The following is a 41,535-nucleotide window of genomic DNA, read 5'->3' on the forward strand; positions in this document are numbered from 1 at the left end:
CCCGCCACGCCGGCACGCCGGTCGATCATAAGTTATTGCCCGCTCGCTCGGCGTGTCGTGGCAATAACTTCATGATCAACGAGGGTGAGTTAGGGGAGGACTACGGGGGGTTCGGCTAGGTGGGGGGTCAGGGGCGTCTTGGGGGTCAGCCAGCTTGCGGTGGGGGACTGGTCGGGGTTGATCTGCCAGTCTCGGGAGACTCGGTCCACCGCGATCGGGTAGATGGTCAGCGTCCCGTCCGGGTCGATGCGCAGCCGCAGGAACGCCTTGGAGTCCTCAATGCCCTGACCAGCGAAGAGTTCGTTGACGTTCACCCCGAACGAGCCCGCCACCAGCAGGTATGCCGCCACCAACAGGCTGGCGGCCAGCCCGATCACCGGGCCGTAGAGCACCGCCGCGGCGACCGCCGGCAGCGGCCACGGCCAGTCGTAGAACGGCAGCGCCAACCAGACCCAGGTGCCGCCGGCAGCCAACGCCACATGTGCCACGCCGTGACCGACGCCGAGTATCCAGTGCCGCGCGTGCCGCTTCCCGCTCGCGCTGGGCGGCTTGGCGAACAGGGCCGCCGCCAGCACCGTCACGAGCACCATCAGCACCAGCGGAACGGTGAACAGCCGCTGGTCGGTGCTGTCGGCCCAGTTCGCGGTCGCGCCCGCCATGGCCAGCATCAGCAGGGTGTGCAGGGTGCCGAGCAGTGTGGCGAAGCCGGGGTTGCGGTACGGCAGTCGGCCGAAGATGCCCCAGCCGTAGCGGCGGGAACGTGCCGCGTCCGGGTAGCGGGCCGCCAGGTCGTATCGCTGGGTGCGGCTGGCCCGCCGGGTCGGGGTGTCCTGTGGCGGCACCTCGATGCGCTCGGGCAGCTTGTGCGTGGGGTAGAGGTAGGCCCCGCCGCCGCCACAGGTGATCAACTGCCGGTCCGCACCGGCGTAGCGGGCATAGTGGTGCAGGTCGCCCGAGAGCAGCAGCCGGACCTGCGCGCCCGTCGGGTCGATGATCGTCCGAATGAAGTAGTCGATCGAGTCGTACGCCGTCGGGCTGTCCGCCGCCTTCACCCAGGTCGCGCCGGCGCCGCGATGATCACCTTTGACTCGGGGCCGAGCCGGCGGGCCACCTCGTCGAAGTAGACCAGCTGCGGGTCGTCCAGGTACGAGCCGGACTGGTCGTCCACGCCGAGCAGCCACCAGCCGGCCGGCAGTTCCACCGCGAAGTAGGACCGTGACTGCCCGGTGCCCCAGCCGGCGAAGTTGCGGTCCCGGGAGCGGACGAACAGCCGCAGGAACGCCGTCAGACCGTCGTACCAGTCGTGGTTGCCGGGCACCGCGAACAGGGTCGGCCGCGCGGGTGGCGTCACCGGAAGCGCCGCCTGGTAGGGGCCCTTGCACCGGTTCTCGTATTCCTCGTAGGCCGCCGACGGGTACACCTGGTCGCCGCCCATCACCAGGGTCTGCGCCCGGGGCAGCGGGTGCCCGTCCACGGTCAACTCCGGCTGTGCCAGCAGGTACGCCACCGAGTAGGTGGCGTTGAAGCCGTCGCCCAAGTCGGCCACGTAGTCGAGCCACAGCCCGCCGTCCGGCCCGACCTGGCGGAAGATGCCGTCGCCGAACGCGTTCTGCAACTCCCGCTTGTCCAGGTACGCACCGAAGAGCACTGCCAACAGCGTCCGGATGCCGGTGCTGATCAACAGGAACGGCGCCAGCCACGGCACCGGCTTGCGCGGCGTGAAGCCCAACTCCAGCGGATCGGTGCTGCGTGGCCGTCGGGCGGCCCGCTCACTGTCCGGCGCACCGTCGGGACGGTCCTGGCGCTCGGGGTGGTCGCGTTCGTCGCTCACCCGCCGCAGCGTAGTACCGAGCCCGATCATCCGCTGTCCAGTAAGCGGCCAGATGGCGGCCGATGTCCGGTTGGTCGTGCCGGCCGGGGAGGGGTATCCCGTTCGGTCGGCAGGTGGGTGGTGCCGTACACTTACTGATCGTTGCCGCCTTAGCTCAGTCGGCTAGAGCGACGCACTCGTAATGCGTAGGTCGACGGTTCGATTCCGTCAGGCGGCTCGGCACGGAAGCCCAGGTCATTGGCCTGGGCTTCGCCGTTTCCCGAGGTCGATCGCACCGCCCGTCGGTGGTGCCGGTCCGCAGATGGTCCGCACTGCGCGCCGCGGACGCTTTGTCCAACGTCAGATGAGCTATGCCACGAAGCGGGAACGGCGTCGGCGTCCGATCAGGTAGCCCGCGCCGCCGAGGAGCAGAAGCGCACCGCCGATGCCGGCCACGGTCGCGGTGTCGGCACCGGTCACGGCCAGCCCACCGCCGTCGCCGCCGGGAGCGCCCAGGCTGGCGGAGGTAGTAGGGGCCGGTGCAGCGGTCGCCGTGGCGCTGGGCGTGGCAGTGGGCTGAGTCGTCGGTGTCGCTGTGGGCTGAGACGCGCAATCGAGCGCACGTGCGGCGTACAGGCCGTTGTTCAGGTAAGCCAGGTAGGCATCGACGGCCCCCTCGTCGAGCACCTTTTGCGCGGCCGCCTTCACATTGGCGCCAGCGCCCGTCAACGTCCGGACCACGTTGATCCGCAGATCCGTCGACCAGGCGTTCTGCAGGTCCGTCTTGAGGAATGCCCTCGTTCAGCCCGGGCGATTCAACGTGAGCCACCGCCGGTGCCGCCGGAATCAAAAAGGCCAGCGCCATTAGGGCGCCGGCCGGGACTTTCCAGCGCATGTGGTCTTCCTCCCCGTTGCAGGCCAAAGCGTGGAGATATCACCGTCAGCGGACGGAAAAGCAAGAAGGGTCGAACGTCCTGAGCTGCGCAATGAGCAAGACCGCGGAATTCGTCGCGCACGTCGCCTGCGGCGTCGTCGGAGAACAGGCCGGGCCGCCAGGCGCACGGCACTGGCGACGAAAGGCATGAGGCACTTCTTTTATCGATCCTGGTCCCGGCCGGTGGCCGGGCAGCCTAGGAGTGGCTGGTCGTCGAGAGTGCCGCCGCCACGCGTGACGCCTCGCGTCGACCCTGGTCTCGGGCGGCGGCCACGAGCGCGGGCACGACGGAGCTGTCCATCACGTTCGTTCCCTGCGCGCGCTTGGAGGCTGCGTCCCGCAGGAGGACCTCGACCCGGCGATCCCGGCCCAGTGCGACCCGTTGCTTCGCGATGCGCGCCCAGGGTCCGATGGCGGCGGTGCTGGGGGCGAGGGCGACCACCGGACCGGTGCCGGGCGCGAGATCGAGGTTGAGGGTCGATCGCATACCCCCGTCCATGTACGAGCGACCGTCGAAGGTCACCGGGGCGGTGGAGAGCGGCATGGCGCAGCTCGCGGCGACCGCGTCCACGAGGGAGACACCGTCGTGGCGTGTGATGACACGGCTGCTGCCCGACTCCGCGTCGACCACGACGATGCGCAGGTCGGCGTCCTTCCACGTGTGGTCCGGCAGGCGGGCTTCCGCTGTCCGGCGCTGCCGCGACGGGTCGGGGGTACGCGTGGCCAGTGCGAGGCGGCCGAGGCGGCGAGCGGCCTGCTCGGGGCTCCGGGCGAACAGTTGCGCTCGCGCGAGGCGCAGGAGGTCGAGGAAGCCCAGTGCCGCAGCGGTTTCGTGAGCCACGCCTCCGCGCTGCCGTTCGTAGAGCTGTTTAAGCGGGGTTCCGCTGGCGATCTGGGCACCCACGACGGCGCCGGAACTTGTGCCGATGATGACCGCCTCCGCGGTAACGGTCACCCCCTCGTCCGCGAGTCCGGCGAGGACGCCCACCTCCCAGGCGATGCCCGTCACTCCGCCGCCACCGAGCACCCAGACAGGCCGTGCGTCGTCCGTCATTGGTCCCTCACTCGCGTCGAGTTACTGCTAACAGCGTTCGCAGTTTCAGGTTAACAGGGGTCATGAAGGGTTGACAACGGGTGATCAGGGCTCGCGTCGTCCGAAGATGATGGCGCCGAGCCTGCTCTCGGGCGAGGTGAGAGTCGTTTCCGACTCGACCCTGAATCCGCTATCACGCAGCCAGGCCGCCATCCGGGCCGGCTGGCGGCGATGAACGTGCACCTTCATCGGGTGGCCGCCGTAGCCGTCCGTCTTGAGTGTCGTCTCGTCGCCCACGTGGAAGCCGAGCAGCAGGGGTCCACCGGGACGTATCACCCGCCGGAAGTGCGCGAGGACCGCGCCGAGTTGGTCGTCGGGGATGTGGATGAGGGAGTACCAGGCGATGAGGCCGGCGACCGAGCCGTCGGCCAGGTCGAGATCGGTCATGGAGCCCACCTCGAACCTCAGGCCAGGGTGATCGCGGCGGGCCACGGCGATCATCCCGGGCGAGAGGTCGATTCCGAAGGCGTCGACGCCGAGCGTGTGCAGGTGGGCGGTGATGCGCCCCGTCCCGCATCCCACGTCCGCGACCGGTCCGCCACCGGTGGCGTTCACGAGTTCGGCGAACAACGCCAGCGCCGCCCGTTCGTACGGTGCCGCCGCCAGGAGGTCGCGTACCAGATGCGCGTAACTGACAGCGACCGTGTCGTAGGAGGTGCGGGTGTCTGCCAGCCAGCCGTCAACGTCCACGTCGGCAACGCTAGAGCACGGCGGGATCAACCGAAGGCTGGCAGCGTCGCCGTTGGACGCCGTACCGGAACGGGAAATTCACGACGCCTGAGCTTCGCCATCCGGCCGTCGGGACGATCCTGACGACACCCCTCCCAGCCGGGTGACTTCAGGTGCGCTGTGGTCGGTCCGCGCCGCCTTCGCACAGCATGGATGAGCGGTGGTACCGGCTGCCACGCCTTATCGTGACTCCGCGAGGGCCGCCCGGAGAGAGGGAGTCGCTGTGTCGTACTGGTACGGATCGATGAGGACGACGCCATGACGTTCGCGCCGGTGATTGTCAGCCTGCCCATCGCCGACCGTTTGACCTCGTACCGCTTCTACCGTGACGGTCTCGGCCTGGACGCCGTGGGGGATCTGGCCGACGACGGCCTCCCGGAGCCGCTGCAGTTCGTGGTCAACGACGGGCTGCGACTGATGCTGATCCCGACCGGGGGCTTCGGTTGGGTGATCGGCCGGCACGAGGTCGCCGCGCGTGGGCAGAGCGAGTGCGTGCTCAGCCTCGGCGTCGCCTCACCCGCGGAGGCGGACGCGGTCATCGGCCGGGCGCGCGCCGCCGGTGCCGAGGTGGTCACCGAGCCGACGGCACAACCCTGGGGGTACGCGGGCGTCTTCGCCGACCCGGACGGTCACCTGTGGATGGTGTCGGTCGTACCGGAGTGAGAGCGTCCCGGTGACGTGGAACCGGCGGGCTGGTCGGCCTGACCGGACACACGGTCAGACGTAGATGCTCTTCGCGTACTCCGGGCCGTAGTGCCGTTCGAGGTCTTCGAGGCTCTCCGCCGCCGCCTCGACCTCCTTGACCAGTCGGGCCCGGGTCGCAGCACGTCCGGCTGCCAGGTCTCCGGCTGCCACAACGCGGAGCGCAGAAACGCCTTCGCACAGTGGTAGAAGATCTGCTCGATCTCCACCACCACGGCGAGCACCGGCCGGTGTCCCTTGACCACCATGTCGTCGAACCAGGGCGCGTCCCGGACGAGCCGGGCTCGCCCGTTGATCCGCAGCGTGTCGGTCCGGCCCGGGATCAGGAAGAGCAGCCCGACGTGCGGGTTGTCGAGGATGTTCCGGTAGCCGTCGGCCCGCCTGTTGCCGGGACGTTCCGGCAACGCGATGGTCGTGTCGTCCAGCACCAGCGCGAACCCGGCCGGGTCGCCCTTGGGTGAGACGTCGCAGCTACCGTCCGCGCCGGCGGTCGCCACCAGGCAGAACGGCGCAGCGGCGAGCCAGTCGCGGTCCCGCTCGTGCAGGCGGCGGCGTTCCTTGTTGGCGGCCCGGGCGTTCGGCACCCCGAGCAACTCGCGTAGCTCCTCATGCGAGGTGATCTCCACCGTCACGTTGATCCTCCCCCAGCCGTTGAGCCGGTGGCGGGCACCACCATTCGTCAGCCTAGTCCGCCGTGACCAGCGCGAGGTTTGTGCTCGGTTGCCGGGGGTACGGCCTCACCCGACGCGCCCGCCGCACGAACCGTCCGCAAGGAAGCCGACCAGTGGAGGCCGGGAAGTGGAGAGCCGACTCAAGGTGCTGGGTCACCCAGTCCATCCGATGCTGGTCATGTTTCCGGTCGCGCTGCTGGTCACCGCGGTGTTGTTCGACGTGGTGGACACGGTCGGCGGTCCCGACTTCCTCGGCGAGGTCGCGTACTGGAACATCACGGTCGGTCTGGTCGGCGGTCTGCTCGCCGCGGCGGCCGGCTCCTTCGACCTGCTGGCGATCCCGACCGGCACCCGCGCCAAACGGGTGGGCCTGCTGCACGCGGGAGCCAACGTCGCGGTGATCCTGCTCTTCGCGGCCGTCTGGGCGGTCCGGCTCAATGCGGACTCCCGCGCGCCGGCGGCTCGCTGATCGCGATCGAGGTCGTCGCGGTGGCGATCCTCGGCATCAGCGCCTGGCTCGGCGGCGAGCTCGTCGACCGGCTCGGTGTGGGCGTCGACCGGGATGCCGGTCTGGACGCGCCCAGTTCACTGCGGCCGACCACGGCCCCAAGTCGGATCGGAGAGGTGTGATGAGTGAGCAGCAGAGCGGCGGTTTCGGCCGGGGGTGGCGAGGCCGCCAGCAGGGCTGGGACCCGATGGGTGAGCTGCAGTCGTTGCGCGCCGAGTTGAGTCGCCTGGTCGGTGGCCGGGCCGCGTCGTCCGACGTCGAGTTGACCGAGACCTCCGACGGCTGGGAGGTCATCGTCCGGTTGCCCGGGGTGGCGCCGGAGGAGGTGGCGGTCGAGCTGGACGACCGGGAGCTGTGCGTGCGGGCCCGCTCCGAAGCGGAGGTCAACGCCGACCAGGGCATCCCGGGTGGCTTCGAGACCCGCGGCTTCGAGTACCGGATCGACCTGCCGTCCCGCGTCGACCCCGAGGGCATCGACGCGGTGATGGACCACGGCCTGCTCCGCGTCCGGGTGCCTCGCGCGACGCGGCCCGCGCCGCGCACCATCACCGTCGGCCGCACCGGGCCGCGCTCCGGCAACCTCTCCGGGGGTACGCCGATGCCGGCCGATCCCGCCGCGGACCGGGAGCTGCACCGCCCGGACACCGCCGACGAGATCGACCGGCCGTAGCGGCTGCGTGGCCACGCCGTCCCTGCTCGGCCCGACGGCCGAGCGCGTCCCCGACGTGCAGCGGATCGCCGTGCTGCGCGCGAACGCGCTCGGTGACTTCGTGTTCGCGTTGCCGGCGCTCGACGCGCTGCGTGCCGCGTACCCCTCGGCGGAGCTCGTGTTGCTCGGTGCGCCGTGGCACGCGAAGCTCTGGCGCGACCGGCCCGGCCCGGTGGACCGGGTGCTGGTGGTGCCGCCCGCGCCCGGCATCCGTACACCCGAGCCGGGCGAGCCCGAGTCGTCGATGGACGATTTCCTGGCCGCCGCCGTCGGCGAGGGCTTCGACGTGGCGGTGCAGATCCACGGTGGCGGCGCCAACTCGAATCCGCTGGTCAGTCGACTCGGCGCCCGGGTGACCGTCGGCCTGCGCGCCGACGACGCACCGCCGTTGGACCGGTGTCTCCGCTACGTCTACTACCAGCACGAGGTGATCCGCTACCTGGAGGTGGTGGGGCTGGTGGGCGCACCGGCGACCACCATCGTGCCGACGCTGGCCGTCACCGACGCCGACCGGGCCGAGGCGGCCCGGGTGCTCGGGCCGGCCGACCGACCCCGGGTGGCGCTGCATCCTGGTGCCACCGACACCCGCCGCCGCTGGCCGGCCGACCGGTTCGCCGAGGTGGCCCGTGCGCTGCACGGCGACGGGTACGAGGTGCTGGTGACCGGTACGCCCTCCGAGCAGGAGGTGGTGGACCGGGTCGTCGCGGCGGCGGGGGTGCCGGTCCGGCCGCAGGTGGGCACACTCAGCCTCGGCGGACTGGTCGGTTGCTACGCCGACTGCGCACTTGTCGTCTCCAACGACACCGGCCCGGTGCACCTGGCCGCCGCGGTGGGTACGCCCACGGTAGGCATCTTCTGGGTCGGCAACCTGATCACCACGGCGAGTCCGCTGCGCGGCCGACACCGGCCGATCAGCTCCTGGATGGTGCACTGCCCGGTCTGCGGGGTGGACTGCACCCCGGGCATCTACCCGCACCGGCCCGGCGACGGCGAGTGCCCGCACCGCGACTCGTTCGTCACCGACGTACCGGTGGTCGAGGTGTTGGAAGCCGCCCGGGAGGTGCTGGCCACGCGGTGACGCGCTCAGGCCGGCTGCGGGGTGTCCTCGTCGGCGAGGACGACCTCCCACGCCTCCACGTTCCGCTCGGTGACCGTGGTGGGGGACTCCAGGTGGTAGGCGCCGCTGGGCAGGATGCCCGCCCCGCCGTGCCGTTCCAGCACGGCGAGCTGGGCGGCGACGTCCTCGCCCTGATGGTTCTCCTGCACACGACGCCAGAAGTCGAAACCGCCGGAGTCGACGAGTTTGGCCCGGTCGTAGAGCACGCACCCGCCGATCCAGGAGACCTTGTACGCCCGCCACGCGCCGGGCGGCAGCGCCACCTGCGCGGTGACGTGCAGCAGGTTGGCCGCCGAGTGGATTCGGGCCCGGTCCCACTCCGGGGTTCCCGGCCGGATCCGCTCCGGGGTGGGCGGACCGGTCCACTCCTCGTAGTGCCCGTGCGTCTCCGGTCGTACGTCGTCGACGTACGAGAGGCCGTGCACCCCGTTGCCGACGAACCCGCAGCCCAGCTCCTCGATCGCGGTGACCAGCCGGTGCAGCGCCCCCGGTTCCAGCCAGATGTCGTCGTCGAGGCTGAGGACGTACCGGGCGGCCGATGCGGCCAGCAGGTACGCCCGATGTTCGGCCAGTCCGCGCCGGGGCAGCCGTCGGGTCAACAGCACCGGGTGACCCCGGTGGCGCAACGCCCGAGCCATGGTGGCCGCGGCGGGGTGCGCGTACGCCGGCTCCCCGTCGGACTGGTCGCTGACCACCACCCCGAAGCCGGGCACCCCTTCCTGGGCGGCGAGCCCGGCGAGGGTGACCGCCAGTTCGGCAGGCCGGTTGCGGGTCGGGATCAGCACGTCGACCAGCCGCTCGGTCCGGAAGCCCTCCGGCGTGTCGAGGTCGAGCGGGCGGTTCACGACGCCCGGGTGCGAGTGTTCAGCGACGGGTCGGGTTCCCGGGCCGGCTCGGGTTCCCGGTCCTGGCTGTGCGACCGGATCCGGTCGATGATGGCGGACGTGGACCGGTCCGGCACGTACCCCAGGGTGCGCACCTGACCGCCCAGCCGGCGCACCAGCGGCGCCTCCGGCACCAGCTCCGGCGGGTAGTCGCCGCCCTTGACGTACACGTCGGGGCGGACGGCCTCGATGAGCGCGGCCGGTGAGTCCTCCTCGAAGACCACCACGTGGTCCACGCAGGACAGCGCGGCGAGCAGGGCACCGCGGTCCTCGACCGGGTTGACCGGCCGGTCCGGGCCCTTGAGGCGACGTACGCTGCCGTCCGAGTTGACCGCGACGATGAGCAGGTCGCCCAGGGCACGGGCCTGTTCCAGGTAGCGGACGTGTCCCCGGTGCAGCACGTCGAAGCAGCCGTTGGTGAACACCATTGACCGTCCCGCCTCGCGGTGCTCGGTGACGATCGCCTCCAACTCGTCGGCGTCGACCAGCGACGGGTGCCCGGTGGTCTGCGGGGGCAGGTCGAGCGCGGTCAGCAGATCCTCGCGCCGGCACACGCAGGTGCCCGTGTCGGACACCGTGATGGTGGCCGCCAACTGGGCGAGCTGGGCGGCGGTGGGCAGCGGGGCGTCGGCGGCCAGGGCCAACGTCATCGCCGCCAGGTACGCGTCTCCGGCGCCCACGGCGTGGCTGGCCGGGACGGGTGTGCTGTGGCTGCGCCGCGGCTCGCCGTCGGCGCCGCCGACCACCGCGCCCTCGGTGTCCAGGGTCACCGCGACCACGTCGGCCCCGGTGTGCGCGCGCAGTTCGGCCAGGCGTGACTCGGCCAGTACGGCCCGGTCGACGCCCGCTCCGGCCTCGGTGTTCACGGTGACGCCGGTGCCGGTGACGCTGAGCCCGTCACCGGTCAGGGCCACCCGGCCCTCGCCGGGTGTGGGCTCACCGACCGGACCGGGGCGGTCGCCGCTGCTCGCGGTGACGTCGTCGGCGCGGGCCCCGCCCGGGGCGGCGCCGACGCTCAACTCGGACGGGCCGTCGGCCGGGTCACGGTCGGGGTGTTCCAGGTGCAGCGCCGCGCCGGCCGTCGGCCGGGTCGCACCGCTGGCGCGGGCCAGCAGCCGGGTCGCCTCGGCGAAGCTGGGGGTGACGACGGTCGGCGCGAGACCCCGCCAGTCGGCCAGGTCGTGGGCGTCCAGCGCGATCGTGGCGTACCGCTCCCGCTGCTCGACCAGCCAGGCGCGCACCGGCGCGGGCAGAGCGCCGAGGCCGTAGTCGCAGACCACCAGGGTCGGCGCCTCCCCACCGGCGGCGGCGCGCAGCTCCTCGGTGGCGCAGTCCAGGGCGGTGAGCAGTCGGGTCACGCCGTCCGGGTCGAGCGCGTCGTCCGGATCGCCGGAGTCTTCGCGGAGCAGGATCTGGTTGCCGGCCAGCATCCGCCGCTTCACCGGGGTGGGGCGGCCCGGCTGGTTGACCGTACGGTCCCAGACGCCGGCGCGGTCCAGACAGTCGTGCAGTTCGTCCCCGGCGACGTCGGCGCCGACCGGTGCGACCAGCACCGCCCGACCGCCCAGGGTGGCGACGTTGACCGCGGTGTTCGCGGCCCCGCCGGCGGCGGAGATCCGCCGACGCAGGGTGAGAACCGGGGCGGGCGCCTCCCGGCACAGTCGGTCGGACTCGGCGAACCGCCATTCGTCCAACATGGCGTCGCCGACGACGAGGACCGGGCGTCCGAGCCAGCTCTCCACGACGGTGGCGAGCCGACGCTGTTCCGCTGCTGCTCCTGCCATGCCTCCCCGGGTCCCCAGCGGCCTGGCGGACAAACCTGCGCGGCGAGGGGGTGCGCCGCTGGTCGTGCGGCCTTCGGTGGTTCCGCACCGACCGGGCCTGTTTCGGGCCTTCACGGCCGGGAAGGGAACTGTGGTACCCCCTGGAAAGGAGATGTACCGAGATGGCAGCGACACTGCAGGGCAAGCGGATCGCCTTCCTGGCCGCCGACGGCGTCGAGGAGGTCGAGTACGTCCAGCCGCGCGAGGCGGTCGAGAACGCCGGCGCGACGGTCGAGCTGGTCTCGCTCAAGCCCGGTTCCATCCAGTCCTTCAACCACCTGGACAAGTCCAGGACGTACGACGTGGACGTGACCGCGGACAAGGCGGACGCGGGCGGCTACGACGCGCTGGTGCTGCCCGGCGGGGTGGCGAACCCGGACTTCCTCCGTGGTGACCCGGACGCGGTGCGGTTCGTGAAGGCGTTCTTCGACGCGGGTAAGCCGGTCGGGGTGATCTGCCACGGCCCGTGGACCCTGATCGAGGCAGACGTGGTGCGTGGTCGCCGGATCGCCTCCTGGCCCAGCCTGCGTACCGACCTGACCAACGCCGGCGCCACCTGGGTCGACGAGGAGTGCGTGACGGACGGCAACCTGATCAGCAGCCGCAATCCCGACGACCTCCCCGCCTTCTGCGCCCAGATCACGAAATCCTTCGCCACCCCCTGACCCCGCCCGGTTGATCATGAAGTTGTTGCCATCCGACACGGCGTGTCGTGGCAATAACTTCATGATCAGCGGCTGTGGGGAGTGAGCGAGGGCGGGTGGGTTTTTTTCCGGTTCCGCGCATGTTTTGGGGCTCGCCGGATAGAAGGGCACATGACCACCGAAGCCTCCGCCGCGCCGGTGCTGAATCGCCAGCAGATCCGGCTGCTCATGCTCGGCCTGATGACCGGCATGCTGTTGGCCGCGCTCGATCAGACCATCGTCGGTACGGCCCTGCCAACCATCGTCGGTGAGCTGGGTGGGATCAACCACTACTCGTGGGTGGTCACCGCGTACCTGCTCGCCTCGACCGCGTCCACGCCCCTGTACGGCAAGATGGCCGACCTGTACGGGCGCCGTCCGGTGTTCCTGTTCTCGATCGGCACGTTCCTGGTCGGGTCGCTGCTGGCGGGACTGTCGCAGAACATGACCCAGCTGATCGTCACCCGGGGCATCCAGGGCCTGGGTGCCGGTGGTCTGTTGACGTTGGCGTTCACCATCATCTCGGACGTCGTCTCACCCCGTGAGCGGGGCCGCTACCAGGGGTTGTTCGGTGCCGTCTTCGGGATCTCGTCGGTGGCCGGTCCGCTGGTCGGTGGTTACTTCGCGGAGACCGACTGGCGGTGGATCTTCTACATCAACGTGCCGTTGGCGATCCTGGCCATCGTGGTCTGTTACCACGTGATGCGGCTGATCCCGTTCGAGCGCCGCAACCACGCGATCGACTGGCTCGGCGCGGGCCTGCTGGTCGCCGGGGTGAGCTGTCTGCTGCTGGCGTTGAGCTGGGGCGGCAACGAGTACCCGTGGAGCTCCGGGTTGATCATCGGCCTCTTCGTCGCGGGTGCCGTGCTCGCCGTGTTGTTCGTGCTCCAGGAGGCCCGGGTCGCCGAACCCATCCTGCCGTTGCGGCTGTTCCGCAGCGCCACGTTCGCGCTCGCCAACTCGGCCGGCTTCGTGCTCGGTCTGGTGATGTTCGGGTCGATCATCTTCATCCCGCTGTACCTCCAGATCGTCAAGGGCGCCTCGCCGACCCGCAGCGGTCTGCTGATGCTGCCGATGATGGCCGGCATCATCGTCACCTCGATCCTCACCGGGCGGGCGATGAGCCGGATCGGCCGGTACAAGTGGTTCCCGGTGGTCGGGTCGGCGACGCTGGTGCTGGGCATGCTGCTGTTCACCCGGCTGCACGTGGACACCTCGCTCTGGGTGGCGTTCCTCTTCATGGTGGTGATCGGCGTCGGCCTGGGCCTGTGCATGCAGTCGCTGATCCTCGCCGTGCAGAACGCGGTCACCGTGCGGGACCTGGGCGCCGGTACGTCCTCGGCGACGTTCTTCCGGTCGCTGGGTGGCTCGTTCGGTGTGGCGATCCTGGGCACGGTGCTCTCGTCGCGGCTCAACTCGGAGTTGGCCGACCGGCTGCCCGGCGCGATCGCCCAGCTGCCGCCGGAGCAGCGGGCGGCGGTAGCGGCCAGCGGCGGCACGAACATCTCGATCAACGATCCGGCGACCATCATGGCGCTGCCCGGCGCGGTCCGGGCCGCCATCCAGGGGTCGTTCGTGGAGTCGCTGCACCTGGTCTTCCTGACCGCCGGCGTGGTCGCGATCGTGGCGGTGCTGGTCACCCTGGCGTTGCCCAACAACACGCTGCGGGGCGCGGGGCCGGAGGGTGCCACCGGCGGTGCCGATCCACTCGGCGGCAAGGCCGCGGCGGCGGGTGGCAAGCCGCTGACCCGCGAGTCCAAGGACGAGGCCGCGGCGGACATGGAGTCCAAGTCCCAGACGATGATCTGACCGTCAGGCGGGGCGGCGGTAGGCGCCGTACCACCAGGTGGCAGCCAATTCCCGGGCGGCTGCCGCATCGGTGGCGGGGTCGGCCGACGTCGCGCTGGCGTGGTCGGCGAGGAATCGGTCACCGCCGTACACGATGAGCCGGCTCGCGGTCTCCGCGTCGAGGCTCGCGGGGGTGCGCCCGGCCTGCTGCTCGACGCGAAGCGCCTCGACGGTACGCGTCACGAACTGCTCGAACCCGGCCGCCCAGTACTCCCGGACCACCTCGTCGTACGCCGCGACCTCGCTGATCGCCGCCAGCACCGGGGCGTACGTCCGGTAGATGCGGATCACGTCGGCGAAGACCTCGGTGAGCACCGCGAACTGGTCACCCGGCCCGCCCGGGTCCCACTCGCGGATCCGGTCGAAGGACGTCTCCCGCATGGTGCCGGCGAGGCGCATGAGCAGCTCGCTCTTGTCCCGGAAGTGGGTGTAGAAGGTCGACCGCGCCACTCCGGCCTCGGCGGCGATCCGCTGGACGCCGAGGTCGGTGAAGCGGACCCCCTGCTGGAGCAGCCGCTCGGTGGCTGCCAGCACCCGCGCTTCGACGGCGGCTCGCCCATCGGGATTGCGGGGGCGGCGGCGGGTGATCGAGGGCATACCCGAAATCCTAGGTGGCCGGGGGTCGGGTCGGCGACGTACGCTCGCTGCCGGACACAGTGTCCGACATAGTGACCACGGAGTGCCTGATCGCGGCCTCCGACCCACCACGAGGAGCGACACACGTGAAGTACCGACTGCTGGGCACCACCGGGGTGTATGTCTCGGAGATCTCGCTCGGCACGATGACCTTCGGAGGCAGCGGGCAGCCGGTCTGGGGCAGCCTCGGCGCGTTGCCGCTGTCCGACGCGCAGCGGCTGGTGGACACGGCGCTGGACGCCGGTGTCAACTTCGTCGACACCGCCGACACCTACAGCGAGGGTGAGAGCGAGGAGTTGCTCGGCCAGGCGCTCGGCAAGCGTCGACGTGACGTGGTACTCGCGACCAAGGTGCACGCCCGGACGGGTCCCGGCCCGAACGACGTCGGCACCTCGCGGCTGCACATCATGCAGGCGTTGGAGGACAGCCTGCGGCGGCTGCGCACCGACTACATCGACCTGTACCAGATCCACAACTTCGACCAGGTCACGCCGATGGAGGAGACGCTGCGGGCGCTGGACGACGCCGTGCGGCAGGGCAAGATCCGCTACGTCGGTTGCGCGAACTTCGCCGCCTGGCAGATCTCCAAGGCGCTCGGCATCTCCGCCCGGGAGAAGCTCGCCAGGTTCGTCTCGGTGCAGTCGTACTACTCGCTGGTGGGCCGCGACGTCGAGCGTGAGCTGGTGCCGATGGCACTCGACGAGGGCATCGGCATGACCGTGTGGAGCCCGCTCGCTGGCGGCTTCCTCTCCGGCAAGATCACCCGCGACAACGGGGTCGCGGACAGCGGCTCGCGCAGCGCGCAGCCCGGCTACACCAACTTCCCGCCACTGGACCGGGAGCGCGGCTTCGACGTGGTGGATGTCCTCAAGGGCGTCGCCGAGCGGCACGGGGTCAGCCCGGCCCGGGTGGCGGTCGCCTGGCTGCTGACCCGGCCCGCCGTGACCAGCGTGATCGTCGGTGCCCGCAAGCACGAGCAGCTGGTGGACAACATCGCCGCCTCGGATCTCACGCTGACCGCGCAGGATCTCACCGAGTTGGACGAGATCACCAAGCTGCCCGCCGCCTACCCGAACTGGATCCAGGAGGCGTTCGCCGGGGTCCGCTACCCGCGGTGAGCCGGTCGCCCGGTCCGGTGCTCGCCCGCCGGGCCGGGCGCGGCCCTACTTGAGGATCAGCCGGTTGGTCTGTTCGAACACGTCCAGGTCGGCCAGGGTCTCGGCGACCGAGGCGGAGAGCGGGCTGGGGAACCGGTCGCGGGGGAAGAAGCCCGCGTCGGTGGTCTCGTCGGTGGTCCGGGTCAGCTGCCCGTCCCACTCCTCCACCTTGAACGCCGTGGTGAAGACCTGGTACGTGTGCCCGTACATGTTGGTGCTGGTCCGGTCCGGGCCGGTGTAGAGCGCGAACGCGCAGACCCGCAGCGCCCGCAGTCCGGTCTCCTCGCGGACCTCCCGGACCGCGCAGTCGGCGATCGACTCGCCCAGCTCCATCGCCCCGGCGGGCATGGCCCACTGACCGTTGTCGGAGCGTTGGATCAGCAGGATTCGTCCGGCATTGTCGCTGACCACGGCGCGGGCGCCGACGAACATCAGCGTCCGGTCCCCGGCGAGCGCGCGTAACTGCCCCACGTACGAGTCGGCCCAGGAGATGCTCACCTGCGCCAATTTACGGGGGTTCCCAACGTGTGACCGGCGACACTAGCTTGTTACCCATGCGTAGCACGATGATGGACGCCCCCCTGCAGGTCTCCCGGATCCTCGACCATGGCGCCACCGTGCACGGCACGGCCGAGGTGGTCACCTGGACCGGCGCCGAACCCCGCCGGATGACGTACGCCGAGGTGGGTCGGGCCGCCGCCCGGCTGGCACACGCACTGCGTGCCGAGTGCGGCGTGACCGGCGACGAACGCGTCGCCACCTTCATGTGGAACAACAACGAGCACCTGGTCGCCTACTTCGCGGTGCCGAGCATGGGCGCGGTGCTGCACACCCTCAACATCCGGCTCTTCCCCGACCAGGTCGTCTACATCGCCAACCACGCCGAGGACCGGGTGGTGCTGGTCGACAGCACCCTCATCCCGCTGCTGGCCCGCGTGATCGGCGAGCTGACCACGGTGCGGCACGTGGTGGTGGTCGGCGGTGGCGATCCGGCGCCACTGGTGGCGGCGGCCGGCGACCGGATCACCGTGCACCATTGGGACGCGCTGCTCGCCGACCGTCCCGACACGTACGACTGGCCCGAGGTGGACGAGCGCGACGCGGCGGCGCTCTGCTACACCTCCGGCACCACCGGCAACCCGAAGGGCGTGGCGTACTCGCACCGGTCGATCTACCTGCACTCGTTGCAGGTCTGCATGCCGGAGGGCTTCGGCCTCGGGCCGACCCACCGGGAGTTGGCCATCGTGCCGATGTTCCACGCCATGTCGTGGGGTCTGCCGTACGCGGCGTTCCTCTCCGGCGCATCGATGATCATGCCGGACCGCTTCCTCCAGGCCGCGCCGATCGCCGAGATGATCGCCACCGAGCGGCCCACCCTGGCCGGCGCGGTGCCAACGATCTGGACCGACCTGCTGGCCTACCTCGACGGCCACGACGTGGACACCTCCTCGCTGACCGAGGTGATCGTGGGCGGGTCGGCCTGCCCGCCGGCGTTGATGCACGCGTTCGACGAGCGGCACGGGATCGACGTCATCCACGCCTGGGGGATGACCGAGATGTCCCCGCTGGGGTCGGTCTCCCGTCCGCCGGCCGGCGTGAGCGGCGAGCAGGCGTGGCGTTACCGCTACACGCAGGGGCGGGTGCCGGCGGGGGTGCAGGCGCGGATCGTCGGCCCGGTGGGCGAGCCGTTGTCCGCCGACGGCACGGCCGTGGGGGAGCTGGAGGTCCGTGGGCCGTGGGTGACCGCGCGGTACGTCGGTGACGACGTCCCGGACGAGGAGAAGTTCCGCGACGGTTGGCTGCGTACGGGCGACGTGGGCACCCTGTCGCCGGACGGGTACATCACGCTGACCGACCGCGCCAAGGACGTGATCAAGTCCGGCGGTGAGTGGATCTCGTCGGTGGAGCTGGAGAACGCGCTGATGGCCCACCCGGCGGTGCTGGAGGCGTGTGTGGTGGGCGTGCCGGACGAGCGGTGGGACGAGCGGCCTCTCGCCACCGTGGTGGTCCGGGAGGGTGCCTCGGTGACCGCCGAGGAGCTGCGCGACTTCCTGGCCGGTTCGGTGGCCCGCTGGCAGTTGCCCGAGCGGTGGGCGTTCATCGACGCGGTGCCGAAGACCAGCGTCGGCAAGTTCGACAAGAAGGTCGTCCGTTCGCAGTACGCCGGGGGCGAGCTGACTGTCCGGGAGCTGACAGCCCAGTAACGTTTTTCCGGGCACTGTCGCCTGCTGGGTGAGGGGTTTCTCCTGACATTCCTCCCTCCCCAGGGGGCGGCCCCGGCGTTCGCACCGCGCCGGGCGCCCGCTCCACGCGGGGCGACCCGCACTGTCATTGTTGCGAAACTTGTTCGTCTCTGTCCTGATGACGGCGAAATCGGGTGGTGAGCGACCCGATCAGGCGTCGCTGGTGCTGATCAGCACCTTGCCGACCGTTGCGTCCTCCACCGCCTGATGCGCGGCGGCCGTCTCGGCCAGCGCGTAGCGGTGCAGCGGCAGGCCGGCGTCCGCGCCGACCCGGATGCCGCCCTGGTTGGCCGCCGCCGCCACGTCCCGCACGCCCGCCGCCTTGGCCGCCTTCGGCTCCGTGTAGACCAGCACGAACTGCCAGCGCGCGTTCGGCGCCATCATCGGCCGGATCGGGATGGACACCTCGCCCCCGCCGTCGTCGGCGTACATGCAGACCGCGCCGCCGTGCCGCAGCACCTGTACGTCGATCGTGGCGTTGCGGGCCGGGGAGACCTCCACGATCGTGTGCACCCCGTCGGGGGCGATCTTGTGGACCTCCTCGACCACGTCCTGCTCCCGATAATTGATCACGTAGGAGGCGCCGGCCGCCGCCGCGAGCTGCGCCTTCTCGGCGCTGCTCACCGTGGCGATCACCGTGGCGTCGGCCCAGCGGGCGAGCTGGATCGCCGCGTTGCCGACCGCGCCCGCCCCGCCCTGCACCAGCACGGTGTGATCGGCCAGCGCACCGGCGCGCAGCGCGTCCGGCATGAACTCGCCAGCGGTCAGGCAGCGGTGCGCGGTGAGGAACGGGATGCCCAGGCTGGCTCCCATCTCGAACGAGGCGTCGCCCAGGCGCACCGCCTGCCGGACCGGCACCAGGGTGTACTCCGCGCTGGTGCCCCACGGCCGCTGCCAGGCCGCCTCCCAGATCCAGACCCGCTCACCGATCCGGTCAGGGTCGACCCCCTCGCCGACCGCCTCCACCACGCCCGCGCCGTCCTGCCCGGGGATCTGCCACCCGTTCGGCGCGAAGGAACGGCGCGACTTCCAGTCCGTCGGATTCACCCCCGAGACCGCCATGCGGACCAGAACCTCGCCCGCTCCCGGCTCCGGCACCGGCCGGTCGACCAGCTCCAGCACCGAAGGATCGCCGGTGCGCTCGTACACGATGGCTTTCATCCGTGGTCTCTCTCCTCACCATGCAGGGCATCCGCGCCGAGCACCGCGGCTGCGGTACCCCGCTCAGCCTCGATCAACCCAGGTCGTCCACCAGCTGCGGGGTCAGCTCGCCGATCGCGGCCAGCGACACCACGGCCAGCCCGGCGGCATCCGGGTCGAGGGGGTACGACCCGTGCGGCACCGCCACCACCCGCATTCCCGCCGCGGCGGCCGACCGGACCCCGTTGGACGAGTCCTCCACGGCCACACAGCGGGCCGGGTCGACGCCGAGGCGCCGCGCCACGGCCAGATACACGTCCGGCGCCGGCTTGCCGCGTTCGGTCTCCTCGGTGGACAGGGTCGCCACGAACGCGTCCGTCAGGCCGGTGGCGGCCAGCGCCGCCCCGATCAGCCGGGTCGGCGACGAACTGGCCAGACCCAGCGGCCACCGCGCGGCCAGCCGGCGCACCACGTCGTCGGCACCGTCGATCAGGGGTACGTGGTCCCGGTAGCGCCGGGTCATCTCCTCTACCACCTCGTCGGCGACCTGCCCGGCGGTGCGGTCCACCCCCAGCTCGCCGCTGAGGTAGTGGGCCCACTCGCCGGTGCTCATGCCCATCAACCGGCGCTGCGTGTCGGGCTGCCAGGTGCCGCCGTGCGCCGCCACGTACGCCCGCCGGACCTCCTCCCACACCGGCTCGGAATCCACGATCACGCCGTCCAGGTCGAAGACCACCGCATCCGCCACGGGCCCATCCTGCCCGACCCGGAGGCGTCCGGTCAGCCGGGCAGCGCGGGCAGCCCGATCGGGCTGCCCGCCGGGATCAGCGTGTGGCAGGACCGGGCGATCGGCTCCAGCAGCTCCCGAAGACGGTCCGTGCCGTCCGCGCCGAGGGCCTGCCACGGGTGGGCGGCAGCGCGGTCGGTGGCGTCCTCGACCGCCTGGAACGCGGCCCGGCTCTGCTCGGTGGCGGTGCCGTCCGGCGTCAACCAGCCCCGCTGCACCAGCCGCTCGCGGGCTGCGTGCCACTGCTCCTCGGACCAGCCCCGGCCCAGCAGGTTCTGCGGCGACATGCCCACGGCGACCTTCCAGGCCAGCGTCTCCACCGGGTCCAGACCGGCGGCCACCAGCGCCGCCACATGCCCGTCGCCCCGGTGCTCGCGCAGCGTGGTGGCGGCCTGCCACATCCGCGCCAGCGGATACTCGCCGATCGGCAACGCCGCGTTGACCGCGCCGAGCACCCGGCCGGCGGTCTGCGCCGCCCCGGCGGCGTCCTCCAGCAGGTCGGCGGCCTCCACCAGATGCGTCTCCGGCAGCTCGTAGGTCAGCTCGGCGAGGGCCTGCACCGCGCCGGTCAGCCGGGCACGCAGCGCCTCCTGCGGGGTGGCCAACCGCCACACCGCCGGCAGCGCCCGGGTCACCATCGGTGGCGCGAAGGTGAAGAAGGTGGCGATCACCGGGGCCGCCTCGGTGGCGCCCAGCGGAGCGGACCGACCGGCGAAGTAACCCCGCCAGTAGCCGCGCAGCCCGACCGCCTCGTACGCGGCCCGCGCCCGGGGATGGAAGTAGGTGACAGCGTGCACCGGTTCGAAGTGCGTCCACATCAACCGGGCGGTCCGCCCGGGCTCGTCCAGCGCCGTCACGTGCACCTCCGCGTCCCGACCCCCATGGTCACCCCGGACGGGGGCCGCCCGGGGTGACGCCGAACCTACTGCCGGAGGGTGACGGGCCGGAAGCCCCATGTGAACAACACCATCGCGTCCCGGCGACAACTGGGATGATCCGGGCAGGTCACTGGGCGGCGAGCACGTCCACCACGAAGCGCAGCGGACCGGTCGGACGCCCACCGGCGGCGGCCTCGTCGTTGCCGTACGCCAGCTCGCCCGGGATGTCGAGCTGCACCCGGCTGCCCACGGTCACGCCGACCAGGCCCTGGTCCCAGCCGGGGATGACCTGACCGACGCCGATCGGGAAGGTGGCCGGCTGCCCGGCGTTCCACGAGGAGTCGAACTCCTTGCCGTCCTTGTAGAACACGCCCACGTAGTTGGTCGTGATGTTCTGGCCCTTCTTCACCGCCGGGCCTTTCCCCTTGATCACCGGGGTGACCGTGAGCTTCTTCAGCTCGCCCGTGCCGGCCTTCACCGTCGGCTTGCTGCCCAGCGCCGGGTCGGCGCCCTCGGGCAGCTGCGGTGCCGGCGGCGCGCCGGTCGCGTCCGGGGCCGGGGCGGAGGCGGACGGGGTCGCACCGGCCTGGTTGGTGGGCTTGTCGTCGTTCCGGTTCCGATCGACCCACACGAAGACGGTGATCAGCAGTGCCATCACGGCGATGCCGGCGAGGCCGCCCGCCCACGCGTTGCGGCGTCGCTTCGCCTCGGCGGCCTTCTGCTCCGCCAGCTGGGCGGCCAGCCGCCGCCCCGCCTTGGTCGCCGGGCTCTGGCCCTCCGACCGGTTCTGCTGCGTCCGCTCGCTCACGTCGTCGACTCCCTGCTGCGAAGGTGTGGCCGGCACCCGGTGCCGGGGGGAAAGCCGACGCACACGGTACCCGCCCGGCGGCCTGCCGTGCCCGCCCCGGACGTCTCGGATCGCCCAGAGAGACACTCCGGGGACGGTTATTCCGGGACCACCATGAAGTCGGTCACGAAGGAGGTCACCCGACCGTCGGCGGTCCGCCCGATCCAGGTGCCGTAGCAGCCGTCGCCCCAGCCGGTGGCGACGGTGACGACATTCGCGCCGGTGGCCTCGTCCAACACCGCCGTGATCAGCCCCGGGACGGGCGACGAGGGCAGCTCCGCCGGGATGAAGACGGCCTCGATCTGGTCCTCGTCCCAGGCTTCCAGGGCGGTGAGCGCCGTCGGGTCGGCCAGGGTGCCGGCGCTGGCGTCCACCCCGTACCCGAAGTAGTCGTCGGCGCCGAGGGCGGCGACGTCCTGGTCGCCGACGACGGCCGGCTCCCACCGGACCGTCGGTTCGTCGGAGACCACCAGCTCCAGCGCGGCGACCCGCCGGTCCACCTCCGCGTCCTCCCGCAGCACCGCGGCCACCCAGGCCCGGGCGGGATGCCGCCCCGGGGGCACCGTGACCGTGAACGGCTCGGCTTCCGGGCGGACCAGCGGGTCACACCCGACCACCTGACCGGTCGGCAGCACGATGTCGCCCACCGGGTGGACCTCGATCAGGTACGCGCCGTGCTGGTCCGTGAAGCGGGCACCGGGCGTCAACAACCGACCCAGATCAGGGGTGTACGGCATGGGGGCTCCTCCGGTGGCCACTGGCCGGCGGAGCGTACCCGGTCCAGCGGACACCGTCGGTGCCGCGTACGTCAGGCGCTCTTGCGGGGTGCGGTCTTGCGGGCGGCCGTCTTCTTCGCCGGCTCCGCCTTCTTCGCGGGGGTCTTCTTCGCGGCGGTCTTCTTCGCCGGCTCGGCCGTCTTCTTCTCGGCCGTCTTCTTCGCGGTGGCCTTCTTCGCGGGCGCCTTGGCCGCCTTCTTCTCGGCCGCTTTCTGCGCCGAGCGGGCCGCTGAGATGGGCGTCGGCTCGCCGCCCCCGCCACCACGGGCGGGCTGCTCACCACGGGCCGCCCGGGCCCGGTCCACCGATGCCTTCAGCGCGGCCATCAGGTCCACCGCCGCGGCCGGGGCCTCCTCGACCTCCTCCGGCTGGACGACCTCCCGACCCTCCACCTTCGCGTCGATGACCTCCTGCAACGCGGCCCGGTAGTCGTCGGTGAAGACGTCCGGCTCGAACTCGCCGGTCATCGAGTCGATCAGGGAGCTGGCCATGGCCAGCTCGGGTGGGCGCACCTTGAGGTCCTCGTCGAGGAACCCGAAACCCGGGTTACGGATCTCGTCCGGCCAGAGCATCGTGTTGAGCAGCAGCACGCCCTCGCGGACCCGCAGCGTGGCGAGCTGCTCCCGCTGGCGCAGCGCCACCTTGACGATGGCCACCCGCTCCGAGTCGATCAACGCGTCGCGCAGCAGCACGTACGGCTTGGTCGCCGTGCCCTCGGGCTCCAGGAAGTACGCCTTGTTGTAGAGGATCGGGTCGACCTGCTCGGCGGGGACGAACTCCAGCACGTCGATCGCGCGGGAGCTGGTCAGCGGCAGATCGGCGAAGTCCTCGTCGGTGAGGATCACCATTTCGCCGCCGCCGATGTCGTAGCCCTTGGCGATGTCGTCGTAGGTGACCTCCTCGCCGCAGACCGAGCAGGTGCGCTTGTAGCGGATCCGGCCACCGTCCTCGCGGTGCACCTGGTGGAACCGGATGTCCTTCTCCTCGGTCGCGGAGTACAGCTTCACCCCGATCGAGACGAGCCCGAACGACACGGCTCCCTTCCAGATGGCACGCATCCTGCGCTCCCTTCCCCGGTATCGACCATGCTCGCATCCGAAAGAACCGGACGCGAGCTGTTCCGGCTGCTACTACAGTCGGGTCGTGCCCGGCGCGCCGCTCAAGCCGATGCTCGCGATGACCGGGCCGCTCCCGGCGGGTGACGGCTGGGCGTACGAGTTCAAGTGGGACGGGGTCCGCGCGCTGGCCGACATCTCCGGCGGCGGCCAGCACCTGTACGCCCGCTCCGGCGTGGAGATCACCGCCGCGTACCCCGAACTGGCCACGCTGAACGAGCAGGTCGACGACGCGCTGCTCGACGGCGAGGTGGTGCTGCTCGGCGAGGGCGGACAGCCGTCGTTCACGGCCCTCGCGGAGCGGATGCACGTCCGGGACCGCAACAGGGCGGCCCGGCTGGCGGCGGTCATGCCGGTGACGTACATGATCTTCGACCTGCTCCGGTTGAACGGCGACGACCTGACCGGCTGGCCGTACGAGCGCCGCCGTGAGGCCCTGGACGCGCTCGCCCTCGGCGGTGCCCGGTGGGCGGTGCCGCCGGTCTTCTCCGACGGCCCGGCCACCTACGAGGCGGCCGGCGAACACGGCCTGGAGGGGGTCATGGCCAAGCGGGTCGCTGCCGTCTACCGCCCCGGGGTGCGCTCGCCGGACTGGGTGAAGGTCAAGTTGGAGGTGACCGGTGACTTCGTCATCGGCGGCTGGCGGCCCGGCGCGCGGCGGATCGGTGGGCTGCTGGTCGGGGTGCCCGGCCCGGACGGCCGGTTGATCTACCGGGGGCGGGTCGGCGGCGGGATCGGCGCGGCGATCGAACGCCAACTCCTCGCCGAGCTGGAGCCGCTGCGCTCCGGCGGGTCACCGTTCGCGCCGGGTGTGCCGCGCGAGGATGCCCGGGGCGCCATCTGGGTAGAACCCCGGGTGGTGGTGGAGGTGAAGTACGGCCAGCGCACCCCGGACGGCCGGCTGCGCTTCCCCCGGGTGCTGCGGTTGCGCCCGGACAAGCCGCCGGAGGAGGTCGACGATGCCGGGTGAGCGGCTGCGGGTGGACGTCGAGGGCCGCCCCCTCGAGCTTTCCAACCTGGACAAGGTGCTCTATCCGGCGGCCGGCTTCACCAAGGGGGAGGTGATCGACTACTACACGCGGATCTCGCCGGTGCTGCTGCCGCACCTCCGGGACCGGCCGGTGACCCGGATCCGCTTCCCCAACGGGGTGGACGACAAGTCGTTCTTCGAGAAGAACACGCCGGCCGCGACGCCGGACTGGGTGCGCGTGGAGAATCTGCCCGCGCCCGGCTCGACGAAGGGCCGGGAGACGATCGACTACGTGGTCGCCGACGACCTGCCCACCCTGGTCTGGCTGGCCAACCTGGCGGCGTTGGAGCTGCACACGCCGCAGTGGAAGGTGGGCGAGCACCCGGACATGATGGTCGTCGACCTGGACCCGGGACCCCCGGCCGGGCTCGCCGAGTGCTGCCCGGTGGCGGTGCTGATGCGCGACCGGCTCGCCGACGACGGAATCGACTCGTACCCGAAGACCTCCGGCAAGAAGGGCATGCAGCTCTGCTGCCCGATCGCCGGCACCCAGTCCTCCGATCTCGTCTCCGACTACGCCAAACGCATCGCGCAGGAGTTGGAGAAGGCGCACCCGAAGCTGATCGTGTCGAAGATGGCGAAGAACCTGCGCCCCGGCAAGGTCTTCATCGACTGGAGTCAGAACAACGCGGCGAAGACCACCGTGGCGCCGTACTCGCTGCGGGCCCAGTCGGTGCCGTCGGTGTCCACGCCGCTGACCTGGGACGAGGTCGAGGCCGGCGCCCGCGGCCGCAGGCCGGTCGTCCGCCAGTTCACCGCCGCCGAGGTCCTGGACCGGGTCGAGGAGTACGGCGATCTGCTCGCCCCGCTGCTCGACGGCGGCCCGGAACTGCCCACGCGCTGACCGTCGCCGACAACTTTCGGCACCCGCTGGCAGTCCACGGCCAAGGGGCCGACTGGACCAGGGGACGGGCACCTCGACGCTCGAGCTGTTCGACTACGGCGTGCCGGTGAAGGTCGAACGCCCGACCGACGTCGTCATGATCGAGAAGTAGGACCGCGCCGCCCGGCGCTTACCCGCGAGTGGGCGCCGGGCGGTTGGCGGTCGGGGTCATCGTGCCGCCTCCGCCAGGTCGGCTGGTACGAGCGACTGGGCCAGCCTGGCGTAGCTGTCGCCCCCGTGGCCCGCCGCAACGGCCCGTTCGATGATCGATTGCACGGCCTGTAGCGGCGCGGGGTCGACACCGCGCGCGGCTGCGGCGTCGCGGACGTGGGCGACCGCTGAGCCTGCCGACGCGATGGTGGATACGTCGGCGGCGAAGGTCCCGGACGTGAGTTGGTCGGCGAACCGGTCGGCCATGTCGGGCAACAGGCCACCGATTCCTCTGGCGAAGCGGGCGAACGCGGTCGGGGGAATGCCTTCGGTGATGGCCAGGGCGAAGGCGTGCGCGAGTCCGCCGACGGACATGGTGAACAGGTCGAGCAACGCCATCTCGTACGCTGCTGCCGTGCCGGCATCCGCGCCGAGGTGGACGCTGGAGCCACCGAAGCTCTCCAGCCAGGGAAGGCTGTCGTCGAAGAGGGCCCGCGGACCGCTGTAGAGGATCGTCGCGGCCGGTGTCCCGATGGTCGGCGCGGGCGTCAGGATGGCACCGTCGAGGTAGTTGACGCCCCGCTGCGCTGCCCAGGCCGCCATGTCCCGTGCCTCGGCGGCGTGCCCGCTGCTGAGGTTGACGAATGTTCCTCTCGGCGAACGTTCGAGCCCGGACATGACGGCGCGGACCGCCCGGTAGTTGATGACGCAGGCGATGACGACCGATGCCCGGCGTGCCGCATCGGCCACCGTCGGAGCGAGCACCGCCCCTTGGGCCACCAGTGCGGTCGCCTTGCCGGGTGAGCGGTTCCAGAGCAGGGTGGGGTGGCCGGCGGCGAGCGACGCGGCGGCCAGCGCCCGGCCCATCGGGCCGAGCCCCAGGACGGCGACGGCGGCGGATTGATTGTCCAGGTTGCGGTGAGTCACAGCGACGACGCTAAACCTTTACGTTGACGTGAAGGTCAAGCCCTGATCTGCTGTCGGGGTGCGGATCAGCGAACTGGCGCGGGAGGCGGGCACCACCCCGCGCGCCCTGCGCTACTACGAGGAGCAGGGCCTGTTGCGACCTGCCCGTCTCGCCAGCGGCTACCGTCACTACGACCCGCAGGCGGTGGGCACGGTGCGGCACATCCAACTGTTGTTGTCCGCCGGCTTGAACACTTCGGCGATCGCCGAGATCCTTCCCTGCATCCCCGACGGCGTAACCGTGCTGGCCCCCACCTGCCCGGAGCTCCTCGACGCTCTGGCAGTGGAGCGCGCCCGAATCACGACGTCCATCGATCGGCTCGCTGCCGCCCGCGATGTCCTGGATCGGCTCATTCAGGCCGGCCCTGCTGCGGGCGACCAGTCCTGAGCGCGGCGCGGCGCAGACGCCACCAGGCGCCAACGACCAGGGCGAGGGTGACGACGGTGACCGCGACGTCGCCCGCCAGGGCCGCCGCCGGGCTCGCCGGGGAGTACGGCGGCACCAGGTACGCGAACGCGGCGGCGCTGACCACGTTCGCCGAACCGGCGGCTAGCACGTGACGCTGCCCCCAGCGCACGCCCGCCGACAGGTACGCGACGACGGCCCCGACGGCGGCGGCGAGCGCCAGCGCGATGCCCACCCCCGCCCAGCCGGGCGTCAGGTCGGTGCCGAGGTGGACGAGGACGATCAGCAGACCCACCCAGAGCGGGTGCGGTACCCGGCGGACGCGGCGCGGGCTGGGGTGACGCCAGCGGGGCAGCAGGGCCACCGTGACGAGGGCGAGGACGACCACCGTGGCGAAGGTCAGTTGCAGCGGGCTGGCCAGGAAGTTCTTGCGCCCCTCGGGGGAGGTGAAGACCAGCAGGCTGCCGAGCAGGTAGACCACACCGACCACCGCCAGCCCGGGTCGTCCGAGCCACGGCAGAAGCCGCCGCTTCGCACCGAGGAACGACTCGACGAACACGATCGGCGCGCAGATGGTCAGCAGGATGTGGTTGCCCACGTAGTCGAACGCCTGCCGCAGGCTGAACCCGAGCCCCGGCACCAGCGACGCCTCGGCGGCGGCCCGGGTGTCGGCGTACTGCGTGTCATTCAGGTAGCCGGGGTTGAACAGGGACTGATCCACCAGGCCGGCCTGGAGCACACCGAAGGCGGCGGCGAGCAGCACGATCGTCGGCCATCCCGCGCCGAGGCGTCGGGCGGTCTCCCGGATCAGGATCGCGGCCCCGCCGTACATCGGGCCCAGGCCGATCACCACCGGGAGGAAGTCGTCGATCGCGAAGCCGCCCCACGAGCACTCGGCCGCCCAGGGCGCGAGCAGCAGCAACGCCACCACCGGTACGAGCCGGCGGCGCAGCGGCGGACGGCCGGGATGGTCGGCCGGATTCGGGGCGGTGGGTGACGCGGCGGGACGGACGGCGGGGTCGGGATCGGTCGGCACAGGCGCTCCTCGGCGGCTCGGCGGGTCATCCGTACCGTGCGCGGGCCATCCGGCCAGGCGCTACGGCCATCGGCCGACGACGACGGCGACCAAGGTCGTTGCGTAGGGTGGTGCGGACGTCGTCACCCGGGGGAGCACGCCGATGCAGCCACACGCCACGGCCGAGGAGTCGGTCCCGCCCACCGCCACCGAGAGCCCGCTGCTCAGCTACCGCGACGAGGTCACCGGTGAACGCGTGGATCTCACGACACAGCAGGTCGGCGCCTGGTCCGCGCGCAGCGCGAGCCTGCTGCGGGACGGCTGCGGTCTCGGCCCCGGCAGCCGCGTAGCGGTGCTGCTGCCGCCGCACTGGCGTACCGCCGCGGTGTTGCTGGGCGCGTGGGCGTCGGGCCTGGCGGTGTCGTTCCGGCCGCGCGCCACCGCGGGCCTGCCGGTGCTGGAGCCCGGCTGCGACCGGCCGTTCGACGCGGTCCTCGTGACCCCCGAACGGCAGGACGACTGGCTGGAGGACGTGCCGGACGCGCCGCACCGCTACCTCGTCGGCACCGGCCCGGGGCAACTGGCCGACGTGCCGTTGGGCTGGCTGGACTGGTCCGCCGAGGTGCTTCGCCACGGCGAGGTTACGCCCGACCACACCGCCATCCACCCGTCGGACCCGGCCACCGCGGACGGCACCACCTACGGTCAGTGGGGTGCGCTCGCCCAGGAGTTCGCCGCGATGCTGGACCTGCGCGCCGGCGACCGACTGCTGGTCGACGCCGCCGAGCACGAGCAGCCGCTGAAGTGGTTGCTCGCGCCGTTGTCGGTGGGCGCGTCCGTGGTCATCAGCGCCAACCTCGACCCGGCGCGCCGGGACGCGGTCGTCGCCGCCGAGCGGGTGACCCGGGTCCTCTGATCCGCTCGGAACGGTCAAACAGCGCCCCGCGATCCTGTTCTGTTACATCGGTATCTGCCCTGCTCAGAGGGTCTTTTGTCGATGCCGTCGGCATGTTTTCATACCCGGAAGACGACGTCATCGACCGCGCACCGCTCCCTCACTGAAAGGTGCACCGATGCACAGGAGATCGACCTTCCGACTGGCGGTCCTCACCGCCACCGCCGCCACGTTCCTGGCGTCCGGCGGCGCCTCCGGGGCGCTCGCCACGGCTGCCCCCGCGACCGCCTCCCCGGGCGTCGCGGCCTGTGAGCCGGCCGCCGATCCGCACGGCGTGGCCCGGGTCGCCCAGGGCGCCACCGCGCAGGAGCCGGAGCTGTACTCCAAGAACGAAGCCAACGCCTACGGCGTGATCAGAGACGCCCCGCGCCTGCCCAACGGCAGCGTCACCGTGCCGACGGTCTTCCACATGGTCTCCGACCACCCCCTCACCGCGGCCGAGACGGCCAGGTGGAACACCCTGATCGCGGCGCAGATGGCCGTGCTCAACGACTCGTACGCGGGTCGTACGGCGGCGAACGCCTCCGACACACCGTTCCGGTTCTCGCTCGTCGACACCACGTGGACGGTGAACAGCGCCTGGTACACGGTCGAGCCGGGCAAGAACGAGCGCGACATGAAGAAGGCGCTCTACACCGGTGACTCCCGCACCCTGAACGTGTACGCGGCCAACATCGGCGGCGGGCTGCTCGGCTGGGCGTACTTCCCGAAGGGCTACAACAACGGCCGCGACTACATCGACGGCGTGGTGATGCTCGACGAGTCGATGCCGGGCGGGACGGCCGGCAAGTACTCCCTGGGCGACACGCTGACGCACGAGGTCGGACACTGGCTGATGCTGGAGCACACCTTCGCGCACGGCTGCTCGGCGTCCGGGGACTTCGTCGAGGACACGCCCCGGGAGGCCGGGCCGCAGTTCGACTGCCCGGTGGGCGCGGACACCTGCGCCGCACCCGGCCTGGACCCGATCCACAACTTCATGGACTACACGCAGGACTCCTGCATGGACATGTTCACGGCCGGCCAGGCCGACCGGATGAGCGACGCCTGGGTGGCGTTCCGCGCCGGAGGCGCCGGCTGACGCAGGCGTTGTCGGGGGCTGGTGGGCTGAGCCCGCCAGCCCCTTTCCCTTCCTCCTCACCGTTGGTAAAGCCAGGGCGTGCGTCGCGAGCAGGGCGCGGTGTGGTCGGCGGGCAGGGCACACCGCCCGCCGCCGGGCAGTCGCCGGTCGCAGAAGACCCAGTGGCGTACGCCCTGCTGGTCCTCGGCCGACACGGTCACCCCACCTGGCTCGACGCGGGCGCTGAGCCGGGCCAGCACCCGGGCGGCGGTCCGGGCGAGGATCCGGGCCCGGAGCAGGTCGGGTGCGGTGACCGGCAGGTGGATCACCCAACGGTCGGTCATCGGTGACGGTGGTTCGCCGACTGGGTTCTTTGGGACTTGCTCTGGCTTGCTGCTGCCATCGGTGGTCGATCCTCGCGTCGGCTCACCAGCCGGCGGATCAGGTCGCGCACGGGGGACCGCCCTTCATCGGGTCGCGTCGAAGTGGAGGGGCGGCCTCCGCCGGTTGCGGGCGGCGGAGACCGCCCCACCCTGCGACCGCAGCCTCGATCGGCGGTACGGCAGCAGGGCCGCGCCGGGGGAGCGCGGAGGGTGGGGTCTCGGCGGCGATGCGAGACCGGTACGAGAGGCGCCAACCGACCGCAGCAGCACCGCATCACCGAGAGCGACGCTATTGCCACCGAGTCACCTATGTCAAGCATGTCGCCGAGTCAGCTACCCACTTATGTCATCGGTGCTACGTGTGTTGCCTGTGTCGAAACGGGTGATCAATACTGGGTGGGCCAACCGACTGCAAGGGGCCCCACGTGCCTATCCCGCCCACGATGGACGAACTGCTCGACGCTCTCATGGGAAAGATCAAGGACGGGACGTACCCGCCTGGGTCGCAACTTCCTTCTGGGCGGGCGCTGGCGGATGTCTACGACGTCTCGCAGTCGACGATCAGCCGGGCGGTGGCGAGGCTGCGGAAGCAGGGTGTGCTGGTCGGCCGCCCGGGACGCGGCGTCTTCGTCGCGGAGTCCAATCGGAACTGATCCCGCGGCGCTGACCATCAACTGGTCCAGCTCGGGTGGCTCGAAGAGTTCGATCCCGGGTCTACAAGATCGACGGTTGAGTCGTCCACGGCATTGAACCAGGAGGCAGGCTACGGGGACTCAGGCCATGTTCCGATGGCGCATCAGCAGGCAAGCCGACGGCGGGCCTCGCGCTTGTTGCGTCCGTCACCTCGGTGCTGTCGGCGCTTGCGATTCCCGTATGCGTCACCATCACGTCCACCGGCCCGTACGGCGTCCAACTCGTGCAGCACTATCGAGAGCCTGCACCGCGAGCTCGCCATCCACGCCGCCGAGGACGGCATGAGCCTCAACCAGTACTCCTACGGAAGCTCAGCGCCGCCTGAGCGGTCGGGCAGCCCGTGACGCGCTGGGAAGCGCATTTGATCAACTAACTGTTCATCCCCGCTGCGCCTGTTTCTCATCAAGCTCGCCGGGCGAGTTCGCCAACGGCCGGCAGGGTCACGGAACGGCCGCGCCCACCGGCGTGCCACAGCACCTGTAGACCGGAGCGCTGGCATGCCCTCAACCGCACGGTGGCCCCGCCGCGTCGTGGCGAGCCTCCTGACGCCGGTGGCGATCACCCTGACCCTGGCCACGGCCGTCCCCGTCGAAGCCCACCCGTACGGCTACCCGCAGACCGTGACCATCGCGGCGGACGCGGACCGCCACGAGGTGGTGCGCCTGACGTGGAAGGTGGGCGGCGTCGACGAGTTGACCCTGCTCGGCGTCAAGCTCGGCCTGTTGCCGCAGGAGCGCGTCATGCTCGACGGCGCGATCTCCGTCCAGGCTTCGGACCCGACCGTCCTCGGGCCGTCCGAGCAGTTCGCGAGCTACCTGCTCAAGCAGATGACCGTCAGCAGCGGCGGACACGCGTGCGCCGGCGCCGTCGAACCGCCGAGCGATCTCGTCGGATCCGGTGTGGACGTCGACTACCGCTGCCCGGGGTCGGTCGGCGCGGCCCGCATCGAAATCCGGATGTTGAGCGATCTCGACCCCGCGTACCAGACGGTGGCGACCGGCCCGCAGGGCCAGCGCCAGGTGTACGGCCCCGGCCGGTACGCCCACGACTGGGCGCTCGGCGACGCGCCCGTGGCGGGCGACCCGGGCCACGACCGCAGCATCGCTCCGCGGATCGCCACGGCCGTCGTCGGCGTGCTGCTCGTCGTGGCCGCCGTGCTGCTGCTGCGGCGCCGGGCACGTCGCCGGCGGGTCGTACCCACCCGAACGTCGTCCTGAGACCGGCCCCCCGGGCGGCCCCCCTGCCCGCCGCAGTCGACATCACGGTGTTCGACGTCGGCGGTTCTTTCCCCCAACCAAGGAGAAAATTCGCCATGACGCACGATCCACGTGCGCGTAGGAAGCGAACACGCGGACTCCTGTCCGCGGTGGCGCTCATCCTCATCGCCGGACCGGCGACGACCCTCAGCCCCACCCTCGCCGGAGCGCAGGCGGTCCCGAGCAGCGGTAACACACCGCTGATCAACCTGAGCAGCGGGCAGAACGTCGAGGGCACCGTCCCGGTCACCGTCGAACCGGTCACCGAGAACGACTCGGTCACCACGCTCGCGGTCGACGGCGACAGGATCGACGCCGACCGGACCGCCGGCACCGCCCACTTCGCCTTCGAGATGGGTGGCAACGGCACCGAGGCCCGCTACCGCAACTACGTCACCGTCAACGGCCACACGGCCGAGGCGGACCGGGTCTACCTCCCGGACATACCCGGCGGGCAGGTCGGCACCCTCGACTTCCCCGGTGACTGGCTGCGTCCCGGGGCCAACACGGTCACCGTCCAGGCCGGAGCGAACTGGGTCGACTCGACCACCAAGACCGCCGTCGGCTACGAGGAGTTGCCGAACGGTGAGGGCGGCCGCTGCCCCAACTACGACGACTACGCGTTGAGCAGCATCAGCCTCAGCCTGCTCGGTGTGGTCGCCGACGGCGAGCAGAACCTGTTCAGCTACAGCTTCGGGGACGGCACCTGCGGCAGTTCGACGAAGCTGCTGAAGCAGGACCTGACCTTCGTCATCTCCGGCGAGCCGGGCAGCACGTCCGGCCTGCGCACCGACCTCGACACCACCAGGCTCGCCAACGGCACGCACACGGTCAGCGCGACGACCCAGTCGGGCGCGAAGACCTCCGTGACGGTCGACGTCAACAACGCCCCGGCCGGCGCGGCGGTGGTCACCCCCGGCGACGGTGCCCGGGTACGCGGAACCCGGCCGGTCATCGCCGCGCTGCCCAGCGGTGCCAAGGACCGCGTCGGGTCGTTGGCCATCGACGACAAACCCGCCGAGAACGCGGAGACACTGGCCGCCGGCACCGCCACGCTCGGCCTCATGGTCGAGGCCGGCAACTCGGTCGAGGCGCGCTACCGCAACTACGCGCTGGTCAACGGCCACCGCGTCGACCTCGGCGGTGACTACGGCGCCGCCGGCGCGGAGGCCGTCACGCTTCCGTTCCCGACCCGGTTCCTGCGCCTCGGTGACAACGTCGTCGAGGTCCGGGCCGGCGACTACAACGGGACTCTCAACGGCGCCACCTGCGCCAACCACGACGACTTCACGCTCACCCGGGCGGCGACGAGCCTCACGCTGAGCACGGCGGGCACGGTGACAGCCGGTGCCACGTACATCGTCACCACCAGCGGCACGACGGTGACGAAGGCGGAGACGACCGCCGCCTCGCTGGCGCTGGGCGACGGGACCTGTGCGGCCAACAAGGACGCGGAGTTCCACTTCACCGTCGGCGGCGCCCCGACGACGCGGACCGTCGACACCCTCGGCAGCGGGGGCGACGCGCACCTGAAGGTGTTCGTCGGCGGCAACGGCAGCGACAACGGCTACGACAACAAGGTGCTGATCAACGGCATCCCGCTGGAGATCGGCATGTGGGAGAAGGAGGTCGCCGACCTCGCCTTCCCGAACGAGTGGCTGGTGCCGGGCGTCAACGCGGTGGAGTTCGTCGCGGGCAACGACCACGGCAGCGCCAAGTCGGGCGGCTGCGACAACTACGACGACTTCACGTTGCGGGACTTCCAACTGCTGTCGACCGGCGCGAAGGCGACCCAGCTGACCCGGTCGATCGCGCAGACGACGGTCACCATCGGCTCGGCGAGCTACCCGCCGGGCTCCCAGGTGGCCACGTACATCGGAGACGGCACCTGCGGCAGCAGTTTCAACGCGGTGCTGGACACGATGGTCCTGTTCGACGTCACCGCGGCCGACGGCTCGGCGCTGCCGGCGCTGGGAAAGCGCGCGGACGTGGACACGACGTCGATCGCGGACGGCGCCCACACCATCAAGGCGGTCGTCGGGGACAAGACCTCGACACGGCGCTTCACCACGGACAACACCGCCCCGGAGATCGACAGCAGCGTCCCGGCGGCCGGGCAGCGGCTGACGTCGACCGTCGCGCTCAACGTCAAGATCAAGGACGCATCCGGGGTGGTCGGTACGCCGGCCATCACGCTGGACGGCGCGGCCGTCAAGCAGGGTGACCAGATCGGTCACGGCCTGCCGGCCGGCGAGCACACCATCGCGGTGACGGCGACCGACGCGCTCGGCAACACCGCCACCCGCGAGGTCCGTTTCAGCAGCGCGAGCATCCCGGACGTCCCGACCGAGCTGAACTCGACCGTCAAGAACACCGACCCGCTCTCGGCCGAGCTGTCCGCCCGGATCCCCGGTGCCGAGGGTATCGGGCTGACCGCCACCTTCACCAAGGCGGACGTGGTCCTGCCGACCAACGGCTACCAGGGCGAGGCGGCCGACGTGCCGGCGACGCTCGACGTCCAGCACGACAGGAGCGTGGACGTCACCTCGCTGCGTCCACTGGACGGCGCGACGATCGACACCCCGTCCAACCGTGGGGTGGTCTTCCAGCGGTACGACCTGCCGCTGGGCACGAGCAAGCAGGAGCCGACGGTGCGCTGGTCGGGCACCATCGACCCGGCGCGGATCGTGGCGCTGCGGGCGTGGAACCCGGCCACCGACAGATGGGTCGTGCTGACCAGCTCCCGCGGGCAGGCGGGGCAGGACACGGTCCTGACCGCGCCGGTCGAGGCCGGCTACCGCGACGGCGGCGTCGTCCACGTGCTGGTCACCGGCGAGGACCCGTTCGCCGACGACCTGTCCCCGCACGACTCGACGGCGCAGAACGACAAGGATCGCTTCGAGGATCCGGGTTCGTACGACTTCTCGTTGGCGCACTTCACCGACACCCAGTACATCACCGAGGGTGCGGCCGGCGGTACGTACGACGACTTCGACGGCAAAGCCGAGCCCTCGGACGTCGAAACGGCCGAGGAGCAGGCGATCTGGTCGGCGGCGTACCGCGACCAGATGCAGTGGATCGCCGACAACGCGGCCAGCCGCAAGATCGCGTACGCCGCGCACACCGGCGACGCCATCGAGAACGACTACTACGACCCGCTGGCCACCAACCCGGACGGCTCACTGAAGCGGCCCGGTCTGCACGAGCAGGTCGAGAAGGAACTCGCCACCGCCTCCAACTTCCAGAAGATCCTCGACGACAACGGTGTCGTCAACCAGGTCATCGCGGGTAACCACGACGACCAGCTGGGCGCCGAGACGGGCCCCACGTCCCGGTTCAGCCGGACCTTCAGCGCCGACCGGTACTACGGGACGGCGAAGTCCTGGCCGAAGGGCACCGAATACCACGCGTGGGACGAGGCGACCAACGCCGACGGTTCCGTCACGCCGGGCAGGGACAACCAGAACAACTATCTGCTCTTCTCCGCCGGTGGTCTGGACTTCGTCGCGGTCGGCCTGTCGTACGGCGTGACGCCGGCGGAGGCCAAGTGGGCTGACTCGATCTTCAAGCGGTACAGGGACCGCAACGGGATCCTGCTCTCCCACGACTACCTGAAGCCGTCGGCCAACCCCGACGGTCGCGGGGCGGACTTCTCCGCGCCGGACGGCTCGCCGCTCTTCAAGCAGGTCGTCGAGACAAACCCGAACGTCTTCCTGGTCCTCGCCGGTCACGAGCACGGCGTCGGCACCAACCTGAAGTCGAAGATCGGTGTCACCGTCAGCCACGACGTCGTTGAGCTGCTCGCGGACTACCAGTTCTACACGGTCACCGCCGCCGAGCTGTGGCCGAAGCAGGTCCCCGCCGACGGCAGCATCGACGTCAACGGCGACGGCACCCCGGACCACAAGGCCACCGACCGGTTGCAGTTCGGCGCGAGCTTCCTGCGCCTGCTCCAGTTCGATGTGGACCGGGCCGAGATGCACATCGACACGTACTCGCCGTTCCTCAAGAACTTCGGGGCGACCGAGTACGACATCCGCCAGGATGGCAGTCAGCCCAAGCCGCGGTACAACGGCTCCGAGGACAACCTGACACTGCCGGTGGACCTCACCACCCGCAAGACGTCGTTCAGCACCGACTCGTTCGCCGCGTACGTGCCGTCCGGCACGATCGGCACCGACGAGGTGACCTCGAACGGTGTCGCCACCGCTACCTGGGACAAGCTCCTGCCGGGCACCTCGTACGGCTGGATCGTCTCCGCGAAGAGCGCCGACGGCGGCGAGGCGGTCGCCCAGCCCGCCGTGTTCCGTACCGCCAAGCAGGTCCCGACGATGACCGTCATCGCCGCCCCGACCAACTGGGGCACCGCGGCGACGGTGACCGTGCGGGTCGCGGCCGGCAGCACGCCGGTCACCGGCGCGGTGGAGTTGCGCGAGGGTACGACCGTTCGCGGCTCGGCCACGCTGACCAACGGCGCCGCGACGTTCACCCTCCCGGTGGGCCTCGCGGGCGGCCAGCACACGCTGATCGCGTCGTACCCGGGCAGCGACCACCTCACTCCGGTGGAGGCCACCGCCACCCTGACGGTGAACCTACCGGCGGAGTGGAACCCGTCGACGGTCTACAACGACGGCGACCGGGCCACCTACCAGGGCAGGGTCTTCCGGGCCTCCTGGTACACGAAGAACCAGAAGCCGGGCGCCGACCCCAACGGCGCATGGCAGGAAATCGCCATGACCGAGGACGGCACCGCGATCTGGACCGCGTCGCGGATCTTCAACTCGGGTGAGTTCGCCATGTACGACGGCAAGAGGTGGCGGGCCCAGTGGTACACCCGCAACCAGAAGCCGGGCGACCGCAACGGCTCCTGGGAGGAGATCGGCCCCACCCCGCCGGACAACAGCCCGGCGGCCTGGACGCTCACGAAGGTGTACAACGCCGGCGACCGGGTGTCCTTCAAGGGTCACGTCTACGAGGCGAAGTGGTGGACCCGCGGCCAGGAGCCAGGCGACAGGAACGGCCCCTGGAAGCTGATCAAGTAGTCAGGTTCGCGTGACGCCGGCCCGGGACCGTTTCGGTCCCGGGCCGGTGCGTCCAGGCTCTGGTCGGCGGAGACCGCTGCCTAGAGGTCGATTTTCAGTACGCAGGAACAGCGTTCGCCGTTGACGCGGCCGGCCACCCAGCCCGTACCTGCACACCGTCGGCAGGAACCTTTGGCCAGGAAGTCGTTGGTCTCCGGCTCGAACCACGGCAGGTCGGCTCTGAAGCCCAGGTAGGACTGCCAGAGGCTGTACAGGCCGATGAGGAGCATGACCAGCCCGAAGATGGCGAGCCCGACAGGTTCACGTAGCCAGATGAACAAGCCGCCAGCGAAGACGAACAACGGTCCGAAGCGGGAGCTGATCGACTCCGTTTCAGGGAAAACGCGGTGTCGGAGCGCTTCGGACACCGCAACTTCCTGGAAACGGAGCCGATCAAGACGGCAGAGGGTCAGTCGAAGGACGGCAGGGACGGGCCGAGGACGTCGTCGGCGTCGACGATCGTGTACGCGTAGCCCTGCTCGGCCAGGAAGCGCTGCCGGTGCGCCGCGTACTCCGTGTCGATCGTGTCCCGGGACACCACCGTGTAGAAGTGCGCCTGCCGGCCGTCGGCCTTCGGCCGGAGCACCCGGCCCAGCCGCTGCGCCTCCTCCTGGCGCGACCCGAACGTGCCCGACACCTGGATCGCCACCGCCGCCTCGGGCAGGTCGATGGAGAAGTTGCCCACCTTGGAGATGACGAGGGTCCGCAACGAGCCGGACCGGAACGCGTCGAAGAGCCGCTCGCGCTCCTTGTTCGTGGTCGAACCCTGGATGATCGGCGCGTCGAGGTACTCGCCGAGCTGGTGCAGCTGGTCGATGTACGCGCCGATCACCAGCACCTGGTCGTCCGGGTGCCGGTCGACCAGCGCCTTCACCACCGGCAGCTTCGTACGCGCGGTCGCCGCCATCCGGTAGCGCTCCTCGGCCTCCGCCGTCGCGTACGACATCCGCTCCGCGTCGGTCAGCGTCACCCGGACCTCGGTGCACTCGGCCGGTGCGATCCAGCCCTGCGACTCGATGTCCTTCCACGGCGCGTCGTACCGCTTGGGACCGATCAGGCTGAACACGTCACCCTCGCGGCCGTCCTCGCGTACCAGGGTCGCCGTGAGGCCCAGCCGGCGGCGGGCCTGGAGGTCCGCCGTGAACCGGAAGATCGGCGCGGGCAGCAGGTGCACCTCGTCGTAGACGACCAGACCCCAGTCGCGGGCCCCGAACAGGTCCAGGTGGGTGAACGCGCCGCCGCGCCGCGAGGTGAGCACCTGGTACGTGGCGATGGTGACCGGGCGGATCTCCTTGCGCTCACCGGAGTACTCGCCGATCTCCTCCTCGGTCAGCGACGTGCGGGCGATCAGCTCCCGCTTCCACTGCCGGCCGGCCACCGTGTTGGTGACGAGGATCAGGGTGGTCGCCTTCGCCTCGGCCATCGCCGCCGCGCCGACCAGGGTCTTGCCGGCGCCGCAGGGCAGCACCACGACACCCGACCCGCCGGCCCAGAACGCCTCCACAGCCTCCCGCTGGTACGACCGCAACGTCCACGGCTTGCGGCCGTCCTTACCGGCCTCGGCCAGCTCGATCGGGTGCGCCTCCCCGTCGACGTAACCGGCCAGGTCCTCCGCCGGCCACCCCAACTTCAGCAGCGCCTGCTTGAGCCGGCCCCGCTCGGACGGGTGCACCCGGATCGTGTCGTCGTCGATCTTGTCGCCGAGCATCCCGGCGAGCTTCTTGCTCTTGGCCACCTCGATCAGCACCAGCCGGTCCAGTGCGCGCAGCACCAGCCCGTACGCCGGGTCGTTGGCGAGCTGGAGCCGGCCGTACCGGTCCATCGTCTCGGCCACGTCCACCAGCAGCGCGTGCGGCACCGGGTAGCGGGAGTACTTGATCAGCGCGTCGACCACGCCCTCGGCGTCGTGCCCCGCCGCCCGGGCGTTCCACAGACCCAGCGGGGTCAACCGGTACGTGTGCACGTGCTCCGGTGAGCGCTCCAGCTCGGCGAAGGGCGCGATCGCTATCCGGCAGGCCTGCGCGTCGGGGTGGTCGATCTCCAGCAGCAGGGTCTTGTCCGACTGCACGATCAGTGGTCCACCGCTCACGCCAGCGTCCTCTCCTCGGTTGGCCGTCCGGCCGGAACGGGTCGCATACCCGCCGCTGGCCGACCATCCAGTGTTGCACGGTGCGGGATGTCGAAAGAAAGATGCTCACCAGGTGCAACCGGGACGGCACTCACGAACGTCTAGCAAAGGGACGACTGTCCGGGGGAGGTGCCATGAAGCGTGTCCAGAGCACATCCCGGCTGGTCGCCCTGCTGGTGGTCGTGCTGGTCGGTGCCGGCGCGTGCACGTTCGATCCGCAGTCCGGCGGGAGTGGTGGCGGGGGAGCCGCCCCGGCCGGTGCGGCGGAACAGGCAACGGGGGCGAGCGGCACGTCCGGGCCGGACCAGCGCGGCCGGCCCACGCCGGCCGCGCCCACCCCGAAACCCTCCCGGACTCCCACGCCGAAACCGACCCGCAAGGCGCCCACACCGACCCCCAGCACCGGTACGCCGACCGTCGCCGGCTGCCCCCAGGGCCAGCACCAGCGCGCGGTGGAGACCTACCTGGCCCGGTTGGGCGGTTTCGGGCCCGTCACGGTGGACGGCCGGCAGTCCGCCGTCGACTGCGCGGCCATCAGGAAGTTCCAGAAGAGGTACGGCATTCGCCCCGTCGAGGGTCGCGCCGGACCGACCACCTACGACGTGGCCCAGCGCCTCGCCACCACCGACCCGGCCCGCTGCAAGGCCGGCACCGGCACCACCTTCTGCGTGGACCTGACCCGGCAGACCGTCTGGGCGGTCCGGGGCGGCAAGGTGGTCATGGCGCCGACGGTGACCCGCACCGGCATGTCCGGCTACCGCACCCCGGCCGGCACGTACGCCGTCAACTACCGCAACCCGAAGGAGTGGTCCAACCCGTACGAGGTGTGGCTGCCCTACTGGCAGCACTTCACCCAGGGCATGGGCTTCCACGAGACCACCACCTACCTGCACGACAAGTCGATCGGCTCGCACGGCTGCGTCAACCTGCTGCACGCCGACGCCGTCCGGATGTGGGAGCTGGGGAAGGTCGGCACCCGCGTGGTGCTGATCGGCCGCCGCCCCGGCACCTGAGCGACGCGCTCCCGGTTCCGGGTTTTATCCCCTGTCACACCGGTCCCCCGAGTGTCACCCTGAAGGTCCAGGGCCGGACCGGGCGGGGAGGCTGGGGATGACGGTCGACCGTGAAGTGATCGCGCAGTATGAGCAGGCGCCACCCGACGAGGTGTCCCGAGCGACCGTGATCGCGTACGCCGTCGCGGCGACGCTTCTCTTCGGGTGGTTCCTCTTCGGGTGGTTGGTGCTCCAGCAGGGCTTCGTCGACTCGGTCGGGGAGGCCGCCGGCGCCGGCTTCGCCCTGCTGCTGGTCATCTCGGTCGTCGGCACCGTACGCCGCAGCCGCCGCTGACCGACCACACCAGCGGCGGCAGGTGCCGTTCAGTCCGCGAGCACCGCCGCGGTGATCCGGTGCAGCGCGAACGTGTGCAACATCTCGGTCCGCTCGTCCTCGGCGCGCAGATATCCCGCGCCGATCGAGACCGGCTTGACCAGCCGGGACGCGGTCGCCCCGTGCGCGTCGACGTACCCCACCCAGACCAGCGCCTTGTCGCGGACCGCCTGCTGAAGCACGGCCAACGCCTCGCTGTGCGTGTGCGCCGGCACCGGACCGCCGCCGAGATTCGCCGCCCCGCCCCGCACCACCGCGGGCGCCCGCCGGGCCGCCAGCGCCGCCGCGTCGCCCCGCCGAATGTGCTCCACCACGCCGAGCAGTCGCGGCATCGGCAGCTTCGGGGCTGCCAGCGGATCCAGCGTCCGGGTGGTCATCGGTACCCGGGCCGGGGCCCGTCGGATCCGTGGCCGGGACAGCACGGTGCCGCCGGTGGCGTCCTCCTGCACCGGCGCGTACCCGGCGTCGCGCAGCGCGCCCAACAGCCGGCCCACCTGGTACGGGGTGCACAGCACCGTCGGCGCGAGCCGGCGCAGCGTCAACGGCTCCAGCCGCCGGTCGGCCAGCACCTCGCTGAGCAGCGCCTCGTCGTCACTGCGCAGGTACGCCCCGGCCAGACCGACCCGCAGACCGCCGTGCTTGCGGGCCACGTCGTCCACCAGGTAGGTCAGCCCCTGCGGAATCGGGGTACGCGACCGTCGCCGGAACACGTCGTGCAGGTCGTTCGCCGAGTAGCCGGAATCCAACGCCCGCCGCACGCTCGCCGTGGTGACCCGGTGCACGCTGGCCCCGCCGGCCGACTCGGGTTCGGTCATCGCCTCCAACTCGGCGGCCAGCGACGGCTCGGGCGGGCCGGGCACCACGACGGTCAGGTCGGCCTGCACGAGGAAGTGGTCGACCGGTGCGGGTAGCAACGCGTCCAACGCGCGGGCGGCGTCCGACGGGTCGCCGCTCTCGACGTCCGCGTGCACGCCCAGCGGGTCGTCGCGCCCCGCTCGTCGGCCGACGTCAGGTCGCCCAGCAGCAGCCGCCCGTACGAGGTGAGCGCCCCCA

General features: G+C 71.1%; 36 protein-coding genes, 1 tRNA gene and 4 pseudogenes. 20 read left to right on the forward strand and 21 right to left on the reverse strand.

What is annotated here, in order from left to right; genetic code table 11:
* Positions 1-89: 89 nt before the first annotated feature.
* A pseudogene (locus JNW91_RS10295) lies at positions 90-1,970 on the reverse strand (metallophosphoesterase family protein).
* Positions 1,971-1,974: 4 nt separating this feature from the next.
* On the opposite strand from JNW91_RS10295, the gene JNW91_RS10300 reads away from it, so the two are divergent.
* A tRNA-Thr gene (locus JNW91_RS10300) sits at positions 1,975-2,048 on the forward strand.
* 131 nt (positions 2,049-2,179) lie between these two features.
* Here the strand turns inward: JNW91_RS10300 and JNW91_RS10305 are convergent.
* The 3 genes from JNW91_RS10305 to JNW91_RS10315 all read right to left on the reverse strand — a co-directional run bounded on the left by JNW91_RS10305 (position 2,180) and on the right by JNW91_RS10315 (position 4,527).
* Entirely contained in the window at positions 2,180-2,551 is a 372-nt protein-coding gene (locus JNW91_RS10305) for an LPXTG cell wall anchor domain-containing protein (RefSeq protein WP_407664304.1), read from the reverse strand.
* 389 nt (positions 2,552-2,940) lie between these two features.
* Positions 2,941-3,798 (reverse strand): patatin-like phospholipase family protein, encoded by an 858-nt coding sequence (locus JNW91_RS10310; RefSeq protein ID WP_203174655.1) that lies wholly within the window; start codon positions 3,796-3,798, stop codon positions 2,941-2,943.
* A gap of 84 nt (positions 3,799-3,882) precedes the next feature.
* A complete protein-coding gene (locus JNW91_RS10315) occupies positions 3,883-4,527 on the reverse strand; it encodes a class I SAM-dependent DNA methyltransferase (protein ID WP_203174656.1) in 645 nt (214 codons plus the stop codon).
* 297 nt (positions 4,528-4,824) lie between these two features.
* On the opposite strand from JNW91_RS10315, the gene JNW91_RS10320 reads away from it, so the two are divergent.
* On the forward strand, positions 4,825-5,229 hold the full coding sequence (locus JNW91_RS10320) for a VOC family protein (protein ID WP_203174657.1): 405 nt from the start codon (positions 4,825-4,827) through the stop codon (positions 5,227-5,229).
* 54 nt (positions 5,230-5,283) lie between these two features.
* On the opposite strand, the pseudogene JNW91_RS10325 reads toward JNW91_RS10320, so the two are convergent.
* A pseudogene (locus JNW91_RS10325) lies at positions 5,284-5,900 on the reverse strand (pyridoxamine 5'-phosphate oxidase family protein).
* 166 nt (positions 5,901-6,066) lie between these two features.
* Here JNW91_RS10325 and JNW91_RS10330 point away from each other — a divergent pair.
* The 3 genes and pseudogenes from JNW91_RS10330 (at position 6,067) to JNW91_RS10340 (ending at position 8,234) form a co-directional block, all read left to right on the forward strand.
* Positions 6,067-6,569, forward strand: a pseudogene (locus JNW91_RS10330) (DUF2231 domain-containing protein).
* A complete protein-coding gene (locus JNW91_RS10335; protein ID WP_203174658.1) occupies positions 6,569-7,117 on the forward strand; it encodes an Hsp20/alpha crystallin family protein in 549 nt (182 codons plus the stop codon). Before JNW91_RS10330 ends, JNW91_RS10335 begins: the two are co-directional and overlap by 1 nt.
* 7 nt (positions 7,118-7,124) lie before the next feature.
* On the forward strand, positions 7,125-8,234 hold the full coding sequence (locus tag JNW91_RS10340) for a glycosyltransferase family 9 protein (protein WP_203174659.1): 1,110 nt from the start codon (positions 7,125-7,127) through the stop codon (positions 8,232-8,234).
* A gap of 5 nt (positions 8,235-8,239) precedes the next feature.
* Here the strand turns inward: JNW91_RS10340 and JNW91_RS10345 are convergent, their stop codons facing one another.
* Both JNW91_RS10345 and rfaE2 read right to left on the reverse strand, forming a co-directional pair.
* Positions 8,240-9,118, reverse strand: a complete 879-nt coding sequence (locus tag JNW91_RS10345; protein WP_203174660.1) for a glycosyltransferase — start codon at positions 9,116-9,118, stop codon at positions 8,240-8,242.
* Complete coding sequence (gene rfaE2, locus JNW91_RS10350; RefSeq protein WP_203174661.1) at positions 9,115-10,941, reverse strand: D-glycero-beta-D-manno-heptose 1-phosphate adenylyltransferase; 1,827 nt, start codon at positions 10,939-10,941, stop codon at positions 9,115-9,117. Before rfaE2 ends, JNW91_RS10345 begins: the two co-directional genes overlap by 4 nt.
* A 161-nt stretch (positions 10,942-11,102) precedes the next feature.
* Here rfaE2 and JNW91_RS10355 point away from each other — a divergent pair, with 161 nt between their 5' ends.
* Together JNW91_RS10355 and JNW91_RS10360 are read left to right on the forward strand one after the other, a co-directional pair.
* Positions 11,103-11,645 (forward strand): type 1 glutamine amidotransferase domain-containing protein, encoded by a 543-nt coding sequence (locus JNW91_RS10355; protein ID WP_203174662.1) that lies wholly within the window; start codon positions 11,103-11,105, stop codon positions 11,643-11,645.
* Positions 11,646-11,795: 150 nt separating this feature from the next.
* On the forward strand, positions 11,796-13,472 hold the full coding sequence (locus JNW91_RS10360; RefSeq protein ID WP_203174663.1) for an MDR family MFS transporter: 1,677 nt from the start codon (positions 11,796-11,798) through the stop codon (positions 13,470-13,472).
* A 3-nt stretch (positions 13,473-13,475) separates the two neighbouring features.
* Here the strand turns inward: JNW91_RS10360 and JNW91_RS10365 are convergent, their stop codons facing one another.
* A complete protein-coding gene (locus JNW91_RS10365) occupies positions 13,476-14,108 on the reverse strand; it encodes a TetR/AcrR family transcriptional regulator (protein WP_203174664.1) in 633 nt (210 codons plus the stop codon).
* A 125-nt stretch (positions 14,109-14,233) separates the two neighbouring features.
* Here JNW91_RS10365 and JNW91_RS10370 point away from each other — a divergent pair, with 125 nt between their 5' ends.
* Positions 14,234-15,265 carry an aldo/keto reductase gene (locus tag JNW91_RS10370; RefSeq protein ID WP_203174665.1) on the forward strand — a complete coding sequence of 344 codons (1,032 nt, stop codon included), beginning with the start codon at positions 14,234-14,236 and terminating at the stop codon, positions 15,263-15,265.
* A gap of 45 nt (positions 15,266-15,310) precedes the next feature.
* Here JNW91_RS10370 and JNW91_RS10375 read toward each other — a convergent pair whose 3' ends face one another.
* Positions 15,311-15,802, reverse strand: a complete 492-nt coding sequence (locus tag JNW91_RS10375) for an NUDIX domain-containing protein (protein WP_203174666.1) — start codon at positions 15,800-15,802, stop codon at positions 15,311-15,313.
* Positions 15,803-15,873: 71 nt separating this feature from the next.
* On the opposite strand from JNW91_RS10375, the gene JNW91_RS10380 reads away from it, so the two are divergent.
* Positions 15,874-17,508, forward strand: a complete 1,635-nt coding sequence (locus JNW91_RS10380; RefSeq protein WP_203174685.1) for a fatty acid--CoA ligase — start codon at positions 15,874-15,876, stop codon at positions 17,506-17,508.
* 189 nt (positions 17,509-17,697) lie between these two features.
* Here the strand turns inward: JNW91_RS10380 and JNW91_RS10385 are convergent, their stop codons facing one another.
* The 6 genes from JNW91_RS10385 to ku all read right to left on the reverse strand — a co-directional run bounded on the left by JNW91_RS10385 (position 17,698) and on the right by ku (position 23,033).
* Positions 17,698-18,708: an NADPH:quinone reductase gene (locus JNW91_RS10385; RefSeq protein WP_203174667.1), complete on the reverse strand. Its 1,011-nt coding sequence runs from the start codon at positions 18,706-18,708 to the stop codon at positions 17,698-17,700.
* Between the two features lie 73 nt (positions 18,709-18,781).
* Positions 18,782-19,435: an HAD family hydrolase gene (locus tag JNW91_RS10390; protein ID WP_203174668.1), complete on the reverse strand. Its 654-nt coding sequence runs from the start codon at positions 19,433-19,435 to the stop codon at positions 18,782-18,784.
* 32 nt (positions 19,436-19,467) lie between these two features.
* On the reverse strand, positions 19,468-20,292 hold the full coding sequence (locus JNW91_RS10395; protein ID WP_203174686.1) for an SCO6745 family protein: 825 nt from the start codon (positions 20,290-20,292) through the stop codon (positions 19,468-19,470).
* A gap of 187 nt (positions 20,293-20,479) precedes the next feature.
* On the reverse strand, positions 20,480-21,196 hold the full coding sequence (locus JNW91_RS10400; RefSeq protein ID WP_203174669.1) for an FKBP-type peptidyl-prolyl cis-trans isomerase: 717 nt from the start codon (positions 21,194-21,196) through the stop codon (positions 20,480-20,482).
* A gap of 101 nt (positions 21,197-21,297) precedes the next feature.
* Positions 21,298-21,936, reverse strand: a complete 639-nt coding sequence (locus JNW91_RS10405; protein ID WP_203174670.1) for a DUF4241 domain-containing protein — start codon at positions 21,934-21,936, stop codon at positions 21,298-21,300.
* 71 nt (positions 21,937-22,007) lie between these two features.
* Positions 22,008-23,033, reverse strand: a complete 1,026-nt coding sequence (ku, locus tag JNW91_RS10410) for a non-homologous end joining protein Ku (protein ID WP_203174671.1) — start codon at positions 23,031-23,033, stop codon at positions 22,008-22,010.
* 85 nt (positions 23,034-23,118) lie between these two features.
* Between ku and ligD (JNW91_RS10415) the strand changes: the two genes are divergently transcribed.
* Positions 23,119-24,060, forward strand: a complete 942-nt coding sequence (gene ligD, locus JNW91_RS10415) for a non-homologous end-joining DNA ligase (RefSeq protein ID WP_203174672.1) — start codon at positions 23,119-23,121, stop codon at positions 24,058-24,060.
* On the forward strand, positions 24,050-24,964 hold the full coding sequence (ligD, locus tag JNW91_RS10420) for a non-homologous end-joining DNA ligase (RefSeq protein ID WP_203174673.1): 915 nt from the start codon (positions 24,050-24,052) through the stop codon (positions 24,962-24,964). The genes ligD (JNW91_RS10415) and ligD (JNW91_RS10420) overlap by 11 nt, the downstream gene beginning before the upstream one ends.
* Before the next feature lie 207 nt (positions 24,965-25,171).
* On the opposite strand, the gene JNW91_RS10425 is transcribed toward ligD (JNW91_RS10420), so the two are convergent.
* Positions 25,172-26,080 carry an NAD(P)-dependent oxidoreductase gene (locus tag JNW91_RS10425; protein WP_203174674.1) on the reverse strand — a complete coding sequence of 303 codons (909 nt, stop codon included), beginning with the start codon at positions 26,078-26,080 and terminating at the stop codon, positions 25,172-25,174.
* A 58-nt stretch (positions 26,081-26,138) separates the two neighbouring features.
* Here JNW91_RS10425 and JNW91_RS10430 point away from each other — a divergent pair, with 58 nt between their 5' ends.
* Positions 26,139-26,507, forward strand: coding sequence for a MerR family transcriptional regulator (locus JNW91_RS10430; protein WP_203174675.1), 369 nt, complete (start codon positions 26,139-26,141; stop codon positions 26,505-26,507).
* On the opposite strand, the gene JNW91_RS10435 is transcribed toward JNW91_RS10430, so the two are convergent.
* Positions 26,470-27,561: a hypothetical protein gene (locus tag JNW91_RS10435; protein WP_309244310.1), complete on the reverse strand. Its 1,092-nt coding sequence runs from the start codon at positions 27,559-27,561 to the stop codon at positions 26,470-26,472. The genes JNW91_RS10430 and JNW91_RS10435 overlap by 38 nt on opposite strands.
* Positions 27,562-27,703: 142 nt before the next feature.
* Here JNW91_RS10435 and JNW91_RS10440 point away from each other — a divergent pair, with 142 nt between their 5' ends.
* Together JNW91_RS10440 and JNW91_RS10445 are read left to right on the forward strand one after the other, a co-directional pair.
* Complete coding sequence (locus JNW91_RS10440) at positions 27,704-28,456, forward strand: TIGR03089 family protein (protein ID WP_203174676.1); 753 nt, start codon at positions 27,704-27,706, stop codon at positions 28,454-28,456.
* A gap of 157 nt (positions 28,457-28,613) precedes the next feature.
* Positions 28,614-29,576, forward strand: coding sequence for a zinc metalloprotease (locus JNW91_RS10445; RefSeq protein ID WP_203174677.1), 963 nt, complete (start codon positions 28,614-28,616; stop codon positions 29,574-29,576).
* A 56-nt stretch (positions 29,577-29,632) separates the two neighbouring features.
* Here JNW91_RS10445 and JNW91_RS10450 read toward each other — a convergent pair whose 3' ends face one another.
* A complete protein-coding gene (locus tag JNW91_RS10450) occupies positions 29,633-29,899 on the reverse strand; it encodes a hypothetical protein (protein WP_203174678.1) in 267 nt (88 codons plus the stop codon).
* A 482-nt stretch (positions 29,900-30,381) separates the two neighbouring features.
* On the opposite strand from JNW91_RS10450, the gene JNW91_RS10455 reads away from it, so the two are divergent.
* The 4 genes from JNW91_RS10455 (at position 30,382) to JNW91_RS33540 (ending at position 36,929) form a co-directional block, all read left to right on the forward strand.
* Positions 30,382-30,591, forward strand: a complete 210-nt coding sequence (locus tag JNW91_RS10455) for a winged helix-turn-helix domain-containing protein (protein ID WP_203174688.1) — start codon at positions 30,382-30,384, stop codon at positions 30,589-30,591.
* A gap of 135 nt (positions 30,592-30,726) precedes the next feature.
* Positions 30,727-30,975, forward strand: a complete 249-nt coding sequence (locus JNW91_RS32120) for a toxin-antitoxin system HicB family antitoxin (RefSeq protein ID WP_238424724.1) — start codon at positions 30,727-30,729, stop codon at positions 30,973-30,975.
* Positions 30,976-31,161: 186 nt separating this feature from the next.
* On the forward strand, positions 31,162-31,848 hold the full coding sequence (locus JNW91_RS10465) for a hypothetical protein (RefSeq protein WP_203174679.1): 687 nt from the start codon (positions 31,162-31,164) through the stop codon (positions 31,846-31,848).
* Positions 31,849-31,997: 149 nt separating this feature from the next.
* Positions 31,998-36,929, forward strand: coding sequence for a carbohydrate-binding protein (locus tag JNW91_RS33540; RefSeq protein ID WP_203174680.1), 4,932 nt, complete (start codon positions 31,998-32,000; stop codon positions 36,927-36,929).
* Between the two features lie 80 nt (positions 36,930-37,009).
* Here the strand turns inward: JNW91_RS33540 and JNW91_RS10475 are convergent, their stop codons facing one another.
* Together JNW91_RS10475 and JNW91_RS10480 are read right to left on the reverse strand one after the other, a co-directional pair.
* Positions 37,010-37,336, reverse strand: a complete 327-nt coding sequence (locus JNW91_RS10475; RefSeq protein WP_203174681.1) for a hypothetical protein — start codon at positions 37,334-37,336, stop codon at positions 37,010-37,012.
* 41 nt (positions 37,337-37,377) lie between these two features.
* A complete protein-coding gene (locus JNW91_RS10480) occupies positions 37,378-39,057 on the reverse strand; it encodes a DNA repair helicase XPB (RefSeq protein ID WP_203174682.1) in 1,680 nt (559 codons plus the stop codon).
* Positions 39,058-39,230: 173 nt separating this feature from the next.
* On the opposite strand from JNW91_RS10480, the gene JNW91_RS10485 reads away from it, so the two are divergent.
* Positions 39,231-40,109: a L,D-transpeptidase family protein gene (locus tag JNW91_RS10485; RefSeq protein WP_203174683.1), complete on the forward strand. Its 879-nt coding sequence runs from the start codon at positions 39,231-39,233 to the stop codon at positions 40,107-40,109.
* Positions 40,110-40,206: 97 nt separating this feature from the next.
* Complete coding sequence (locus JNW91_RS10490; RefSeq protein WP_203174684.1) at positions 40,207-40,443, forward strand: hypothetical protein; 237 nt, start codon at positions 40,207-40,209, stop codon at positions 40,441-40,443.
* 29 nt (positions 40,444-40,472) lie between these two features.
* Here JNW91_RS10490 and JNW91_RS10495 read toward each other — a convergent pair.
* Positions 40,473-41,535 (reverse strand): annotated as a pseudogene (locus tag JNW91_RS10495) (helicase-associated domain-containing protein); the annotation flags it as partial.

The organism is Micromonospora parastrephiae, assembly GCF_016802865.1.
GTDB lineage: Bacteria > Actinomycetota > Actinomycetes > Mycobacteriales > Micromonosporaceae > Micromonospora > Micromonospora parastrephiae.

Excerpts from the sequence above, each read along its gene's own strand:
- JNW91_RS10490 (WP_203174684.1), top strand. The coding sequence starts at position 40,207 with ATGACGGTCGACCGTGAAGTGATCGCGCAGTATGAGCAGGCGCCACCC.
- JNW91_RS10380 (WP_203174685.1), top strand. The coding sequence starts at position 15,874 with ATGGACGCCCCCCTGCAGGTCTCCCGGATCCTCGACCATGGCGCCACC.
- JNW91_RS10405 (WP_203174670.1), bottom strand. The coding sequence starts at position 21,936 with ATGCCGTACACCCCTGATCTGGGTCGGTTGTTGACGCCCGGTGCCCGC.
- JNW91_RS10395 (WP_203174686.1), bottom strand. The coding sequence starts at position 20,292 with ATGTGGACGCACTTCGAACCGGTGCACGCTGTCACCTACTTCCATCCC.
- JNW91_RS10440 (WP_203174676.1), top strand. The coding sequence starts at position 27,704 with ATGCAGCCACACGCCACGGCCGAGGAGTCGGTCCCGCCCACCGCCACC.
- JNW91_RS10385 (WP_203174667.1), bottom strand. The coding sequence starts at position 18,708 with ATGAAAGCCATCGTGTACGAGCGCACCGGCGATCCTTCGGTGCTGGAG.
- JNW91_RS10360 (WP_203174663.1), top strand. The coding sequence starts at position 11,796 with ATGACCACCGAAGCCTCCGCCGCGCCGGTGCTGAATCGCCAGCAGATC.
- JNW91_RS10310 (WP_203174655.1), bottom strand. The coding sequence starts at position 3,798 with ATGACGGACGACGCACGGCCTGTCTGGGTGCTCGGTGGCGGCGGAGTG.
- JNW91_RS10320 (WP_203174657.1), top strand. The coding sequence starts at position 4,825 with ATGACGTTCGCGCCGGTGATTGTCAGCCTGCCCATCGCCGACCGTTTG.
- JNW91_RS10355 (WP_203174662.1), top strand. The coding sequence starts at position 11,103 with ATGGCAGCGACACTGCAGGGCAAGCGGATCGCCTTCCTGGCCGCCGAC.
- JNW91_RS32120 (WP_238424724.1), top strand. The coding sequence starts at position 30,727 with ATGGCGCATCAGCAGGCAAGCCGACGGCGGGCCTCGCGCTTGTTGCGT.
- JNW91_RS10450 (WP_203174678.1), bottom strand. The coding sequence starts at position 29,899 with ATGACCGACCGTTGGGTGATCCACCTGCCGGTCACCGCACCCGACCTG.
- JNW91_RS10445 (WP_203174677.1), top strand. The coding sequence starts at position 28,614 with ATGCACAGGAGATCGACCTTCCGACTGGCGGTCCTCACCGCCACCGCC.
- JNW91_RS10335 (WP_203174658.1), top strand. The coding sequence starts at position 6,569 with ATGAGTGAGCAGCAGAGCGGCGGTTTCGGCCGGGGGTGGCGAGGCCGC.
- ku (WP_203174671.1), bottom strand. The coding sequence starts at position 23,033 with ATGCGTGCCATCTGGAAGGGAGCCGTGTCGTTCGGGCTCGTCTCGATC.
- JNW91_RS10365 (WP_203174664.1), bottom strand. The coding sequence starts at position 14,108 with ATGCCCTCGATCACCCGCCGCCGCCCCCGCAATCCCGATGGGCGAGCC.
- rfaE2 (WP_203174661.1), bottom strand. The coding sequence starts at position 10,941 with ATGGCAGGAGCAGCAGCGGAACAGCGTCGGCTCGCCACCGTCGTGGAG.
- JNW91_RS10455 (WP_203174688.1), top strand. The coding sequence starts at position 30,382 with ATGGACGAACTGCTCGACGCTCTCATGGGAAAGATCAAGGACGGGACG.
- ligD (WP_203174673.1), top strand. The coding sequence starts at position 24,050 with ATGCCGGGTGAGCGGCTGCGGGTGGACGTCGAGGGCCGCCCCCTCGAG.
- JNW91_RS10485 (WP_203174683.1), top strand. The coding sequence starts at position 39,231 with ATGAAGCGTGTCCAGAGCACATCCCGGCTGGTCGCCCTGCTGGTGGTC.